This window comes from Paraburkholderia sp. BR10141 (assembly GCF_056155635.1).
In genome coordinates this window covers 55,011-111,497 of sequence record NZ_JBMIQH010000024.1, presented here as the reverse complement: position 1 = coordinate 111,497, position 56,487 = coordinate 55,011, and the positions used below count along the sequence as shown (strand labels likewise).

General features: G+C 65.8%; 54 protein-coding genes, 1 tRNA gene, 1 pseudogene and 1 riboswitch (1 of these 57 cut by a window edge). Of the genes and pseudogenes, 10 read left to right on the top strand and 46 right to left on the bottom strand.

The window, feature by feature from the left end:
• The first annotated feature begins 300 nt into the window (after positions 1-300).
• Positions 301-621 carry a type II toxin-antitoxin system HicA family toxin gene (locus tag ACOJB8_RS28600; RefSeq protein WP_028206633.1) on the top strand — a complete coding sequence of 107 codons (321 nt, stop codon included), beginning with the start codon at positions 301-303 and terminating at the stop codon, positions 619-621.
• A gap of 123 nt (positions 622-744) precedes the next feature.
• On the opposite strand, the gene ACOJB8_RS28595 is transcribed toward ACOJB8_RS28600, so the two are convergent.
• Positions 745-1,893, bottom strand: a complete 1,149-nt coding sequence (locus tag ACOJB8_RS28595; RefSeq protein WP_475015602.1) for a methyltransferase — start codon at positions 1,891-1,893, stop codon at positions 745-747.
• 244 nt (positions 1,894-2,137) lie between these two features.
• Here ACOJB8_RS28595 and ACOJB8_RS28590 point away from each other — a divergent pair, with 244 nt between their 5' ends.
• Positions 2,138-4,930, top strand: a complete 2,793-nt coding sequence (locus ACOJB8_RS28590) for a type IIG restriction enzyme/methyltransferase (protein ID WP_342949859.1) — start codon at positions 2,138-2,140, stop codon at positions 4,928-4,930.
• A 69-nt stretch (positions 4,931-4,999) separates the two neighbouring features.
• Positions 5,000-5,950: a cation diffusion facilitator family transporter gene (locus ACOJB8_RS28585; RefSeq protein ID WP_069268269.1), complete on the top strand. Its 951-nt coding sequence runs from the start codon at positions 5,000-5,002 to the stop codon at positions 5,948-5,950.
• A gap of 85 nt (positions 5,951-6,035) precedes the next feature.
• Here the strand turns inward: ACOJB8_RS28585 and ACOJB8_RS28580 are convergent.
• The 7 genes from ACOJB8_RS28580 to ACOJB8_RS28550 form a co-directional block, all read right to left on the bottom strand.
• Positions 6,036-6,111 (bottom strand) — tRNA-Thr (locus tag ACOJB8_RS28580).
• Between the two features lie 18 nt (positions 6,112-6,129).
• A complete protein-coding gene (locus ACOJB8_RS28575) occupies positions 6,130-6,636 on the bottom strand; it encodes a ClpXP protease specificity-enhancing factor (RefSeq protein ID WP_069268268.1) in 507 nt (168 codons plus the stop codon).
• 79 nt (positions 6,637-6,715) lie between these two features.
• Positions 6,716-7,327: a glutathione S-transferase N-terminal domain-containing protein gene (locus ACOJB8_RS28570; protein ID WP_027797364.1), complete on the bottom strand. Its 612-nt coding sequence runs from the start codon at positions 7,325-7,327 to the stop codon at positions 6,716-6,718.
• 114 nt (positions 7,328-7,441) lie between these two features.
• Positions 7,442-8,242, bottom strand: a complete 801-nt coding sequence (locus ACOJB8_RS28565) for a cytochrome c1 (protein ID WP_342949840.1) — start codon at positions 8,240-8,242, stop codon at positions 7,442-7,444.
• 18 nt (positions 8,243-8,260) lie between these two features.
• Positions 8,261-9,661, bottom strand: coding sequence for a cytochrome b (locus ACOJB8_RS28560; protein WP_342949839.1), 1,401 nt, complete (start codon positions 9,659-9,661; stop codon positions 8,261-8,263).
• Positions 9,661-10,281, bottom strand: a complete 621-nt coding sequence (gene petA, locus ACOJB8_RS28555; protein ID WP_069268266.1) for a ubiquinol-cytochrome c reductase iron-sulfur subunit — start codon at positions 10,279-10,281, stop codon at positions 9,661-9,663. The genes ACOJB8_RS28560 and petA overlap by 1 nt, the downstream gene beginning before the upstream one ends.
• 237 nt (positions 10,282-10,518) lie before the next feature.
• A complete protein-coding gene (locus ACOJB8_RS28550) occupies positions 10,519-11,265 on the bottom strand; it encodes a Nif3-like dinuclear metal center hexameric protein (protein ID WP_069268265.1) in 747 nt (248 codons plus the stop codon).
• Positions 11,266-11,284: 19 nt separating this feature from the next.
• Between ACOJB8_RS28550 and ACOJB8_RS28545 the strand changes: the two genes are divergently transcribed.
• A complete protein-coding gene (locus tag ACOJB8_RS28545; protein ID WP_069268264.1) occupies positions 11,285-12,499 on the top strand; it encodes a Do family serine endopeptidase in 1,215 nt (404 codons plus the stop codon).
• A 128-nt stretch (positions 12,500-12,627) separates the two neighbouring features.
• Here the strand turns inward: ACOJB8_RS28545 and tatC are convergent, their stop codons facing one another.
• From tatC to ACOJB8_RS28405, 28 genes are all read right to left on the bottom strand, one after another.
• Positions 12,628-13,410 (bottom strand): twin-arginine translocase subunit TatC, encoded by a 783-nt coding sequence (gene tatC / locus ACOJB8_RS28540; protein ID WP_069268263.1) that lies wholly within the window; start codon positions 13,408-13,410, stop codon positions 12,628-12,630.
• Positions 13,411-13,455: 45 nt separating this feature from the next.
• Positions 13,456-14,016, bottom strand: coding sequence for a Sec-independent protein translocase protein TatB (tatB, locus tag ACOJB8_RS28535; protein WP_069268262.1), 561 nt, complete (start codon positions 14,014-14,016; stop codon positions 13,456-13,458).
• 97 nt (positions 14,017-14,113) lie between these two features.
• Positions 14,114-14,356: a Sec-independent protein translocase subunit TatA gene (gene tatA, locus ACOJB8_RS28530; protein WP_069268261.1), complete on the bottom strand. Its 243-nt coding sequence runs from the start codon at positions 14,354-14,356 to the stop codon at positions 14,114-14,116.
• A 160-nt stretch (positions 14,357-14,516) separates the two neighbouring features.
• Positions 14,517-14,885 carry a histidine triad nucleotide-binding protein gene (locus ACOJB8_RS28525; protein ID WP_406953818.1) on the bottom strand — a complete coding sequence of 123 codons (369 nt, stop codon included), beginning with the start codon at positions 14,883-14,885 and terminating at the stop codon, positions 14,517-14,519.
• A gap of 42 nt (positions 14,886-14,927) precedes the next feature.
• Positions 14,928-15,320, bottom strand: a complete 393-nt coding sequence (locus tag ACOJB8_RS28520; RefSeq protein WP_069268283.1) for a DUF4870 family protein — start codon at positions 15,318-15,320, stop codon at positions 14,928-14,930.
• A gap of 44 nt (positions 15,321-15,364) precedes the next feature.
• On the bottom strand, positions 15,365-15,733 hold the full coding sequence (locus ACOJB8_RS28515; protein WP_069268259.1) for a phosphoribosyl-ATP diphosphatase: 369 nt from the start codon (positions 15,731-15,733) through the stop codon (positions 15,365-15,367).
• A complete protein-coding gene (gene hisI / locus ACOJB8_RS28510; protein ID WP_069268258.1) occupies positions 15,730-16,167 on the bottom strand; it encodes a phosphoribosyl-AMP cyclohydrolase in 438 nt (145 codons plus the stop codon). Before hisI ends, ACOJB8_RS28515 begins: the two co-directional genes overlap by 4 nt.
• Positions 16,168-16,171: 4 nt before the next feature.
• Positions 16,172-16,945, bottom strand: a complete 774-nt coding sequence (hisF, locus tag ACOJB8_RS28505; RefSeq protein ID WP_342924273.1) for an imidazole glycerol phosphate synthase subunit HisF — start codon at positions 16,943-16,945, stop codon at positions 16,172-16,174.
• Between the two features lie 222 nt (positions 16,946-17,167).
• A complete protein-coding gene (hisA, locus tag ACOJB8_RS28500; protein ID WP_069268257.1) occupies positions 17,168-17,920 on the bottom strand; it encodes a 1-(5-phosphoribosyl)-5-[(5-phosphoribosylamino)methylideneamino]imidazole-4-carboxamide isomerase in 753 nt (250 codons plus the stop codon).
• 174 nt (positions 17,921-18,094) lie between these two features.
• Positions 18,095-18,736, bottom strand: coding sequence for an imidazole glycerol phosphate synthase subunit HisH (gene hisH / locus ACOJB8_RS28495; RefSeq protein ID WP_069268256.1), 642 nt, complete (start codon positions 18,734-18,736; stop codon positions 18,095-18,097).
• 257 nt (positions 18,737-18,993) lie between these two features.
• A complete protein-coding gene (gene hisB / locus ACOJB8_RS28490) occupies positions 18,994-19,581 on the bottom strand; it encodes an imidazoleglycerol-phosphate dehydratase HisB (RefSeq protein ID WP_028218451.1) in 588 nt (195 codons plus the stop codon).
• 54 nt (positions 19,582-19,635) lie between these two features.
• Complete coding sequence (gene hisC, locus ACOJB8_RS28485) at positions 19,636-20,712, bottom strand: histidinol-phosphate transaminase (RefSeq protein WP_475015597.1); 1,077 nt, start codon at positions 20,710-20,712, stop codon at positions 19,636-19,638.
• A gap of 209 nt (positions 20,713-20,921) precedes the next feature.
• On the bottom strand, positions 20,922-22,241 hold the full coding sequence (gene hisD / locus ACOJB8_RS28480) for a histidinol dehydrogenase (protein WP_475015595.1): 1,320 nt from the start codon (positions 22,239-22,241) through the stop codon (positions 20,922-20,924).
• 95 nt (positions 22,242-22,336) lie between these two features.
• The gene (hisG, locus tag ACOJB8_RS28475; RefSeq protein WP_342949836.1) at positions 22,337-23,035 is read right to left on the bottom strand and encodes an ATP phosphoribosyltransferase; all 699 of its coding nucleotides are present in this window, start codon (positions 23,033-23,035) and stop codon (positions 22,337-22,339) included.
• On the bottom strand, positions 23,032-24,294 hold the full coding sequence (murA, locus tag ACOJB8_RS28470) for a UDP-N-acetylglucosamine 1-carboxyvinyltransferase (RefSeq protein WP_069268252.1): 1,263 nt from the start codon (positions 24,292-24,294) through the stop codon (positions 23,032-23,034). The genes hisG and murA overlap by 4 nt, the downstream gene beginning before the upstream one ends.
• A gap of 108 nt (positions 24,295-24,402) precedes the next feature.
• Positions 24,403-24,642, bottom strand: a complete 240-nt coding sequence (locus ACOJB8_RS28465; RefSeq protein WP_028206568.1) for a BolA family protein — start codon at positions 24,640-24,642, stop codon at positions 24,403-24,405.
• Positions 24,643-24,657: 15 nt separating this feature from the next.
• On the bottom strand, positions 24,658-25,413 hold the full coding sequence (locus tag ACOJB8_RS28460) for an ABC transporter permease (RefSeq protein WP_042269663.1): 756 nt from the start codon (positions 25,411-25,413) through the stop codon (positions 24,658-24,660).
• A complete protein-coding gene (locus tag ACOJB8_RS28455; RefSeq protein ID WP_368606643.1) occupies positions 25,410-26,336 on the bottom strand; it encodes an ABC transporter ATP-binding protein in 927 nt (308 codons plus the stop codon). Before ACOJB8_RS28455 ends, ACOJB8_RS28460 begins: the two co-directional genes overlap by 4 nt.
• Positions 26,337-26,613: 277 nt before the next feature.
• Positions 26,614-26,886 carry an STAS domain-containing protein gene (locus ACOJB8_RS28450; RefSeq protein WP_069268249.1) on the bottom strand — a complete coding sequence of 91 codons (273 nt, stop codon included), beginning with the start codon at positions 26,884-26,886 and terminating at the stop codon, positions 26,614-26,616.
• Positions 26,883-27,515 carry an MlaC/ttg2D family ABC transporter substrate-binding protein gene (locus ACOJB8_RS28445; RefSeq protein WP_069268248.1) on the bottom strand — a complete coding sequence of 211 codons (633 nt, stop codon included), beginning with the start codon at positions 27,513-27,515 and terminating at the stop codon, positions 26,883-26,885. The genes ACOJB8_RS28450 and ACOJB8_RS28445 overlap by 4 nt, the downstream gene beginning before the upstream one ends.
• Positions 27,516-27,692: 177 nt before the next feature.
• Positions 27,693-28,703, bottom strand: coding sequence for an MlaA family lipoprotein (locus ACOJB8_RS28440; protein WP_475015592.1), 1,011 nt, complete (start codon positions 28,701-28,703; stop codon positions 27,693-27,695).
• Positions 28,704-28,717: 14 nt separating this feature from the next.
• Positions 28,718-29,281, bottom strand: a complete 564-nt coding sequence (gene mlaD, locus ACOJB8_RS28435; protein ID WP_368619593.1) for an outer membrane lipid asymmetry maintenance protein MlaD — start codon at positions 29,279-29,281, stop codon at positions 28,718-28,720.
• A 73-nt stretch (positions 29,282-29,354) separates the two neighbouring features.
• Positions 29,355-30,131: a lipid asymmetry maintenance ABC transporter permease subunit MlaE gene (mlaE, locus tag ACOJB8_RS28430; protein WP_342949830.1), complete on the bottom strand. Its 777-nt coding sequence runs from the start codon at positions 30,129-30,131 to the stop codon at positions 29,355-29,357.
• On the bottom strand, positions 30,128-30,949 hold the full coding sequence (locus ACOJB8_RS28425; RefSeq protein WP_475015590.1) for an ABC transporter ATP-binding protein: 822 nt from the start codon (positions 30,947-30,949) through the stop codon (positions 30,128-30,130). Before ACOJB8_RS28425 ends, mlaE begins: the two co-directional genes overlap by 4 nt.
• Positions 30,950-31,119: 170 nt before the next feature.
• Positions 31,120-32,232, bottom strand: coding sequence for a thiamine phosphate synthase (thiE, locus tag ACOJB8_RS28420; protein ID WP_475015588.1), 1,113 nt, complete (start codon positions 32,230-32,232; stop codon positions 31,120-31,122).
• Complete coding sequence (locus ACOJB8_RS28415) at positions 32,229-33,044, bottom strand: thiazole synthase (RefSeq protein ID WP_069268246.1); 816 nt, start codon at positions 33,042-33,044, stop codon at positions 32,229-32,231. Before ACOJB8_RS28415 ends, thiE begins: the two co-directional genes overlap by 4 nt.
• 80 nt (positions 33,045-33,124) lie before the next feature.
• Entirely contained in the window at positions 33,125-33,322 is a 198-nt protein-coding gene (gene thiS, locus ACOJB8_RS28410; RefSeq protein ID WP_342949827.1) for a sulfur carrier protein ThiS, read from the bottom strand.
• 42 nt (positions 33,323-33,364) lie between these two features.
• Entirely contained in the window at positions 33,365-34,513 is a 1,149-nt protein-coding gene (locus ACOJB8_RS28405; RefSeq protein ID WP_406953815.1) for an FAD-dependent oxidoreductase, read from the bottom strand.
• A gap of 264 nt (positions 34,514-34,777) precedes the next feature.
• Positions 34,778-34,892: riboswitch (TPP riboswitch) on the bottom strand.
• Positions 34,893-35,203: 311 nt separating this feature from the next.
• Here ACOJB8_RS28405 and ACOJB8_RS28400 point away from each other — a divergent pair.
• The 4 genes from ACOJB8_RS28400 to ACOJB8_RS28385 all read left to right on the top strand — a co-directional run bounded on the left by ACOJB8_RS28400 (position 35,204) and on the right by ACOJB8_RS28385 (position 40,725).
• On the top strand, positions 35,204-36,961 hold the full coding sequence (locus tag ACOJB8_RS28400; protein WP_342949825.1) for an ABC transporter ATP-binding protein/permease: 1,758 nt from the start codon (positions 35,204-35,206) through the stop codon (positions 36,959-36,961).
• Entirely contained in the window at positions 36,958-37,725 is a 768-nt protein-coding gene (locus ACOJB8_RS28395; protein WP_342949824.1) for an SDR family NAD(P)-dependent oxidoreductase, read from the top strand. Before ACOJB8_RS28400 ends, ACOJB8_RS28395 begins: the two co-directional genes overlap by 4 nt.
• Positions 37,726-38,015: 290 nt before the next feature.
• Positions 38,016-39,311, top strand: a complete 1,296-nt coding sequence (locus ACOJB8_RS28390) for an MFS transporter (RefSeq protein WP_342949823.1) — start codon at positions 38,016-38,018, stop codon at positions 39,309-39,311.
• Positions 39,312-39,360: 49 nt separating this feature from the next.
• On the top strand, positions 39,361-40,725 hold the full coding sequence (locus tag ACOJB8_RS28385) for a D-amino acid dehydrogenase (RefSeq protein WP_342949822.1): 1,365 nt from the start codon (positions 39,361-39,363) through the stop codon (positions 40,723-40,725).
• A gap of 33 nt (positions 40,726-40,758) precedes the next feature.
• Here the strand turns inward: ACOJB8_RS28385 and thpR are convergent, their stop codons facing one another.
• From thpR to ACOJB8_RS28365, 4 genes and pseudogenes are all read right to left on the bottom strand, one after another.
• Positions 40,759-41,319, bottom strand: a complete 561-nt coding sequence (gene thpR, locus ACOJB8_RS28380) for an RNA 2',3'-cyclic phosphodiesterase (RefSeq protein ID WP_342949821.1) — start codon at positions 41,317-41,319, stop codon at positions 40,759-40,761.
• Between the two features lie 157 nt (positions 41,320-41,476).
• Positions 41,477-42,943 carry a glutamate synthase subunit beta gene (locus ACOJB8_RS28375; RefSeq protein ID WP_069268240.1) on the bottom strand — a complete coding sequence of 489 codons (1,467 nt, stop codon included), beginning with the start codon at positions 42,941-42,943 and terminating at the stop codon, positions 41,477-41,479.
• A 104-nt stretch (positions 42,944-43,047) separates the two neighbouring features.
• Positions 43,048-47,748 carry a glutamate synthase-related protein gene (locus ACOJB8_RS28370; RefSeq protein WP_368610404.1) on the bottom strand — a complete coding sequence of 1,567 codons (4,701 nt, stop codon included), beginning with the start codon at positions 47,746-47,748 and terminating at the stop codon, positions 43,048-43,050.
• Between the two features lie 650 nt (positions 47,749-48,398).
• Positions 48,399-49,088 (bottom strand): annotated as a pseudogene (locus tag ACOJB8_RS28365) (transposase); the annotation flags it as partial.
• 189 nt (positions 49,089-49,277) lie between these two features.
• On the opposite strand from ACOJB8_RS28365, the gene ACOJB8_RS28360 reads away from it, so the two are divergent.
• Complete coding sequence (locus tag ACOJB8_RS28360; RefSeq protein ID WP_342949818.1) at positions 49,278-49,997, top strand: OmpW/AlkL family protein; 720 nt, start codon at positions 49,278-49,280, stop codon at positions 49,995-49,997.
• Between the two features lie 374 nt (positions 49,998-50,371).
• Positions 50,372-50,746, top strand: a complete 375-nt coding sequence (locus tag ACOJB8_RS28355) for an ElaB/YgaM/YqjD family protein (RefSeq protein WP_069268237.1) — start codon at positions 50,372-50,374, stop codon at positions 50,744-50,746.
• 36 nt (positions 50,747-50,782) lie between these two features.
• Here ACOJB8_RS28355 and ugpQ read toward each other — a convergent pair whose 3' ends face one another.
• The 6 genes from ugpQ to ACOJB8_RS28325 form a co-directional block, all read right to left on the bottom strand.
• A complete protein-coding gene (gene ugpQ, locus ACOJB8_RS28350; RefSeq protein ID WP_428996036.1) occupies positions 50,783-51,538 on the bottom strand; it encodes a glycerophosphodiester phosphodiesterase in 756 nt (251 codons plus the stop codon).
• Between the two features lie 52 nt (positions 51,539-51,590).
• Entirely contained in the window at positions 51,591-52,817 is a 1,227-nt protein-coding gene (locus tag ACOJB8_RS28345) for a deoxyguanosinetriphosphate triphosphohydrolase (protein WP_475015584.1), read from the bottom strand.
• Positions 52,818-52,851: 34 nt separating this feature from the next.
• Positions 52,852-53,934, bottom strand: a complete 1,083-nt coding sequence (gene aroB / locus ACOJB8_RS28340; protein WP_475015582.1) for a 3-dehydroquinate synthase — start codon at positions 53,932-53,934, stop codon at positions 52,852-52,854.
• 75 nt (positions 53,935-54,009) lie between these two features.
• A complete protein-coding gene (gene aroK / locus ACOJB8_RS28335) occupies positions 54,010-54,564 on the bottom strand; it encodes a shikimate kinase AroK (RefSeq protein WP_069268233.1) in 555 nt (184 codons plus the stop codon).
• Between the two features lie 131 nt (positions 54,565-54,695).
• Positions 54,696-56,306, bottom strand: a complete 1,611-nt coding sequence (locus tag ACOJB8_RS28330) for a type IV pilus secretin PilQ (RefSeq protein WP_342949816.1) — start codon at positions 56,304-56,306, stop codon at positions 54,696-54,698.
• Positions 56,303-56,487: the 3' end of a hypothetical protein gene (locus ACOJB8_RS28325; protein WP_342949815.1), read on the bottom strand. The gene runs 688 nt beyond the window's last position; the window shows 185 of its 873 coding nt (coding positions 689-873); the start codon falls outside the window, past its right edge; the stop codon is at positions 56,303-56,305. Before ACOJB8_RS28325 ends, ACOJB8_RS28330 begins: the two co-directional genes overlap by 4 nt.

The window sequence follows — 56,487 nt, the reverse complement described above, 5'->3', positions numbered from 1 at the left end:
ATTTTACGAAAAAAGCGAGTCCAGGCTGCCGAACCCATGAGAGCGGCCAGTGTCGTAATAGCGTCCCGGCACGCTGACCCACGTGCGGACAGCAGGGAGGGGTTGAATAGAAGACACGAGGATTTTTTCGTCCCCGATGCCCAAAAAAAGGACCAAAACGCAGCGCGACCGGTCGGCAACGAATCGACAGGCGCGCATTGGGAGGTCGCACCGGGAGTGCCGGTTGCGATGAATCAGGCTGGCGCAGTCCTCGCTGCGCAAAGAGCGCGCGACGCTGTGCGGCCTTGCATGGGGCATGCAATGAATACGATACCTGACGGAAACGCAGAGCAAAAATTCCAGGAACTGCTTACGAAACTCGTCACGGTTCCCGACTGGACGGAAAAGCAGCAACTGGAGCTGGAAATGGCGCGCGACATCTCGGTGGAGATGTTGCGGGTCGCGGAAAGCATGCGCGACGGCCCTTCGGATCTCGAGACCTGCCTGATTCTGCTGAAGTACGCGAAGGTGCTCGATTTCGTGATGTCGGCACTGGCGTCGCGCCGCGATATCAAGCCACAAACGCTGCGCGTGATTTTCAAGCTGGCAGGCCTCAAGGTCGACGAGGCCTATCCGGGCTGAAGCCGATGTAAATCTGACGCACACCCGGCGTGGCAGCCAGGCCGCCGACGCCGATACTCGATACCCGCACGGGCCGTTAGCGGCCCGGCCTCTTCTTTTTTGCCAACGCTTTTTCCGTCCGGCTCACTCTACGCGCACCTTGAGGCGCCACAGCGACGTCAGTTCGGCCGCGCGCGCACGATAGAGCGGATCGGTCGGATCCGACGCTTTCGGGTGCCGCGGGCGAATGTCCTCCCGGCCCACCACTTCGAGCCCCGCCTCCACGATCATCTCGATGAGCGATTCGCGCGTGCGCAACCCGAGATGCTCCGCGAAGTCGGACAAAATCAACCACCCCTCGCCACCCGTCTCGAGATGATCCTTGAGGCCGCCGAGAAAGCCGCGCAGCATGCGGCTCTCGGGATCGAACACGGCGTACTCGATGGGCGACGCGGGCCGCGCCGGCACCCATGGCGGATTGCAGACGATGAGCGGCGCGCGCCCCGGCGGGAACAGATCCGCCTCGACGACCTCGACCTGCGCGGCGTAGCCGAGGCGGTCAAGGTTCTCGTTCGCGCAAGCCAGCGCGCGGGCGTCCTGATCAGTCGCGACCACGTTCTTCACGCCGCGCGAGGCGAGCACGGCGGCGAGCACGCCCGTGCCCGTGCCGATGTCGAAGGCCTTTTCGAGCGACGGCAGCGCCGTGCGCGCGACGAGATCGACGTATTCGCCGCGCACCGGCGAGAACACACCGTAGTACGGATGAATGCGCGCGCCGTTCAGCGCCGCGATCTCGACACCCTTCTTGCGCCATTCGTGGGCGCCGACCAGACTCAGAATTTCGCGCAGCGACGCCGCGGAAGCTTCGCCATCGGCCGCGCCCCACGCCTCTTCGCACGCGACCCGGACGTCGGGTGCGCGGCGCAGGTTGATGCTGTAGTCGCCTTCGAGCGGAATCAGCACCATGCCGAGCGTGCGGGCACGCTGCGCCTGCGCCTGGCGATGCAGATGAAACGCTTCGAGCGGTGAAGCCGGCGCCTTGGGCGGCGCAGCCTTGCGGGGTTTGCGCTCCCCACGGCGCGCCATGGCCTGCAGCAGCTGACGCGCGTTCTGATAGTCGCCGCGCCACAGGAGGGCGGTGCCTTCGCAGGCAAGGCGGTACGCAGCGTCCGCAGTCGTGCGATCGTCGGCGATGACCACGCGTTTGGGCGCCGGCACGCCAGCCTCGGAGCGCCAGCGCACCGTGCGCGGGCCTTCGGTGTCGGGCCAGGTAAGAGTGGGATGTTCGGTCATAGTCGGATATTCGGTGCGGCGGGCCAGTTCGTCGATTCGTACCTGGCCCGCGGGTTGCCGCCGCGGGGCGCCATCATATAGCAGAGCGACGCGGCGCGTTCCGCCACGTCGCCTTCGCAACGATGATCGCTCAGACGGGCGGGCGCGTCGACCAGGCCAGACGACGTAGGACGAAACGCACGCGCCCGGCAGTAAAATGGGCGCCGACCGCGCCCCGTCAGGCCAGGCCCACCCGCACGAGACCATGCCAGCAACCACCCAGCAGACACGCCGCGCGCGCAAACCGCGCACGCGCCGCGCCAGCGCCGGTGCTGGGCTCGACGAAGGCTTTTACGCCGAACTGCTGCATATCGTCGGGTTGCGGGAGAGCGTTTCCGGCATGAGGCGCACCGTCGCGCGACCCGCGCCGCACGAGCGTTTGCCCGGCGCGCTGATCGAACTCGCGCTGTCGCGCCTCGCCGCCTGCGACGGAGAGAGCCCAGGCGAGCGGCCGAAGACCGACCATTTCGAACTCGCGCTCCGGCTTTGCATCGCCTGGATCAGCCGCCTCGTTTTTCTCAAGGTGCTCGAAACGCGTCTGCTGACGCTCCATGGCGACGATGCGGCCTACGCGTTCCTGAACGCCCAGCGCATCCGCTCGTTCAGCGATCTCGACGCGCTGTGCGACACCGTCCTCGGCGCCGGTGACCACACGCCGCCAGCCCGCTTCGCTCACCTTCCCCGCTTCGACGGTTCGCGGTTCGCGCCGCAAGACCTGGACCGTAGCCTGCTCGGCATAAGCATGCTCGACGATCGCGCCACGCTGCCGCCGTACGAGGCGACCGTGCTCCCCGATGCGAGCGGCGAGCGGCACACGCTTGCCTATCTGCTCGATTTTCTCGCCACCTTCGACTTCTCCGCCGGTCTGGTGGCGCGAGAGCCAACCGTGGCGAACAGGCGTTGCCTCGATGCCTCCTCGCTCGGGCTCGTCTTCGAAAAGCTCAACGGATACCGCGACGGCGCCTGGTACACGCCCGGCAGCGTCGCGATGCAACTCGCCCGTCCCGCCATCACGCATGCGGCGCTCAATCGGCTGAATCGCGCCAAAGGCTGGCACTGCACGAACATCGATCAGCTATCCGAACTGATCGGTGAATCAAGCGGCGCATCGATCGGAAGCCGCGACGAGGCGCGCGCGATTCTGGACTCGCTGCGCATCTGCGATCCCGCAGTGGGCTCGGGGCATCTGCTCGTTTCAGCGCTCAACGAGTTGCTGGCGCTGAAAGTGCGCCTCGGCTTGCTGAACGCGCAGGACCGCGAAGCACTCAGCGCTTGCCGCATCGACGTCACCGCGGACCGGCTTTGCGTGACGCATGCGAACGGCGAACCGCTCACCCGCGAGCGCGATGGCACGAGCATCCGCAAGATCGAAGCCGCGCTCTTCAGTGTCAAGCGGGACATCGTCGAGCACTCGCTTTTCGGTGTGGATATCAACCCGGATTCGGTCGGCATGGCGCACCTGCGGCTGTGGATCGAACTGCTCGAACACGCCGATTTCACCGCTTCTCTGCCGAACCTCGAGACCAACCTCAAAGCAGGCAATGCGACGCTCAGCCGTTTCGACTTCGATACGCCGCTGCGCGGCTACGCTGAGCCAGTGGCGAACTATCGTGCCAGCGCGGCTAGACTGCGGGCGACGGCTACAGCCGCGGCGAGGCGCGCCGAAATCGCCCGATGCGCGCAACTGCGCGAAGCGTTGCGCCACGCCCTCGCGAACCACCAGGCCGACACGCCGCCCGAAAAAGCCGCAGCGTTCGAATGGCGCATCGAATTCGCCGACCTCCTCACCGACGAAGGCGACTTCGAGCGCTTCGACGCCGTCATAGCGAATCCGCCCTATATCGACTCCGAGCGCATGATCAATCAGGGCCAGCGCGCGTTGCGCGAGCGGCTGGCGCAGCGCTGGCCGAGCGCGCGAGGCAACTGGGACCTCTACATCGTGTTCATCGAGCTCGGCCTCGCGCTCCTGAGGCCCGGCGGCGCGATGGCGTATCTCACGCCCGACAAGTGGCTCTCGAAGCCCTTCGGCAATGCGTTGCGCGCACGGCATCTGGACAAGATCGAACGCATCGTCAGGCTCGGCCGCGACGTATTCGAGCAGGCGCGTGTGGATTCGATCATCACGCTCTTTCGCGAGTCGGGCACGCCTGCCATCGCGACCGCGCGCATCGACCGCGAGACGCTCACCGAGCTTGCGCAAACCGACAAACGCTCGCTCGAGGCGCCATGGCCGCTCGACGCATTGCTCTCGCCGCACGCCGCGTTCGTGCAGCGGTTCGCCGGTGCGCACCCCACACTCGGTTCGCTGCTGCCCTGCGAAAACGCCTGTGCGACGTCGGACGCCTACCGGCTCGCGCCCCTCGTCGAAGCGGCCGACGGCCGATTCCAGCCGGACCAACACTACCGCGTGGTGAACACCGGCACGCTCGGGCGCTACGTCTCGCGCTGGGGCAGCAAGCCGATGACCTATCTCGGGCGACGCTACGAGGCACCCGTGGTCGAGCGCGAGCGCTTCGCGTCGACGTTCGGGAACGGCTACGGCGCGAAAGCCAACGCGAAAAAGGTGATCGTGAAAGGCCTCACACGGCTCGATGCGACGCTCGATCTCGCAGGCGACACGATCCCCGGCAAGACCACACTGATCCTGCGCTCGGACGACGAGAACCTGCTGAAGTTCGCGGCGGCGTTGCTCAACTGCCCGCTCTCGGTGTTCCTGATCCGCGCGAAGTACGGCGCGTCGAGCTACAACGGCGGCGTGGCGTTCACGACATCGATGATCGACGCCTTGCCCGTGCCGGGCGGCGCTTCGGTGCGCAGCGAAGTCGCCGACTGCGTGACCCGCTTGCTGCGCGCCGGGCAGTCCGCATGCGACGCCGCTGAAGCGGACGGCATCGCGCGCGAGATCGATCGACGCCTCTATGCGGCATTCGGCCTGTCGCCACAGGAGATCGACCTCGTGGAAGGCCGCGCCGACTCGATGGCGCGCGAAGCAAGCTGACCGCGCAACGCCGAGACGGCGTCCCGGCGAGTCGGCTAGTCTTGCTCATCCTCGCGCAGGGCAGACATCATGGAACGGCTTCGCTTCTTCAGTGCTTCCGACGAGAGCAGCGTGCTGACGCTATCGATCGCCACGACGTTGGTGATCGCCCTCATCGGCATTCTGTTCGGCCTGATCTCCGGCTCGTTTTCGATTGTGTTCGACGGAGTCTATTCGCTCGTCGACGCGAGCATGAGCGCGCTCGCACTCGCCGTCGTGCGACTGATCACCTCGTACGCGGTCAACGTCGACCTGCCGCGCAAATGGCGCGAGCGCTTCACCATGGGCTTCTGGCATCTCGAACCCATGGTGCTCGGGCTCAACAGCACGCTGCTCGTGGGCGTGGCCGTCTACGCGCTGATCAACGGCATCACCAACCTGCTCTCCGGCGGCCACGAACTGCACTTCGGTCCCGCACTCGTCTACGCCGTCCTCACCGTGAGTGCCTGCGCGGCGATGGCGGTATTCGAATCGCGCGCGAACCGCCGGATCCACTCGGATTTCGTGCGCCTCGATATCAAGTCATGGATCATGTCCGCGGGCATTACAGCGGCGCTGCTGGTCGCCTTCAGCGTCGGCTATGCAATTCAGGGAACGACATGGGAGCGCTTCACCCCCTATGTCGACCCGGCGGCGCTCGTGGTGGTATGCGTCGTGATCATCCCGATTCCGCTCGCGGAGATCCGCCAGGCCCTGCTGGATGTGCTGCTCGTGGCGCCCCCGGATCTCAAGCAGCATGTCGATGCGGTCGCGAAACGCTTCGTCGAGCGCTACGCCTTCGAGTATTACCGGGCTTATGTCGCGAAAGTGGGCCGCTCCCGCGAGATCGAGCTGTATTTCGTCGTGCCGCCCGACATGCCGGCGAAGCGCATCGCCGAATGGGACGCGATCCGAGACGAAATCGGCCGGGCCATCGGCGGCGACGAGTCGCACCGCTGGCTCACGATCATGTTCACGAGCGATCCGCAATGGGCGGAGTGAGGAATCTGGTGCGGGCGGGTGCAGAAAGCACAAAGGGTCACGTGAATTTCACGTAACCCTTTGTCTTGACGCATTGCTTCGAATATGGTGCCGGCTGCAGGACTCGAACCCGCCACCTGATGATTACAAATCAACTGCTCTACCAGATGAGCTAAGCCGGCGTAGCCCGCTATTCTACTTCATTTAACGATCTTGAGGTGGCCCTTGCCGCCCTTGTTGCCGCCATCGTCATCTTTGTCGGCGGCGCGCGTCGCGACCGGCGCGAGCGGCGCGGCGGGTTCCTCGGCAGGTTCGTCGCGCACCGCAGGCGCCTCATGTGCTTCGGCTTCTTCGTGGTCCTCGGAGGACAGCACGTCGTCGGCGTCGCCGGGCGGCGACTCGACCGGGAACGCCATGCCCTGACCGTTCTCGCGGGCGTAGATCGCGAGCACGTTCGACACCGGCACCTCGATCTTGTGCGACTTGCCCGAGAAGCGCGCGTGGAACTCGATCATCTCGTTGCCCATCTGCAGCTGGCTCGTCGCCTCGAAGCTGATGTTCAGCACGATCTCGCCGTCACGCACGAACTGGCGCGGCACGCGTGTGCGGTTATCGACCCGCACCGCGATGTGCGGCGTGAAGCCGTTGTCCGTGCACCACTCGTACAGCGCGCGCAGCAAATACGGCTTGGTGGAAATCTCTTGCATCAACAATCCTTTCACGAGGCGGCGTCCACACCCACGCTGTGTACGCCGCCTCTGTTACCTGCAACTGCCAGGATACTGCTTAACGGCGCATGACCTTTTCAGACGGCGTCAGCGCTTCGATATACGCCGGACGGCTGAAAATGCGCTCGGCATACTTCATGAGCGGCGCGGCATTCTTCGACAGCTCGATGCCGTAGTGGTCGAGGCGCCACAGCAGCGGCGCGATGGCGACGTCGAGCATCGAGAACTCTTCGCCCAGCATGTACTTGTTCTTCAGGAAGATCGGCGCGAGCTGCGTGAGGCGGTCGCGGATCGCGAGGCGCGCCTTCTCGTGGTTCTTCTCGGCGGCCTTGCCCTTCTCGTTTTCGAGCGTGCTCACGTGCACGAACAGCTCCTTCTCGAAGTTGAGCAGGAACAGACGCGCGCGGGCGCGCTGGACCGGGTCGGCCGGCATCAGCTGCGGATGCGGGAAGCGCTCGTCGATATACTCGTTGATGATGTTCGACTCGTACAGAATCAGGTCGCGCTCGACCAGAATCGGCACCTGACCGTACGGATTCATCACGGCGATGTCTTCCGGTTTGTTGAACAGGTCGACGTCGCGGATTTCGAAGTCCATGCCCTTTTCGAACAACACCAGCCGGCAGCGCTGGGAGAACGGGCAGGTAGTGCCGGAGTACAGAACCATCATGATTTACATTTCCTCAATAAACCCAAAAGGCCAGCGGGCGAAAAAACCGTCTGACGGTCCCTGAACCGTCAGACGGCATCTCGTCGCACCGGCCCCACGTCGGTCAGGACGTGCCTATTTGATATCTTTCCAGTACGCGGCGTTCAATCGCCACGCGAAAAAGCTCAAGACGCCGAGGAACAAGAGCACCCACACGCCAAGCTGCCTGCGGGTTTTCTGCTCGGGTTCGGCCATCCAGCCGAGGTAGGCCACCAGGTCGGCCACGTCGGCATCATAATCCACCGGCGAGAGCGTTCCCGGCGTGACCTGCTGGAACCCGGCAAAGCGACGGACCTTTTCCCCGGTTTCCTCGTCCGTCGTGTCCTCGAACTTCGCCGTGCGGATGCCCTGCAACTGCCACAGCACGTGCGGCATGCTCACGTTTTCGAACACCAGATTGTTCCAGCCAGTCGGCCGCGTATCGTCGCGGTAGAAGCTGCGCAGGTACGTGTACAGCCAGTCGCGCCCTTTCGCCCGCGCTTCCACGGAGAGGTCCGGCGGCGCTACGCCGAACCACGCCTTCGCGTCGTCCGGGCGCATCGCGATGGACATCGTGTTGCCGACCTTGTCGGTCGTAAACAACAGATTATCTTCGATTTGCTTCTGCGGAATGCCGAGAACCTGCAACCGGCTATAGCGCATCAAGTTCGCACTATGGCAATTCAGACAATAGTTTACAAACAATTTGGCGCCGTGTTGCAGCGAAGCAAGATTTTCGCCGTTATCGGGAGCGCGGTCGAGCGGAATGTTTTCCTGCGCCGCGACAGATCCGCCCCCAAAGATGCATGAGAGCGCCAGCGCGGCCAAGCCGGCCCGGACGCCGGCAGCCCGTATGCTCACCTTCGCGAGCGTCGAAAAAAGAGAACGTTTCGTCATATCTTCCTCGCTCGTCAGTTAATGGGGCTTGAACCGCACGCGCTCGGGCGGCTGCTTGAAAGTGCCAAGCGGCGTCCAGAACGGCATGCCGAGGAAGAAAGCGAAGTAGACGAGCGCGCAGATCTGGGCGATCAGCGTGGCCGCCGGCGATGGCGGCTTCGTGCCGAGGAACGCGAGCGTCAGGAAGGCCAGCACGAAGATGCCGAGAAACACCTTGTGGAAGAACGGCCGGTAACGGATCGACTTCACCGGCGAGCGGTCGAGCCACGGCAGGAAGAAGAGCGAGATCACCGCCGTGCCCATCACCACCACGCCCCAGAACTTCGACTCGGTGAAGTACATGGCGAGGATCACGAGCACCGCCAGCACCGGCAGCCCGGCGCGCCATTTGCCGCGGGCGCGCACGAGCGCGAGCAGCCCGAGCAGCGCGATCACGACCATCAGCACGATCTTGAATGGGTCGGTCGTGGCGCGCAGCATCGCGTAGAACGCCGTGAAGTACCAGACCGGCGCGATTTCGGGCGGCGTTTGCAGCGGGTTGGCCGGCACGAAGTTGTTCGACTCGAGGAAGTAGCCGCCCATCTCCGGCGCGAAGAACACGATCGCCGCGAAAATCATCAGGAAGATGCACACGCCCATGAAGTCGTGCACCGAGTAATACGGATGGAACGGGATGCCGTCGAGCGGCACGCCGTTCGCGTCCTTCTTCGCCTTGATCTCGATGCCGTCGGGGTTGTTCGAGCCCACTTCGTGCAACGCGATGATGTGACAGATCACGAGCCCGACCAGCACCAGTGGAATGGCGATCACGTGGAACGCGAAGAAGCGGTTGAGCGTGACGTCCGACACCACGTAGTCGCCGCGAATCCACAGCGAGAGGTCCGGGCCGATGAAGGGAATCGCCGAGAACAGGTTCACGATGACCTGCGCGCCCCAGAACGACATCTGGCCCCAAGGCAGCAGGTAGCCGAAGAACGCCTCGGCCATCAGGCACAGGAAGATCGCGCAGCCGAAGATCCACACGAGTTCGCGCGGCTTGCGGTACGAGCCGTACAGCAGCCCGCGGAACATGTGCAGGTACACGACCACGAAGAACATCGAAGCGCCCGTGGAGTGCATGTAGCGGATGAGCCAGCCCCACGGCACCTCGCGCATGATGTACTCGACCGATGCGAACGCGAGCGTCGCATCGGGCTTGTAATTCATGGTGAGGAAAATACCGGTGATGATCTGGTTCACCAGCACGAGCAGCGCGAGCGAGCCGAAGAAGTACCAGAAGTTGAAGTTCTTGGGCGCGTAGTACTCAGAAGCGTGAGCGCGCCAGCTCGCCGTCATCGGAAAACGCTTATCGATCCAGCCCTGCAGGCCGGAAGATGCGCCGGTCGTTTCCACCACGTCCTTTTCGGTTCCCGTCGCCATCACGCTTCTCCTTTTTCGTCCTTGCCGATCACGATCTGCGTCGGGGACGCGAACATGTAGCGGGGAATGTCGAGGTTTTGCGGCGCCGGCTTGTTCTTGAACACGCGACCGGAGAGATCGTAGGTGGAGCCGTGGCACGGGCACAGGAAGCCGCCCGGCCAGCTGTCGGGCAGGTTCGGCTGCGGGCCTTCCTGGAAGCGCGCCGTCGGCGTGCAGCCCAGATGGGTGCAGACGGCCACCGCCACGAGAATGTTCTGATGCTCGGCGCGCGAACGGAATTCGTTCATGCAGTACTCCGGCATCGGCATCGAGAACGGGTGCTCGGAGTTCGGGTCGGCCAGATCGGGATCGGCCTTCTTCACGTCGGCCATCATGCGATCCGTGCGATTCAGGATCCACACGGGCTTGCCGCGCCAGGCGACGGTCATCATCGAGCCGGGCTGCAGATTCGTGATATCGGCTTCGACGGGCGCGCCGGCGGCGCGGGCTTTTTCGGATGGTGCAAAGGACCCTACGAAAGGTACGACAGTGGCCACGCCTCCAATGCCACCTGCTACGGACGTCGCAATCAGCCAGGTTCGGCGGCTGCCATCGACGCGGTCATTCTCGTTGTCTCGCATCACATCGCCCCACTTCTGAGTTGGATTTTTCCGTCACGCCAGCTTACCCGCGGTGCTGCCGAACGCTAGTTTGCTCGAATGGAGTTGGCATTTACAAGGGGCGCTCTCGAAAAAGCCTCGGAAGTCCTTGATATCTCGGGGTTTTCCCGCAGAAAAGAGGGCCACTTTCTTTTCAGTTTGTAAATGCCTCATGAATAAAACGATGCTGCGCCACGACAATTTGCGCCGAATATGCAATCAAACGGGATTGTCGATATCGATGAAAAGATGCTCGATGTTGAAGGCTTCCGAGAGGTGCGCGCCCACCGCCTGCACGCCGAAGCGCTCGGTCGCGTGGTGGCCTGCGGCGAGGAACGCCACACCGCTTTCCGCGGAGGTGTGCGTGGTCGGCTCGGAGATCTCGCCGGTGAGGAAGACGTCGGCGCCAGCGTCGATCGCCGCGTCGAAGAGACTTTGCGCCGCGCCCGTGCACCAGGCCACGCGGCGCAGTTGCCAGTCGGGGTCGCCGAGCACGAGCGGCGTGCGGCCGAGCGTCTGCTCGACCTCGGCGGTAAAGTGCGCGAGCGTGATCGGCATGGGCAGCGTGGCCATCCAGCCAAGATCCTGGTCGCCGAAGCGTTGTTCGCCGATCCAGCCGAACCGGGCGCCCAACTGCGCGTTGTTGCCGAGTTCGGGATGGCTGTCGAGCGGCAGATGGTAGGCGAACAGGTTGATGTCGTTCGCGAGCAGCGTCTTCAGGCGACGGTACTTGCGGCCCGTAATTTGCGGTGCTTCGTTCTTCCAGAAGTAACCGTGATGCACGAGCACCGCGTCGGCGCCCCACTCGAGCGCGGCTTCGAGAAACGCGAGCGAGGCGGTCACGCCCGTGGCGATCTTCTCCACGCGCCGCCGCCCTTCGACCTGCAGGCCATTGGGGCAGTAGTCCTTGAACCGCGCGGATTCCAGAAGATTGTTCAGATACAATTCCAGTTCGATCCGATCCATATAATCCTCTAATCTTCAGATGCTTAGACGCTTTTGGCTGTTCTTCGCCCAGGCGGTGACGGTCCTGCTGGCGTTGATGTTCATCATCGCCACGCTCAAACCGCAGTGGCTGCAGCACCAGGGGCAGTTCGGCAAGCAGCTTGCCGAACCGATCGTCGCACTGCGGGAAGTGGCGCCAGGCATCGGTGGAGGCGCCGCCCAGGGCTCCTATGCGGACGCCGCCCAGAAGGCCATGCCCGCGGTTGTCAACGTGTTCTCGAGCAAGGATGGGTCGCTGCCGCCCGACCCTCGCCAGAACGATCCGCTATTTCGCTATTTCTTCGGCGATCGCAACAAAAACCAGAAGCAGCAGGAGCAGCCTGCCGCCAACCTCGGTTCGGGCGTCATTGTCAGTCCGGACGGTTACATTCTAACGAACCAGCACGTAATCGACGGCGCGGACCAGATCGAAATCGCGCTTTCCGACGGCCGCACCACCAACGCCAAGGTGATCGGCATCGACCCGGAAACGGATCTCGCGGTGCTCAAGATCAATCTGCCGAACCTGCCCACCATCACGCTCGGCCGCATGGATCAGACGCGCGTGGGCGACGTCGTGCTCGCCATCGGCAATCCGTTCGGCGTGGGCCAGACGGTCACGATGGGCATCATCAGCGCGCTGGGCCGCAATCATCTCGGCATCAACACGTTCGAGAATTTCATTCAGACCGATGCGCCGATCAATCCGGGCAACTCGGGCGGCGCGCTCGTCGACGTGAACGGCAACCTGCTCGGCATCAACACCGCCATCTACTCGCGCTCGGGCGGCTCGCTCGGCATCGGCTTCGCGATTCCCGTTTCCACGGCGCGCAGCGTACTGGAGAGCATCATCACCTCGGGCTCGGTCACGCGCGGCTGGATCGGCGTGGAGCCACAGGACGTGACGCCGGAGATCGCCGACTCGTTCGGGCTGAAGGAGAAGTCGGGCGCGATCGTCGCGGGCGTGCTGCAGGGCGGCCCCGCCGACAAGGCCGGCATCAAGCCGGGCGACGTCCTGACCTCGGTGAACGGTGAGGCCATCACCGACACCACGCGCCTTTTGAACGTCATCGCGCAAATCAAACCGGGCAGCGACGCGAAGGTCCACCTCGTGCGCAAGAACAAGGACATGGATCTCGACGTACTGATCGGCAAGCGCCCGCCGCCGCCGAAGCAGCCGGCTCAGGAAGACGGCGAAGGCGACGACGGCGGTTGATATCCCACCGCAGGCGGGGCATCGCGCCCTGCCCGCGTCCGGACTCGCAACCGGAAAACGAAAAGGCCGCGAACGTGGGTTCGCGGCCTTTTGCTTTCCTGCGGCTTTCCTCCGCCAGGCCCGCGGGGCTAGCCCGCCGCCTGACTCTCGTCCGCGGGCTTCTTCTCGCCCGTGCCGATGAAGATGCGCGCCGCGATGATGCCCGCCTCGTAGAGGAGGATGAGCGGCAGCGCGAGGATGAGCTGCGAGAACACGTCCGGCGGCGTCACCACGGCTGCGACGATGAACGCGCCGACGATCACGTAGGGCCGGATCTGCTTGAGCTTCTTCACGGTGACCACGCCCATGCGCACGAGCAGCACGACGATGATCGGCACCTCGAAGGTCACGCCGAACGCAATGAACATGGTGAGCACGAAGCTCAGGTAATTGTCGATGTCGGTCGTCATCTCCGCGCCGAGCGGCGCGTTGTAGTGCGCCATCACGCGGAAGATGGTCGGGAACACCACGAAATATGCGAACGCCATGCCGCACAGGAAGAGCGTGTAGCTGCTTGCCACGAGCGGCGCGACGAGCTTCTTTTCGTGCTGGTAGAGGCCTGGGGCGACGAACGCCCAGATCTGGTAGAGCACGACCGGCAGCGCGATCACGAACGCCACGAGCATCGTGACCTTCATGGGCACGAAGAACGAGCCGGTCACGTCGGTGACGATCATCTTGCCGTCACGCGGCAGGTTCTGCATGAGCGGACGCGCGAGCAGCCGGAATATGTCGGGCGCCCAGTAGACGAGCCCGACGAACACGACGATCACGGCAACGCCTGCGCGAATGATGCGGTCGCGCAGTTCGACGAGATGGGAAATGAAGGTCTCTTCGGAGCCTTCTTCCAGTTTTTGCTGGGGGTCGCTCACACCGGCCCTCTGTTGGAAATGGTCGTGCGCAAAGGCGGATCCGCGTCAGAAGAACCGCGTGGGCCGGCGCAGGCTCGCCGGCGTGTGCTGCGCCACGCGTGCAGCACCCGATTGCACCCGCGTGCGGCGCAGCGTGGCGCGTTTGTACCAGACCGGCGCGGCGCTCTGCTTCATGCGCCAGTTCTTGCGTTTCGCGCCGCTTGCGCCCGCGTTGCCGGAGCGCCATCCCGATTGCGTGGCGACGGCATCCGCGGCATTGGCGGCAGCGCCTTCCAGGCTGGCAGGATCCGCGCCGCCTGCGATGCTCGGCGACACCGAGGTGCCCGCGTTCCACGCGTCGTTCAACTCGGTTTCATGCTTGCGCAGATTGTCCTGAACGTTCTTCTCGACGTTCTGCGCCGCCGTTTCGAACTCGGTCTTCATGCGGCGCAACTCGTCGAGTTCGATCTCGCGCGTGACTTCCGCCTTGACGTCGTTGATATAGCGCTGCGCGCGACCGAACAGCGCGCCGGCCGTGCGTGCGACCCGCGGCAGCCGCTCCGGCCCGAGAACGACCAGCGCGACGACGCCGATCAGCGCCATCTTGGTTAAACCGAGATCGAGCATGAATGGAGTTTTCCGTCAGCCTTGGCTGCCTTAATGGAAACGAACGGGAAACATGCGGAAAAACTTGTGGCGGCGAAAAAGGCGGCCGCCACGCGTTTTAGCGGAAGTCGTTCGAGCGCTGCGTCTTGTCCTTGGCTTCGACGTCGACTGCACCGCCGTCGGCCGGGAGTTCGCGCTTTTGCGTGTCGGCGCCGGCGCCTTCGTTCTCGCGCATGCCTTCCTTGAAACCCTTCACCGCACCGCCCAGATCGCTACCGATATTGCGCAGCTTCTTGGTGCCGAAGACGAGCGCAACGATCAACAAGACGATCAGCCAGTGCCAGATGCTCAACGAACCCATGATTGACTCTCTCCTTAACCCCGCCGCCGCGCGAGGTGCGCGACGCGATAAATTGTGCCTGTTCGATGTTGCATGGTCGTGGCGTTCGACCCTTTAGCGCGACGCTTCAGTGAGAACCACGCCATCCGTCATTTATACCGACTTTCCCCGCCGTCGGCACTCAGCCCATGCGGTGCCACGGACGCGGCCCAGCCAGCAAATGCGCGTGCAGATGGTAGACCTCCTGCCCGCCGCCCGGCCCCGTATTCACCACCGTGCGAAACCCGGTTTCGCCACCCGTGTACGAGACGCCCAGCTCTTTGGCAAGCCGTGCGACCAATACAAACATTCTACCAAGCAGCAGTGCGTCGTTTTCACCGCAATCGGCAAGGGTGGAAATATGCTGGCGCGGAATCACGAGGACGTGAGTTTCGGCTGCGGGCCGGATGTCGCGGAAGGCGACGAACTCTTCGTCCTCGTACACGCGCGTGCTGGGAATGTGGCCGTCGGCGATCTTGCAGAAGAGACAGGTGCTGCGGTCGTGACTCATGGCGCTCCTGGTGAGCAAAACCGCACGCGCGCCCGAAAGCCCTCAGAACCAGGCGCGCGGGTTGTGCAGCGGCTTGTTGTCGTACAAGTAAAGCCAGCCTTTGATGATACGGTACAACGTCCAGATTGCGACAGCCCACAAAATCGGAATGCCGACCAGCACGAAGATGAGCACACCGCCGATCAGATGGCCGGCCAGCCCGAGCCAGAACGTGCGGATTTGCCACGTGAAGTGCTGCTCATAAGGCGTGCCGAGCGATTCGTCGCGTTTGAGGTAATTCAGGATGATGGCCACCAGCACCGAAATGCCGCCGGTCAGCCAGTAGACCGCATAGAGCGCGTACAGCACGTGCGTGAAAGTCCGCAGGCTGCGCAAACGGTCCGCGTCGACGCCGTTGCGGTACGAAGGGGGCGGGTAATCGCCGGACGTGGACATGTCGTTCATCTCCCTCTGTGGAGCGCTGTGCGCAGCGTTGAGCCTCAGTCGCCGTTCTCTTCGCGCTCGCGGCTTTTGCGCAGCGCTTTTTCCTCGAGACCCGAAAGGCCTTCGCGGCGTTCGAGTTCCGCGAGCACGTCGGCAGGACTCAGATCGAAGTGCGAGAGCGTGACGAGGCAATGGAACCACAGGTCGGCCATCTCGCCGACCAGCGCCTTGCGTGCACCGCCCTGGCGCACGTCCTTCGCGGCAAGCACGACCTCGGTCGCCTCTTCGCCGACCTTCTTGAGCACCGCGTCGTCGCCCTTGTGAAAGAGGCGTGCGACGTAGGAGGCGTCCGGGTCGCCGCCCTTGCGGCTGTCGATCACCGCCGCGAGGCGCAGCAAGGTGTCGTTGGTATTCAGTTGCGTCATTTGTAGATGTGTTCGGGGTCTTTCAGCACCGGGTCGACGGCGACCCAGCGGCCTTCGTCGACGGTGCCTTCGAATTGCTGGAAAAAGCACGAGTGGCGGCCCGTGTGGCACGCAATGCCCGAGACCTGCTCGATCTTGAGCAGCACGACGTCTTCGTCGCAGTCGAGGCGGATGTCGCTCACGTGCTGCACATGGCCGGACTCCTCGCCCTTGAACCAAAGGCGCTGGCGCGAGCGGGAGAAGTACACGGCGCGGCGCAGCTCGACCGTCCTGGCGAGCGCTTCGCGGTTCATCCACGCGAACATCAGCACGTCGCCGGTGGTCGCTTCCTGCGCGATCACGGGCACGAGGCCGTTGGCGTCCCAGTTGACCTTGTCGAGCCAGTTGGCGTTGGCAAGGTCGTTGTCGGGTTTGCCGGTTTGAGTGTGGCTCATCGCGTTACATCCTCACCGAAATGCCCTGGTCGGCCATGAAGCGCTTTGCCTCGCCCACCGTGTGCTCGCCATAGTGGAAAATGCTCGCGGCCAGCACGGCGTCGGCACGGCCCTTGACGATACCGTCCGCGAGATCCTGCAGGCCGCCCACGCCGCCCGAGGCGATCACGGGAATCGGCACCGCGTCGGACACCGCACACGTGAGGTCGAGATCGAAGCCGCTCTTCGTGCCGTCGCGGTCCATGCTCGTGAGCAGGATTTCGCCCGCGCCCAGTTCCGCCATCTTGCGCGCCCATTCCACGGCGTCGATGCCCGTGGCCTTGCGCCCGCCGTGCGTGAACACTTCCCAGCGCGCGGGTTCGCCCGGCGCCGACGTTCGCTTCGCGTCGATGGCGACGACGATGCACTGCGAGCCGTATTTGTCGGCGGAATCGCGCACGAGCTGCGGATTGGCGACCGCCGACGAGTTCATGCTGACCTTGTCGGCACCGGCGTTGAGCAGGCGCCGCACGTCCGCCACGGCGCGCACGCCGCCGCCCACGGTGAGCGGAATGAAGACCTGCGAAGCCACCGCCTCGATGATCGGCAGGATCAGGTCGCGCTGGTCGGAGGTCGCGGTGATGTCGAGGAACGTGAGTTCGTCGGCGCCCTGGTCGTCGTAGCGGCGCGCGATTTCGACGGGGTCGCCCGCGTCGCGCAGTTCGACGAAATTGACGCCCTTGACGACGCGCCCGGCGGTCACGTCGAGGCAGGGGATGATGCGTTTGGGTAGAGCCATGATGTTGCCGAAGTTGCCAGTCGGTGTGTGTGCGGCGAGCACCTTTCGCGAGAAGGCTGCCGGCCCCGGTTCGGGCGTGGCGCGCAGCCCATTGTCGCGCGCTTTGCACCGTGCCTTGCGCCCTGAGGCGAAATTATCCCGCGCGAGCGCCAGTCCCCTTGGAGATGGCGGCGCAGCGCCAAAACAAAAGGCCTCCAGTGACGGAGGCCGGCATTCGACGCTTTACGCGTCGTCCGATTCGCGCAGGCTGTCTGCGCGCGTTTGCGCGGCAGCGAAATCGAGGTCGCCCGAGTAGATCGCGCGGCCGCAGATCACGCCTTCCACGCCTTCGTCCTCGACTTCGCACAGTGCGTCGATATCGCCGAGGTTGGAAAGCCCGCCACTCGCGATGATCGGAATCTTCACCGCGCGCGCGAGGCGCACCGTCGCTTCGATGTTGATGCCCTGGAGCATGCCGTCCCGGCCGATGTCGGTGTAGATGATCGACTCGACGCCGTAGTCCTCGAACTTGCGCGCGAGATCGACGACTTCGTGACCGGTGAGCTTGCTCCAGCCGTCGGTCGCGACCTTGCCGTCTTTCGCGTCGAGGCCCACGATGATATGGCCCCCGAATGCGGTGCATGCTTCCTGGAGGAAGCCCGGATTCTTGACGGCGGCGGTGCCGATGATCACATAGGACAGGCCGTCGTCGAGGTAACGCTCGATGGTGTCGAGGTCGCGGATGCCGCCGCCGAGCTGCACGGGAATCTCGTCGCCGACTTCGCGGATGATCTCGCGAATCGCGTCTTCGTTCTTCGGCTTGCCGGCGAACGCGCCGTTGAGGTCGACGAGGTGCAGGCGCCGCGCGCCGCGCTCGACCCAGTGTCGGGCCATAGCCGCCGGTTCCTCGGAGAAAATCGTCGCCTGGTCCATATCGCCTTGTTTGAGGCGCACGCAGTGACCGTCTTTGAGATCGATGGCCGGAATCAGCAGCATAGCTTCGGGTGTGTCTGGGAATGGGGTTGAAGTCTGCAGCGCCGGCGGAAAAAAGGCCCGATCCGACGCCGTTTCGCTAGTTTAGTACAACTCTTTCGGCAGCCTTGCTAACGCAAATCTAATGCCGCGGCGCGCGTGCGCGAAGGCGGCTGTGAGCGTCAGCGCCGCAGGAAATCAGGGGTTCCAGTGGACGAAGTTGCGGTAGACGCGCAAACCCGCAGCGGCGCTCTTTTCCGGGTGGAATTGGGTGGCGAAGATGTTATCCCGCGCCACTGCCGAGGTAAAGGCCGCGCCGTACGGCGTTTCGCCTACGGTGTGCGACGCATCCGCCGGAACCACATAGTAGCTGTGCACGAAGTAGAAGAAGCTTTCGTCGGGCACACCGTCCCACAGGGCGTGCGCGCGTGCCTGACGCACGCGGTTCCAGCCCATTTGCGGGACCTTGAAGCGCGAGCCGTCGTCCTGCAGCTGGCCTTCCAGATCGAAGCGCACGACCTTGCCGGGCAGCAGGCCCAGGCCCTTCGTGCCGCCTTCCGCGCTCCAGTCGAACAGCATCTGCTCGCCCACGCACACGCCCATGAGCGGCTTCGTGCGCGAGGCTTCGAGCACCGCGTCCTGCAGGCCCGACTCGGCGAGGCTGCGCATGCAGTCGGGCATCGCACCCTGCCCCGGCAGCACCACGCGGTCGGCAGCACGGATCGCCTCGGGACGCTCGACGATGGCCACGTCGGCTTCCGGCGCGGCCTGCCTCAGCGCCTGGGCCACCGAACGCAGGTTGCCCATTCCATAATCAACAATCGCAATTGAAGTTTTCATCTCGAATCCGGCCTGCTCAAAAGGCCTTGCCCTTGGCTGTGTGGACGCATGTGCGCCGCGATGTGCCCTGATCTGCCTTCGAAGCCGTCAATGTACGCCAGTCGGCGCGTGCGAGCCCATAAGCCGAATGGCTAATGTGGCGCGCACGCAGCATGTGGGCGACGGCCCCGGCGCGGCGCGCTGGAGGTCCTGCCCAGGCATGCGCCCGGCACAGTGCGCGTAGCGCGGCCGGCCTTCTGGTCGGTGAAAGGCGTCGCCTAGAGGCTGCCCTTCGTCGACGGAATCTTGCCCGCCTGACGTTCGTCCAGTTCGGCGGCCTGGCGCAGTGCGCGGCCGAATGCCTTGAACACGGTTTCCATCTGATGGTGCGCGTTGAGGCCGCGCAGATTGTCGATGTGCAGCGTCACGCCTGCGTGGTTCACGAAGCCGCGGAAAAATTCGATCGACAGGTCGACGTCGAACGTGCCGATGCGCGCGCGCGTGAACGGCACGTGGAATTCGAGGCCCGGTCGGCCCGAGAAGTCGATCACGACGCGCGAGAGCGCTTCGTCGAGCGGCACATAGGCGTGGCCGTAGCGGCGAATGCCCTTCTTGTCGCCGATGGCCTGCGCCACCGCCTGGCCGAGCGTGATGCCGACGTCTTCCACCGTATGGTGGTCGTCGATATGCGTGTCGCCATGCGCCTCGACCTCGAGATCGATCAGACCGTGTCGTGCGATCTGGTCGAGCATGTGGTCGAGAAACGGCACACCGGTTGCGAGCTTTTGCTCGCCGGTGCCGTCCAGATTGAGTTTCACGCGGATTTGCGTTTCGCTGGTGTTGCGAACGACTTGCGCGACGCGCATGGCAATATCCTTCAAACAGCCCGTAACAGGAGAGTGGGAGAACGAAGCATCGGCCTAACGGAGCACGAGCTTCAGGGCGGCGAGCAATTGCGCGTTTTCGTCGGGGGTGCCAACGGTCAGGCGCACGCAGTTCGCAAGCAATGGGTGCATTTTACCCACGTTTTTGATCAGAATCCGGGCAGACAGCAGCGTGTCGAAAACTGCCGCCGCGTCGGGCACGCGCACGAGTAGGAAATTGCCCGCGCTTTCAAACACCTCGGCGCCCGGCAGCTTCGCGACTTCGGCGGCCAGCGTCGCACGTTGCGCGCGCAATTCGGCGGCCTGCGCATCGAGCACGTCGACATGGTCGAGCAGCAGATCTGCCGCCGCTTGCGTGAGCACGTTCACGTTGTAGGGCGGACGCACCTTGTCGAACTCGTTGAGCCATGACGGCCGCCCGGCCAGATAGCCGAGGCGGATGCCCGCGAGCCCGAGCTTCGACATCGTGCGCATCACGACCACGTTGTCGAACTCGCCCGCGCGCGGCATCCAGCTTTGCATCGCGAACGGCTGGTAGGCCTCGTCGATCACCACGAGGCTCTTCGCTTCTTGCGCCGACGCGATCAGGCGCTCGATGTCGGCGTCGTCGAACAGCGTGCCCGTGGGGTTGTTCGGGTAGGCCAGCCAGATCACCGCAGGCGTGTGCTCAGCAATGGCCGCGAGCGTCGCTTCGAGGTCGAGCGTGAAGTCGCTCTTGAGCGGCACGCCGACGAATTCCAGCTGCGCGAGCTTCGCCGACATTGCGTACATGACGAAGCCCGGCACCGGCGCGAGCACCTTCGCGCCCGGCTTCGCGCACGCCATGGTGATCATGCTGATGATCTCGTCCGAGCCGTTGCCGAGCAGCACGTCGCAGTCCGCGGGCACGCGCATCGTCTCTTTGAGCTTCGCGATCAGCGCCTCGGGGCGCGGCGCGGGATAGCGGTTGAGCGCGACCGCCGCGAGGCGTTCGCCCAGAAGCGCTGCGAGGTCGGGGGGCAGGGCAAACGGGTTCTCCATGGCGTCGAGCTTCACGAAACCGGAAGCGTCGGGCACGGGGTAACTCGTCATCGCGAGCACGTCGCGACGGATGATGTCTTGTGGTGTCGTCATGTCGAAAGGCGGCTCGCGAAAGCGGGGCCGCCGGCACGGGCAGCTCGGCAAGCCGGCTGCCCTGGTTATCGTCGTGGTCTCTGCTGCGTGCGGGTCAAACTGAAGGCCAACTGCTGCGCCCCGCGCACTCGCGGGACTTGCTGCCGCGCAACGTCTCCATGCTGCGCGGCGGCGCATTCAACCGGCTTCTGCCAGTTGCGAGGCGTGCCTTACACCTGCTTCATGCGGAATTCGGCACTGCGCGCGTGGGCTTGCAGGCCTTCGCCGTAGGCCAGCTCGGCCGCGATCTCGCCGAGCGTTTGCGCGCCTTCCGCGCTCACCTCGATGAGGCTCGAACGCTTGATGAAATCATAGACGCCAAGCGGCGACGAGAAACGTGCGGTACGAGACGTAGGCAGCACGTGATTCGGCCCCGCGCAGTAGTCGCCGAGGCTCTCGCTCGTGTAGCGGCCAAGGAAAATCGCGCCCGCGTGGCGGATTTCGGCGCCCCACTTCTGCGGCTCCAGCGCCGAGATCTCGAGGTGCTCCGGCGCGATCTCGTTGGCGATGGCGCAGGCCTCGGCCATGTCGCGCACCTTCACGAGCGCGCCGCGATTCGTGAGCGACGTGGCGATGACTTCGGCGCGCGGCATGGCGGGCAGCAGCTCGTCGATGGCGTCTTCCACGCGTTTGATGAAGCTCTCGTCCGGGCACAGCAGGATGGATTGCGCGAGCTCGTCGTGCTCGGCCTGCGAGAACAGGTCCATCGCCACCCATCGCGGATCGGTCGTGCCGTCGCAAATCACGAGGATTTCCGAGGGGCCCGCGATCATGTCGATGCCGACCGTGCCGAACACGCGGCGCTTGGCCGAAGCGACATAGGCGTTGCCCGGCCCGCAGATCTTGTCGACGGCCGGAATCGTATTCGTGCCGAACGCGAGCGCCGCCACGGCCTGCGCACCGCCGATCGTGAACACGCGATCGACGCCGCCGAGCAGCGCCGCCGCCAGCACGAGCGGGTTCTTCACGCCGTCCGGCGTGGGCACGACCATGATGATTTCGCGTACGCCCGCGACCCGCGCGGGAATGGCGTTCATCAGCACGGACGACGGATACGCGGCCTTGCCGCCGGGCACATAAAGGCCCACGCGGTCGAGCGGCGTGACCTTCTGGCCGAGCACCGTGCCGTCGGATTCGGTGTACTGCCAGCTATGCGAGCCGCACTCGATGCGCTGCTTCTCGTGGTAGCCGCGCACGCGCGCCGCCGCGGCTTCGAGCGCCGCGCGCTGCTTGGGCTCGAGGCTTTCCAGCGCCGCTTCGAGTTCGCTGAACGGCAGTTCGAGCGCCGCGACGCTCGGGGCGGCAAGGCGGTCGAAGCGGTTCGTGTAGTCGAGCACGGCGGCGTCGCCGCGCGCCTTGACGTCGGCGAGAATCTGCGCGACGGAGCGCTCGATGGCCTCGTCCTCGCTCGCCTCGAAGGCGAGCACCGCGTGCAGCGCCTTTTTGAAGCCTTCGGCGCCGGAATCGAGTTTGCGCATCGTGATAGCCATGCTGGTATCCATCCGTTACGTTGTGCGCGCCGCGCCTTTTGAGGCGCACTGCGCGCGAGGCGGCGCGTCATTGCGCCTGCCCTTTGCTCTTGGTGTCAGCCCGCCTGCGTGCCGCGCGATGCGCGTTCGAACGCGTCGATGATCGGCCGCAGCGCGGCGCGCTTGAGCTTGAGCGCCGCCTGATTCACGACGAGGCGCGAGGAGATCTCCATGATCTCCTCGACCTCGACCAGATTGTTCGCGCGCAGCGTGCCGCCCGTGCTGACGAGGTCGACGATCGCGTCGGCGAGGCCCACGAGCGGCGCGAGCTCCATCGAGCCGTACAGCTTGATGAGGTCGACGTGCACGCCCTTGGCCGCGAAGTGCTGGCGCGCGGCTTCCGTGTACTTGGTCGCCACGCGCAGGCGCGCGCCCTGGCGCACCGCGTTCGCGTAGTCGAAGCCGCCCTTCACGGCCACCGAAAGACGGCAGCGCGCGATGTCGAGATCGATCGGCTGATACAGGCCGCCGCCGCCGTGCTCGTTGAGCACGTCCTTGCCCGCCACGCCGAAGTCCGCGGCGCCGTACTCCACGTAGGTGGGCACGTCGGTCGCGCGCACGATGATCACGCGCAGGTTCGGGTCGGTCGTCGGCAGAATGAGCTTGCGCGAGGTTTCCGGGTCTTCCGTCACATGCACGCCGGCCGCCGCGAGCAGCGGCATCGTCTCTTCGAAGATGCGGCCCTTCGAGAGCGCAAGCGTGAGCGGCGCGCTGGCCGCGGCCGCCGGCGTGGGCCTCGACTCGACCGTGCTCATTGCGCGCTCCCCTTGATCCGCTTCACGTTCGCGCCGATCTTCGTGAGCTTCTCTTCCATGCGGTCGTAGCCGCGGTCGAGGTGATAGATGCGGTCGATCAGCGTTTCGCCGTCCGCGCACAGGCCCGCGATCACGAGGCTCGCCGAGGCGCGCAGGTCGGTTGCCATCACCTTCGCGCCCGAGAGCTTCTCGACACCGGCGACGAGCGCCGTCTTGCCGTCGATCGTGATGTGGGCGCCCAGGCGATTGAGTTCCTGCACGTGCATGAAGCGGTTTTCGAAGATGTTTTCGACCACTTGCGAGGTGCCGTCCGCGATCGTGTTGAGCGCCATGAACTGCGCCTGCATGTCGGTCGGGAACGCCGGATATTCGGAGGTGCGCACGTTCACGGCGCGCGCGCGCTCGTGCATGCGCACGCGCATCCAGTCGTCGCCCTCTTCGATCGTCACGCCCGCTTCGCGCAGCTTGTCGGTGACGGCGTCGAGGATGTGCGGACGCACGTGGCGCAGCGTGACGTCGCCGCCCGCGGCCGCGACCGCGCACAGGAACGTGCCCGCTTCGATACGGTCCGGAATGACGGTGTGGTGCGCGCCGTGGAGCTTGTCCACACCTTGAATGACGAGGCGGTCGGTGCCGATGCCTTCGATCTTCGCGCCCATCGCCACGAGCAGGTGCGCGAGGTCGCCCACTTCGGGCTCGCGCGCGGCGTTCTCGATCACCGTTTCGCCATCGGCGAGTACGGCGGCCATGAGCAGGTTTTCCGTGCCGGTGACCGTGATCATGTCGGTGACGATGCGCGCGCCCTTCAGGCGCTTCGCGCGCGCCTCGATGAAGCCGTGCTCGATGTTGATCTCGGCGCCCATCGCCTGCAGGCCCTTGATGTGCTGATCCACGGGGCGCGCGCCGATCGCGCAGCCGCCCGGCAGCGACACCTTCGCCTCGCCGAAGCGCGCGACGAGCGGCCCGAGCACGAGGATCGACGCGCGCATGGTCTTCACGAGCTCGTACGGCGCCACGAGATTGTTGACCTTCGAGGCGTCGAGCTGCACGCGCGCGCCGTTCTGCTCGGTACGCACGCCCATCTGGCCGAGCAGCTTGAGCGTGGTGCGCACGTCCTGAAGGTCGGGCACGTTGTCCAGATGAACGGGTTCCGCGCTCAGAAGGCCCGCGCAGAGAATGGGCAGCGCCGCATTCTTTGCACCGGAAACAGCCACTTCCCCTGCGAGCTTCTGCCCGCCGACGATGACGAGTTTATCCATGCCTGAGGTTTCCTGATCGGTGCGGCCGGTTTGCAGGGTCGCTTGGTGTTGAGCTGCGCCGCTCGCGGCGGCGTCTTTGTCCTGGGTAATTCGCACTGAGATTCCAGATTATGCGTTCTGCCATTCGGCGGGCGTGAGCGTCTTCATGCTGAGCGCGTGGATTTCCTCGCGCATGCGGTCGCCGAGCGCCGCGTAGACGAGCTGATGGCGCTGGATCAAGCGCTTGCCGTCGAATGCTGAGGAGACGATCGTCGCGAAGAAGTGCTGGCCATCGCCTTCGACTTCGAGGTGCTCGCACGCGAGCCCTGCCGAGATGTACTGCTTGATCTGTTCCGGAGTCGGCAACATGAGTATGGCTCCTGCTTAGTGACGCAGCTTGTACCCGCTCGCGAGCAAACGCATGGCGAGCGTGGCCAGCGCCACGAAAAACACGAAAACGATCGACAGGCTCACGAGCGGGTTGATGTCGGACAGGCCGAAGAACCCGAAGCGGAAGCCATCGATCATGTAAAAGAACGGATTGAGCCGCGACACTTCGCGCCACAGGGGCGGCAGCGTATGCGTCGAATAAAACACGCCCGAAAGAAACGTGAGCGGCATGATGAGAAAGTTCTGAAACGCCGCGAGCTGGTCGAACTTCTCCGCCCAGATCCCGGCGATCAGGCCGAGCGTGCCGAGGATCGCCGAGCCCAGCACCGCGAACGCGAGGATGTAGAACGGCGCGGCGAAGCTCATCGGAATGAACCAGATCGTCACGACGAACACGCCCGCGCCAACGGCGAGGCCGCGCACGATCGAGGCGAGCACGTAGGCGCCGAACATCTCCCATGCAGCGAGCGGCGGCAACAGCACGAATACAAGATTGCCCGTGATCTTCGACTGGATCAACGACGACGAGCTGTTCGCGAAGGCGTTCTGCAGCACGCTCATCATCACGAGGCCGGGAATCAGGAAGCTCGTGTATTCCACGCCCGGATACACCTCGACATGGCCGCGCAGCGCATGGCCGAAGATCGTGAGATAGAGCAGCGCGGTAATGACGGGCGCGAGCACGGTCTGGAAAGCGACTTTCCAGAAACGCAACACTTCCTTGTAGAACAGCGTACGGAAACCGCTCATGCGAGACCCTCGACCACTTCAGGACCGTTCATCACCTGCACGAAGACATCCTCCAGATCGGCCTTGCGCACTTCCACTTCTTCGAGCTTGCAGCCGTTCGCGCGGCACTTGGCCAGGATGCGCTCCACGTCGTCGTAGCTCGCGAGGCGCAGCAGATGCTGGTGCGGGCTGGCGTTGGAAAGATCGACTTCGAGCGCGCGCAAATCGCTCGGCAGCACGCCTTCCGAGAAGCGCAGGAACAACTGCGTGCCCGCGAAGCGCTGCAGCAGCGCGCTCGTGCGCTCCAGCGCGACCATCTCGCCGCGCCGGAGCATGGCGATGCGGTCGCACAACTGCTCGGCTTCTTCGAGATAGTGCGTGGTGAGCACGATGGTGTGCCCTTCGCGGTTCAGGCGCGCGATGAACTTCCAGAGCGTCTGGCGCAGTTCCACGTCCACGCCGGCGGTGGGTTCGTCGAGCACGATCACGGGCGGCCGGTGCACGAGCGCCTGCGCCACGAGCACGCGGCGCTTCATGCCGCCGGACAGCGCGCGCATGTTCACGTCGGCTTTCTCGGTGAGATCGAGATTGGCCATGACTTCGTCGATCCACGCGTCGTTGTTGCGCAGGCCGAAGTAGCCGGACTGGATGCGCAGCGTCTCGCGCACCGTAAAGAACGGATCGAACACCAGTTCCTGCGGCACGACGCCCAGGTTGCGGCGCGCGTTGCGGTAGTCGGCGACGACATCGTGGCCGCGGACGGCGATCGAGCCCTCGTCCGCGCGCGCGAGGCCGGCAAGAATGCTGATGAGCGTCGTCTTGCCCGCGCCGTTCGGGCCGAGCAGCCCGAAGAACTCGCCGTCTTCGACCGTGAAGCTGACGCCCTTGAGCGCCTGAAGCGACCTGTAGCGCTTCTTGACGTTACGGATTTCTATGGCTGGCATGACTAATACGCCGCCCGTTTGCGAACGGCGCGGCTCAAGAGTGCATCAATGCTGCGGGGAAGACCGGAATTGGGGACGGCTTATCAGGCCGGCTTTGCTGTCTCACTGCACGCTTATTACGTACCAGGCGGTACTTTTTGCGCCGAGGCAGCGCCCAAAAAACGGTTGATTATAGGCCAAGTCGGGAAGCGCGGCCTGGCCCTGGAGGGGAACGGCGTCGGCCCGGCAGTGCGGTGTGATCCCGCTTGAACGCTAGCGTCCGGCCAGGCGACGCGGGTCAATGTCGCTCGTTGAGAAGCGAATCGACGCCGTAGGCGCGCGCGAGAGAGGCGAGCGCGGGGGGCATGTTGAGCACGGCAAGGGAAGCGCCGCGCTCACGCGCGGCACGCTGCCACGCGATCAGCACAGCGAGCGCCGATGAATCGAACTGGGTGAGCGCCGCGCAGTCCACGGCGGTTGCGCCCGCCGAGATCTGCGCGAACCCGGCCGAGAGCGCGGCCTTCGCGCTCTCGTGGGTCAGGTTGGCGCCGGTGGCGAAACGCTCGCTCACGAGGTCGCCTTGCCCGATGCGAGTTGCTGGTTACGCTGTGTGAGGAACTGGATCAGGCCGTCCACGCCGCCTTGCTGGATCTTTTCCTGGAACTGCTGCTGGTACGCCTGGATGAGCCACGCGCCGAGCACGTTGATGTCATACACGCGCCAGCCTTGCTGCGTCTTGTAGAGGCGATAGTCGAGCTCGATCGGCTGGCCGCCGTTCATGACCGTCGAACGGACCACGACGTCGGTGTCGTCCGGGTTCGCGCGGAACGGCTTGTACTGGATCTGCTGGTCGCGCACCTGGGCGAGCGCGCCCGAGTACGTGCGGATCAGCAGCGTCTTGAACTGTTCGATGACCTGTTGCTGCTGCTCCGGCGTGGCCGTGCGCCAGTTGCGGCCCATCGCGAGTTGCGTGGTGCGGCGGAAATCGGTGTACGGCAGGATCTTTTCGTTCACGAGCTGCGTGATCTTGCTGATGTCGCCGGACTGGATGGACTTGTCACCCTTGATCTGGCTCATGACCTGCTGCGTGACCGTCTGGACCATCGCGTCGGGATTGCTGGTGTCTACCGTCTGGGCAAATGCGCCGCCGGCAAACGAAAGAAACATGGCGAAAAACGGGTACAGAAAGAATTTTTTCATCTCGAGCCCTGCTAGTTGGGGGACATCGCCCCGTTGGAACCAACGATATCACGCGAGATCTATCGCGCTGTGTCAAAACCGCCAGCAAAGTGCGACAAGCGTTTCTGCTTGTTACGTCAGACGTATACGTCAGACGAACGCTCCGGCGAGGCGTTCCAGCACGCCGGAGCGCAGCGCTCAGTGCAGCCGCAGCATGCTCGGGAAGCCGATGCGCGCGGGCGGAATCATCTGGTCGCCCGGCACCGTGGTTTCCGACGCGCCCGTGGGCGCCGCGGCGCCGGCCGGGCCTTCCAGCGTGGCCGGGGCGGTCGTTGCGCCGTTGGGGTTGGCGGGTGCCATGCTGGCCGCATTCGGGATGGCCGCAGGCGCAGTGCCCGAAGCGGGCACTGCCGCACCGGCAGCCGCACCCGAAGCGGGGGCCGCCGCGCCCTCGTCGGTGTCGTCGTACTTCGGCAGCGGCGCGCCATCGCCGTAATCCGGCAGATTGCTGTTGCCCGACGACGCGCGGCCGTCCGACAGCAGATAGCGGCGGCGCTGCAGATAGGCGTTGCGGATGAACGAGTACCTGTCGATCGCCGCGCCTTCGAGCAGGTCGCTCGCGCCAAGCAGGTTGGCGCGCGTGCTCACTACGTTCAGCCCGTAAAGGCCCCAAGACAGCGCGGCCGGATCCACATAGGTGAGCGGGTTGATGAAGTAGTTCGGCACGAGGCCCACGCCGTCACGCACCGTGCTCGGACCGAACAGCGGCAGCACGAGGTACGGGCCGGGCGGCACGCCATAGTGACCGAGCGTGAGACCGAAGTCCTGGTTGTGCTTGGGCAGCTTTGCGAGCGTCGCGACGTCGAACAGACCGCCGAGGCCGAAGACCGTGTTGATCACGATCCGCATAATGTCCTCGACACCATCGGTGATCTTCAGCTGCAGGAAGTTGTTCGCGGCGTTGTACACGTCGCCGATGTTCGCGAAGAAGTTCGTCACGCTGTCGCGCACGGGCTGCGGCGTCACCTTCACGTAGCCCTGCGCCACCGGCTTGAGCGCGTACGTGTCAACCTTGTCGTTGAACGTGTACACCGTGCGGTTGAACCCTTCCCATGGATCTTCCTTCGATGGCGTCTGCACCGTCGAACAACCCCCGAGTGCAAGCGCTGCGACGCCAAGCGTAACGGCGCGCATGCGTATGGTCGTCATTCTTTTTCTCCTTCTTATTGGGCCGCCGAAGCCGCCGGTGCAGGCGCCTGAGCCGGTGCGGGCGCGGGTGCTGCAGCAGGCGCCGCATCCGTGCTCGCGCCGCTGGACGGCTTCGCGGCGCCCGAATCGGCCGCCTTGCTATAGAGGAACTGGCCGATCAGGTTCTCGAGCACGATGGCCGACTGCGTCATCGAAATGGTGTCGCCGGCCTTGAGCATTTCCGAATCGCCGCCCGGTTCGAGGCCGATGTACTGCTCGCCGAGCAAACCCGACGTCAGGATCTTCGCCGACGTGTCCTTCGGAAACTGGTACTGCTGGTCGAGGTTGATCGTCACCAGCGCCTGATAGGTGTTGGAGTCGAAGCCGATCGAGGCCACCCGGCCCACGGTCACGCCCGCGCTCTTCACCGGCGCGCGCGGCTTGAGGCCGCCGATATTGTCGAACTTGAGCTTCACCGGGTAGGTGGCCTGGAACGACAGGGAACTCATGTTGCCGGCCTTCAGCGCGAGAAACAGCAGCGCGATAAAGCCCAGCACCACGAACAGGCCGACCCAGAAGTCGAGAGCATTCTTTTTCATCGTCATCCCAATGAGAATCCGTTGCAGCGTCGCTCATATGCGCGCCGCGCGGCCGGGTCGCAGCCCGGCCTCTTTAGCTGAACATCAGCGCGGTGAGCAGGAAGTCGAGGCCGAGCACCGCGAGCGACGCGTACACGACCGTCCTGGTAGTCGCGCGCGACACGCCCTCGGGCGTGGGCTTCGCCTCATAGCCCTGATAGAGCGCGGTAAACGTCACAGCGAAGCCGAACACGATGCTCTTCATCACGCCGTTGCCCACGTCTGCCCAGACATCCACGCCGCCCTGCATTTGCGACCAGAACGCGCCGGCGTCTACGCCGATCAGCAGCACGCCCACCACGTAGCCGCCCAGAATGCCGACCGCGCTGAAGATGGCCGCGAGAATCGGCATGGCGATCACGCCCGCCCACATGCGCGGCGCGACCACCACGCGCACGGGGTCCACCGCCATCATCTCCATGGCCGTGAGTTGCTCGCCCGCCTTCATGAGGCCGATCTCGGCCGTGAGCGAGGTGCCCGCGCGGCCCGCGAACAACAGCGCGGTGACGACGGGCCCGAGCTCACGCACGAGCGAGAGCGCGACCAGCAGCCCGAGCGCCTGCTCGGAGCCGTAGCGGTTGAGCGTGTAATACCCTTGCAGACCGAGCACGAAGCCCACGAACAGGCCCGACACGGCAATGATCAAGAGCGAATAATTACCGACGAAGTGGATCTGCTTCGTGACAAGACGCGGCCGGCGCAGCAGCGGGAAGAATTCGAGGACGAGGCGCACGAAAAAGCGCGTGGCATGCCCCGCGCGCGCGATCGTTTCGAGCACGGTGCGCCCGATCGAGCTGATGGCGCCGGTCATGAGCGGTCTCCGCCAATGCCGAAGTCCGCTTCGAGCGGCAGGTTCGACGGGTAATGGAACCGGAACGGGCCGTCCGGCGCGCCGTCGATGAACTGGCGCACGATCGGGTCGGTCGAGGCGCGCAGCTCGGCGGGCGTGCCCTGCGCCTGCACCCGCCCGTTCGCCATGAAGTACACGTAGTCGGCGATCGCGAACGACTCGGGCACGTCGTGCGTGACGAGGATCGAGGTTGCGCCGAGCGCGTCGTTGAGCGTGCGGATGAGGTTCGCGGTGATGCCGAGCGAAATCGGGTCGAGACCCGCGAACGGCTCGTCGTACATCATGAGTTCGGGGTCGAGCGCGATGGCGCGCGCAAGCGCCACGCGCCGCGCCATGCCGCCGGAAATTTCCGAAGGCGCGAGGTCGCGCGCGCCACGCAGGCCGACGGCGTTGAGTTTCATGAGCACGAGGTCGCGGATCAGCTCTTCGGGCAGGTCGGTGTGCTCGCGCAGGGCGAAAGCGACGTTCTCGAACACCGACATGTCGGTGAAGAGCGCGCCGAACTGGAAGAGCATGCCCATCTTGCGGCGCAGGGCGTAGAGGCCGTCGCGCGATTGCGCGCCGACGTCCTGGCCGCCGAACAGCACCTGGCCGCGCTGGGCGCGAACGAGGCCGCCGATCAAGCGCAGCACTGTCGTTTTTCCGCCACCGGAACCGCCCATGACTGCCACGACCCGACCGCGCGGGAAGCGCATGTTCAGTCCGGACAGGACGAGCCGGTCGCCGTAGCCGAAGTCGACGTCGCGCAGCTCCAGTAGGGTCTCAGAGGTTGAGGGCACGTGGTCTGACAGTCCATTTACACGAAGGCGGGATTATAGGGCCATCGTGGAAAACCTGCCGTGACGCCCCCGGACCCGCCGATGTAAGCCGCAAGCGCCCGCTGCTGCGGGTTGCGGCCCCCTTGGCCCCGGGTCGCGCACGCGGCGCAGCCCGATGCCAGGGCGGACCATTATTGCGTAAACGCGTTGCGCAATGCAGCAACCGCGGCAGCCGGGTCGGCCGCCTCGGCCACGGCGCGCACCACCGCCGCGCTGCCGGCACCCGTGGCGAGCACCTCGGGCAGCACATTGCCGTCGATGCCGCCGATCGCAACCATCGGCACGACGCAGTCCAGCAGCTTCACGTAGCGGGCAAGACGCGCGAGGCCCTGGGGCGCCGTGGGCATGGCCTTGGTCGTGGTGGCGAACACGGCGCCGCACGCGAGATAGCTCGGACGGAAGTGAAGCGCCGTGAGCATCTCGAAGTAGCCGTGCGTCGAGAGGCCAAGACGTACGCCCGCCGCCGCGATCGCGCCGAGGTCGGCTTCGCGCAGGTCTTCCTGGCCGAGGTGCACGCCATATGCGCCGGCCGCGACGGCCTCCTGCCAGTGATCGTTGATGAAGAGCTGCGCGTCGTGCTTGCGGCCCGCCGCGACGCAGCGCTCGATTTCGTTCGTGAGCGCCGGCGACTTCGGCTGCTTGCTGCGCAACTGCACCGTCTTCACGCCGTAGTCGAGCACGCGCTCGACCCAGTCGGCCGTGGGCAGTACGGGATACAAGCCAAGCTTCGCGGGACACGGCGCAAACGGCTGTGCGGGCGCGTCGGGCAGGCCCAACACCCGCGGAAAACGCTCGATGTCGACGGGCCAGGCGTCAGCCTGCTGCTCGTCGCCGTCGCGCCAGGCGAGCGCGAGCACGAGCGCGTCGTGCGGATCGAAACCGCAGTCGAGGAACGCCGCCAGCGCCGGGATCCAGTCTTCCGCCAGCTCGCCTTCGAGCGCGTAGCGCTCGCCGCCCAGATGCAGCGTGGCGCGCGCCGCCTTCGGGTTTTCGCCCGCGGCTTCGATCACGCCCGCGCCGTCGGTCATCCAGCGCGCGATGTTGGCCAGATGCGGCGCCGCGTCGGTCACGATGATCAGATCGCCGCCGTTGGGCGCGTCGGGCGGCGTGAGACAGATGCGCCACGGCGCATGCGTGGGCTGCCAGTCGCCCAGGCGCGCGCGGATGCGCTCCGCCGTTTCGGTGAGTTCGTCGGCGGGCGGCCAGAACAGTTCGCGGTCCTGCAGGCGCAGCGTTTCAGTCATCGCTTGTCTCCATCCTGGTGCCAGAAAGGCATGCCGACCACGGGCGTGCTCGCGACCGCCGCTTCGCGCTCGGCCATCGGTCCGGCGAGAAACGCGGCGCGCCCCGCCTCGACACCCAGCGCGAACGCGCGCGCCATCGCCTCGGGGTGCGTGGCCTGCGAAACGGCCGTGTTGAGCAGCACGCCGTCGAAGCCCCACTCCATTACCTGGCACGCGTGCGAAGGCACGCCCAGGCCCGCATCGACGATGAGCGGCACATCGGGCAAGCGCTCGCGCAGCACGCGCAAGCCGTAGGGGTTGATCACGCCCTTGCCGGTGCCGATCGGCGCGCCCCACGGCATGAGCGCCTCGCAGCCGGCGTCGAGCAGACGCCGGCCGATCACGAGGTCCTCGGTGCAATACGGCAGCACCTTGAAGCCGTCCTTCACGAGGCGCGACGCGGCCTCGATCAGGCCGACCGGGTCGGGCTGCAGCGTGTAGTCGTCGCCGATCAGTTCGAGCTTGATCCAGTCGGTTTCGAAGACTTCGCGCGCCATGTGCGCCGTCGTCACCGCCTCGTTGACGGTGAGGCAGCCGGCCGTGTTCGGCAGGAGCGGCACGCCGTGGCGCTTGAGCAGATCGAAGAAGCCGGCCTCGGCGGTGCCCTCGTTCATCTGGCGGCGCAGCGCGACGGTGATCATGCCGGGGCGCGCGGCAGCCATGGAGTCGGCGAGCGATTGCAGCGACGGATAGCGTGACGTGCCGAGCAGCACGCGGCTCGCGAAGGTTTCGCCGTAGAGCGTGAGCGCGTCGGCAGTGGTTGTGGTGGTCATGGGTTGGAATCCTTGGCGGTGTCGTGAACGCGCTCGCCGTGTATGCGATGCGCGCGACCGGTGGCCTGGGCGAGCGAGGCTCAGCCGCCGGCCACGGGGCTCACGACGTCGAGGCGGTCGCCCGCCTGGAGCGAGCGCGCGCCATGCTGGGTACGCGCCACGAAATCGCCGTTCAGCGCGACGGCGAACGGCGGACGCGCGCCGAATGCGGTGAGCGCATCGGCGACAGTCGCGCCTTCGGGCAGCGTGATCGGCTTCTGGTTGATATGAATGTCCATGGCAAATGCGTTCTCAAACTGCGGATTATTTCTGGTGAAGCGTCAGGCCGGCTCGTGCGCGCCCTGCGCGTGCAGCATGTCACCCCATCGCGACGCGCGGCGCAGCGACTCGAAGGAATCGGCATCGCTCACACGGGCATCGAGCAGCGCCTGGGCGAAGCGCGCGGCTTCGTCGGCGACTTCCGGCGCGATCATGAAGCCGTGCCGATAGAGACCGTTCACACGCAGCGTGGTCTTGCCGTCCCAGATGAGCGCCGGGCGGTGGTCGGGCAGCGTCGGGCGGCACTGCGTGTTCAACTCGAGGATGCGCGCCTCGCCGAACGCCGGATGCACCGCGAACGCCGCGCTCAGCAGTTCGAGCGCCGAGCGCACGCTCACCGGCGAGCGGTCCTCGCCTTCGATCTCGGTCGCGCCGATCACGAAGACATCGTGTTCCTTGGGCGCGATATAGAGCGGATAGCGCGGATGCAGGAGCCGCACCGGGCGCGTGAGCGTGATGCCCGGCGCGTGCACGCGCGCGACTTCGCCGCGAATGCCGCGCAACCCCGGCAGCGCAGGTTTGGCGCCCAGCCCGCGGCAATCGATCGTCACGCGCGCGGGCGGCGGATTGGCCTCGTCGACCGTGGTGTGCCAGTGGGTTTCCACGCCGCGCGCAGCGAGCCCCGCCGCCAGAGCGGCCAGGGCCTGGCGATTGTCGAGCTGGCCCTCGCCTTCGAGCAGCCAGCCGCGCGCGAAGCGCCCCGCGAGCGCCGGTTCGGCGGCGTCGAGCTGCGCACCGGCGAGCGCGACGAAGTTGGCATCGGCGAGAGAACGCGGCGCGTTGGCGCGCACGCGGCGCTCGAAGAGCGGCGCTTCGGTGCGATCGGCGCTATGCCAGACCACGAGCGTGCCGTTGCGCTGGAAGAACACGGGCTCCGGCAACTCGGCCAGAATGCGCGGCCAGGTTTCGAGCGATGCGACGCCCAGCTCGGTAATGAGCATTTCGGCGACGGCAGCCTCCGCGAGCGGCGCGAGCATGGCCGCCGCGACCCAGGCTGCGGCTTCGCCGCCTTCGGGGCCGCCGCGCTCGTAAAGCGCGACGCGATGGCCCTCGCCGGCCAGACGCCATGCGACGAGCCGGCCGCTCAGGCCGCCGCCGAGCACGGCGAAGTCGGGCACGCTGCCCACGTCAGGGTTGCGGGCGCGGCTCATGACGACGCTCCGTCACGCAAGGCGAACGGCAAGGCGAACGCGATAAGAATCGGGGAACAAAGAGAATAGGCGGTCATCGTATCCTTTCCGTACGGCAGCAGCAGACGTACCCAAGGACGAAACCGGCTGGCAAGGCCGACCGTGGAGGCTATGCGGCGCAGACGGCCCGATACGGAATGCGTATACGAACCCAGGCGCCCAAAGCGCAGCCCGGCGGGAATCCTGGCGCCCCCGCCTTTTCAAAACCCAGGCTGGGCGCTCCGGTAAGACTTTCTGGAAACTTCCCGCGCCGGTATTACCCGGATCGGGTGCAAAGGGTTTCTCTCAGCCTCACTGGCGGCATGCCCGGCATACCGGTGAAGCACCCCTGTTTCGTCAACGACGATTAGACCACAAAACGCGCGCGGCCCGCAAACCTCGGCGGAACCGGGGGGCGTGGTCTGGCACAATGCCCTGAACCCGCCTCTTTCGCCTCGCGAGCCCGCGCGGTGAGACAATGAGCGCCACGCTACGGCGGCGCCAGCGTGCGCTTTTGTCTCCACGCCTCGCGCCGGTTTTGGCTCCGCCTGTGGCCCGTTAAGACTCACTTAAGCGCCCGACGACAGAATCGCTGCAAAAATCGCTGCAACGCTGCCGCCGTGCGGCGCGCGGCGCATGCCCCCAGCGGGCCGCCACACCTTCAGGACGCACATGACCAACCAACCTGCCCGCGCCACGCCCGATCAGAACGAGCATCAGAAGATCACCGCGTGGAGCCTGATCAAGCCCTACTGGGTCTCCGAGGAACGCTGGATCGCCTGGGGCCTGCTCGTCGCGATCATCGTGATGAACCTGCTCGTCGTGTGGATCAACGTGCGCCTGAACGGCTGGAGCGCGGAGTTCTACAACGCGTTGCAGGCCAAGGACGTCAAGCGCTTCCCGCCGCTGTTGATGACCTTCACCGAACTGGCGTTCGGCTTCATCATCCTCGCGGTGTATGGCCGCTATCTGCGCCAGATGCTCGGCTTTCGCTGGCGTCAGTGGCTCACCACGCGGTTCCTGAACGAGTGGCTCGGCAAGGGCGCGTTCTACCGCATCGAGCGCGACCGCCTCGCCGACAACCCCGACCAGCGGATCAGCGACGACCTCCAGTCGTTCGCCACGACCACGCTCTCGCTCACGCTCGACCTGCTCTCGACGGTCGTCACGCTCATCTCGTTCATCACGATCCTGTGGACGCTCGCGGGCGCGCTCACCGTCACGCTGGGCGGGCAGCCACTCGCGATTCCGGGCTACATGGTGTGGGCCGCGGCGCTCTATGCCGTGTTCGGCTCGCTCGTGATCCAGAAGGTCGGCCACCCGCTCGTGTCGATCAACTACCAGCAACAAAAGGTGGAAGCGGACTTCCGCTTCGGCCTGATCCGCCTGCGCGAAAACGCCGAGCAGATCGCCCTCTACGACGGCATGGACACCGAGCGCAGCAACGCGCAGGGCCTCTTCGCGCACATCAAGGACAACTGGTGGCGCGTGATGAAATACACGAAGCGCCTCACCTTCGTGCTGAGCTTCTACGGCCAGATCGCCATCATCTTCCCGCTCGTGGTGGCCGCGCCGCGCTACTTCGCGGGCGCCTTCACGTTCGGCGTGCTGATGCAGATCTCGCAGGCGTTCGGCACCGTGAGCGACTCGTTCTCGTGGTTCATCAACAGTTACTCCACGCTGGTCGAATGGCGCGCTACCGTGAATCGTCTGCGCGAATTCGTGCGTGTGGTGCACTCGCCGCGTCTGAAGGAATCGGTCTCGCCCGCCACCGAGCACGGCGGCATCAACCTGCACTTCATCGACAACAACGAGCTCGCCACCGAGCATCTCAAGCTCTCGCTGCCCAACGGCACGCCGCTCTCGGAAGTGCGCGACATCGCCATCAAGCCGGGCTCGCGCTGGCTCGTGCGCGGCCCCTCGGGCGCAGGCAAGAGCACGCTGATGCGCGCGCTCGCGGGCCTCTGGCCCTTCGGCGAAGGCTCGATCGACGCGCCTGTCGATGCGCGCATGATGTTCATCCCGCAGCAGAGCTATCTGCCCATCGGCACGCTCAAGGCGGCGCTCACCTACCCCTCGCCCGCCGACGACTACAGCGACGAAGACTGCCGCGAAGCGCTGCGCGCCTGCCGCCTCGAAGAGTACGTGGATCGTCTCGCCGAGTCGGCGCACTGGACGCGCGTGCTCTCGCCGGGCGAGCAGCAACGCCTTGCGGGCGCGCGCGTGCTGCTGCACAAGCCCGACTATCTGTTCCTCGACGAAGCGACGAGCGCGCTCGACCCCGACAACGAAAGCCGTCTCTACAAGCTGTTCATGGAACGTCTGCCCAAGGCAGCGATCGTGAGCGTCGCGCACCGTGAGTCGCTCGCGGCGTACCACCACGAAACGCTCGAGATCGAGCGCATGCCCGAAGAGCGGGTTGCCGCGTGAGCGCAAGCGCGCTGCGCGTCGTGCTGATCACGGGCGCGGGCTCGGGCATCGGCGCGGCGCTCGCGCGTCGCCTCGCGGCGCCGGGTGTAGCGTTGATGCTGCACACGCGCGGCGCGGATGAGGCATCGCGCGCCCGGCTCGCCGCCGTTGCCGCCGGGTGCGAACAGCGCGGCTCGACCTGCGCCACCTCGTACAGCGATCTCGCGCTGGCCGGCCAGGCGAGCGCGCTCGTGGACGCCACGCTCGCGCGCTTCGGCTCGCTCGACCAGCTCGTCGCCAACGCCGGGCACGCGCAGCGCCAGACGCTCGCCGCGCTCGACGCCGCGTCGCTCGAAGGCGCTTTCGCGGCCATGCCTGCCGCGTTCGCCGGGCTCGTGCAACGCGCGCAGCCGGCGCTGGAACGCTCGGCGCGCGCCCGCGTGGTCGCGCTGAGCTCGTTCGTCGCGCACCGCTACCGCGCCGGCGCGCCCTTCGCGGCCACCGCCGCCGCGAAGGCCGCGCTCGAATCGCTGGCGAAAACCGCCGCGGCAGAACTGGCGCCGCACGGCGTGACCGTGAACTGCGTCGCGCCCGGCTATACGCGCAAGGACAAGGGCCCTGCGCCGGAAAACGCGCCGGCGTGGGAGCGTGCGGCACAGGAAACGCCGCTCGGCCACGTGGCCGATCCCGCCGATGTCGCCGAACTGATCGCCTTCCTGCTCTCGGATGCCGCGCGCCACATCACCGGCCAGGTGATTCATGTCGATGGCGGACTCACGCTCTAGCGCCTTGCGGTTCCCGCGCGCCATCGTTCGCTCGCTATCGAACTAAACCCGAACTAAATATCGGAATACAACGATAGCGGGCGCCCCCAAATTGCCCCTCGCCTCAGCGCGGTTTCGCACCGTAAAATACCCCTCCAGCACACCGGAGACGGGCGGCGTCGCACCGCGCAGCCCGCCAGCGTCAAGCGCACACGCCACCCAACGCGTTTGCGCCAGCCGGGTCGCTTGCGCAGCACGGGCCGCTCAGCCCGGTTCGTTGCGCGCACAACAAATATGGGGGAAGACACGCGATGGGCTACTTTCACTGGTTCACCGAATTGAACGCGCGCGAGCGGCGCACGCTTTATGCGGGATTCGGCGGCTACGCCGTCGACGCGTTCGACTTCATGATCTACTCGTTCCTGATCCCGACGCTCATCGCGACCTGGGGCATGACCAGGAGCGAGGCCGGCATGATCGCGACCAGCTCGCTGATCTCCTCGGCGGTCGGCGGCTGGCTCGCCGGCATCCTCGCCGACCGCTACGGCCGCGTGCGCGTGCTGCAGTGGACCATCGCCACCTTCGCGCTCTTCACCTGCCTCTCCGGCTTCACGCATTCATTCTGGCAACTGCTCGCCACGCGCACGCTGCAGGGCATCGGCTTTGGCGGCGAATGGACGGTCGTCACGATGATGATGGCCGAAACAATCCGCTCGCCGCAGCATCGCGCGAAAGCCGTGGGCACGGTGCAGAGCAGCTGGTCGTTCGGCTGGGGCGCGGCTGCCATCCTGTACTGGGCCTTCTTCGCCCTGCTACCCGAGGAATACGCGTGGCGCGCGTGCTTCTGGATCGGCATCGTGCCTGCGCTCTGGATTCTCTATGTGCGCCGCAACGTGAGCGATCCCGACGTGTTCGTCGCCACGCGCCGGGCGCGCGAAAGCGGCGCGGTGCAAAGCCACTTCATGCAGATCTTCGCGCCCGCGCATCTGATCACCACCCTGCTCGGCAGCGCGCTGTGCACCGGCATGCTCGGCGGTTACTACGCGATCACCACCTGGCTGCCCACCTACCTCAAGACGGTGCGCCATCTCTCGGTGTTCAACACGAGCGGCTATCTGATCGTGCTGATCGTCGGCTCGTTCACGGGCTACATCGTCGGCGCGATCCTGTGCGACAGGATCGGCCGGCGCGCGTCGTTCATCCTGTTCGCCATCGGCTCGTTTGCGCTCGGCATGGCCTACACCATGCTGCCCATCACCGACACCGCCATGCTCCTGCTCGGCTTTCCGCTCGGCATCGTCGTGCAAGGTATTTTCGCGGGCGTGGGTGCGTACCTCTCGGAGCTTTACCCGAACGCGATCCGCGGCTCGGGCCAGGGCTTCTGCTACAACCTCGGACGCGGGCTCGGCTCGTTTTTCCCCATTCTCGTAGGCGCATTCGCGCAAACCACCTCGCTCGTGAAGGCGATCGGCGTGGTGGCCGGCGCGGGCTATCTGCTCGTGATCGTCGCGGCGCTGTGCCTGCCGGAGACGAAGGGCAAGACGCTGACCGAGGAAGTGCCTGCTGCCGGGAGCGAGCGAGCGTCTGCGGAGTCCACTGCACGATGAGCGCGAACATGCTGCAATACCGACCGTCCCTCCCTGTTGTGCGACCGGCATGAAAACGATCGTCCTCGGCGCCGGTGTGATCGGCGTCGCTACTGCGTACTATCTGAGCGAACGAGGCTGCGACGTCACGGTCGTCGAACGGGAACCGGGCGTCGCGCTCGGCACGAGCTTCGGCAACGCCGGCGTCATCGCGCCCGGCTATGTCACGCCGTGGGCCGCGCCCGGCATGCCCGCGAAGCTCATCAAGTATCTGCTCAAGCCGACCTCGCCGCTCATCTTCCGTCCCACGCTCGACGCCGCGCAGTGGCGCTGGATCGCGCGCTGGCTGCGCGAATGCGATCTCGCGCGCTTTCGCGTGAACAAGCAGCGCATGCAGCGGATCGCCTATTACAGCCGTGAATGCCTGCACGCGTTTCGCGCCACGCACGCGTTCGAGTACGGGCGCAGCCAGGGCTATCTGCAGCTCTTTCGCAGCGACTACGACCTCGAGCTCGCGCAACCAGCGCTCGGCGTGCTGCGCGATGCGGGCATCGTCTATCGCGAACTCGATGCCGCCACGTGCGCGCAGGTCGAGCCGGGGCTTGCGTGGTCACGTGTGAAACCGGTGGCGGGCGTCTATCTGCCGGAAGACGAGGCCGGCGACTGCGCACGCTTCACGCGCGAGCTGCGCTCCGTCTGCGAATCACGCGGCGTCACGTTTTTGTTCGATACCGAAGTGCTCGCGCTCGAAGCCGCGGGCGGCAAGGTGAACGGCGTGCGCGTGCGCGCCGTGCCCGGGCGGCGCACGGCCAACAACCGCAAGGACCGGCGCGAGCAGCGCCGCGCGCCGGCCGAGGTGCTGCGCCCGGCCGAGCGCAGCGAGCCCGCCGACGACACGCCCCACACGCTCGCCGCCGACGCCGTGGTGGTCGCCCTGGGCGTGGAGAGCGCGGCGCTCGTCGCGCCGCTTGGCGTGCGCGTGCCGTTGTATCCGGTGAAAGGCTATTCGGCCACGCTGCCCGTGGTCGACGAGCAGAAGGCCCCGCGCGCCGCGCTCATGGACGAGTCGCTCAAGACGGCGATCACGCGCTTCGGCCCATATCTGCGTGTGGCGGGGACGGCGGAACTGGGCGACCACCGCGCGACGCTGCGCGAGCAGGCGCTGCAAACGCTCATGAAGGTGCTCGACGACTGGTTCCCGCACGCCGCGACGCCTTCGTCGGCGCAATTCTGGGTGGGGCGCCGGCCGATGGTGCCGGACGGCGCGCCGCTGCTCGGCACGTCGGGCGTGGATGGCCTGTGGCTGAACGTCGGGCACGGCTCGACGGGCTGGGCGATGTCGATGGGCTCGGGCCGCGTGCTCGCGGACCTCGTCACGCAGCGCGTGCCGGAAATCGATCTCGATGGACTGACGCTGGCGCGGTATCGCCACTAAGCGTCGGTCGAGACTCCAACGCAGGGCGACACCTCAATCGAGCGCGACGCTCGCCAACGCCTCGTAGCGCGCGCCCTGCCTCGCCAGCGTGCTCGAATACAGCACCAGCGACTCGAAGCACAACGGCGGCAGCGCTTCGCCGCCGCTTGGCGCCGGCGCGCCTACGGCGTCGCGCGCGAAGCGCGCGAGCGTCACGTGCGGACGGAACGCTCGTGCGTCGAGCGGCAATCCCACGTCTCCCATGAGTGAGCGCACGTGCCAGTCGAGCGTCGTGAACGCATCCGACATCGCGAGCACGGCCACCATGAGGCGTGGATGCGCGCGTCCCGGCCAGCATTCAATATGCGTGACCGGCGCAGGTGGGAGGCGCGGCGCGTGCTCGGCGAGCCGCCGCGAGAGCACATGTCCCTGATCGAACGACATTGCGCCGATGAACGTCACTGTCAGATGGAGTTGCGCATAGGGCACGCGCCGCGCATTGGGCGGCACGTCCAGCGCGGCGAGCGCATCGCGCGACGCCGCAGTGGGCGAAAGCGCGATGAAGCAGCGCCGCCATTGCTGCGTGTCACGATCGGTCTCGCGGGCTTCGGACATGATCGGCGGGCCTCGTTCGGTCGGGCAATCGCGTCATGGTAATCCTCTCGCGCGCAGACGTAAAAAAGCCGGGTCATCCTTGCGGATGCCCGGCTTTCTGGCTTCGTGTCTCCTGCCGTCTCCCGTGCGTCCCAGCGAATAGCGGGACACACCGGATTTAACGCGGCAACTCCGAGCTGCCCATCAGGTACGCATCGACCGAGCGCGCGCATTGACGGCCCTCACGGATCGCCCACACCACGAGCGACTGGCCGCGGCGCATGTCGCCGGCGGTGAAGACCTTGTCGACCGACGTGTAGTACGCCTTCTCGCCCTCGGTCGAGGCACGCACGTTGCCGCGCGCATCCTTCTCGACGCCGAATGCTTCGAGCACCGGCGAAACCGGCTGCGTGAAGCCCATGGCGAGCAGCACGAGATCGGCCTTCATTTCGAATTCCGAGCCTGGCACTTCGACCATCTTGCCGTCCTTCCACTCCACACGTGCGGCGATCAGCTTCTCGATCTTGCCGTTCTTGCCTTCGAGGCGCTTGGTGGCGACCGACCAGTCGCGCGAGCAGCCTTCGTCATGCGACGACGACGTGCGCAGCTTGATCGGCCAGTACGGCCACACGAGCGGCTTGTTCTCTTCCTCGGGCGGCTGCGGCAGCAGTTCGAACTGCGTGACGCTCTTCGCGCCGTGACGGTTCGAGGTGCCCACGCAGTCGGAACCCGTATCGCCGCCGCCGATCACGACCACATGCTTGCCCTTGGCGAGCAGCTGGTTCGGCAGCTTGTCGCCGGCGTTGACCTTGTTCTGCTGCGGCAGGAACTCCATGGCGTAGTAGATGCCTTCGAGTTCACGGCCCGGCACCGGCAGGTCACGCGGCGTTTCCGAACCGCCTGCGATCACCACGGCGTCGAACTGGTCCTTCAGTTCGTCCGGCGAGATCGTTTCCTTCGCCGTGTTGCCGATGTACGCAGGCAACTCGCCACGGCCGATGAACACGTTGGTGCGGAACGTCACGCCTTCGGCCTCCATCTGCCGCATGCGGCGGTCGATCAGCCACTTCTCCAGCTTGAAGTCGGGGATGCCGTAGCGCAGCAGGCCGCCGATACGGTCGTTCTTCTCGAACACCGTCACGTCGTGACCGGCGCGCGCGAGCTGCTGTGCGGCGGCGAGGCCCGCGGGGCCCGAACCGACCACGGCAACCTTCTTGCCCGTCTTGTGCTTCGCTACTTGCGGCGCGACCCAGCCTTCGGCCCAGGCCTTGTCGATGATCGCGTGCTCGATCGACTTGATGCCGACCGGGTCGTCGTTGATTCCGAGCGTGCACGCCGCTTCGCAGGGCGCCGGGCAGATGCGGCCCGTGAACTCGGGGAAATTGTTCGTGGAATGCAGGACGTCGATCGCGCTCTTCCAGTCCTGGCGGAACACGAGGTCGTTGAAGTCCGGAATGATGTTGTTTACCGGGCAGCCGTTGTTGCAGAACGGGATGCCGCAGTCCATGCAGCGTGCGCCCTGGATCTTCGCGTCGGCGTCGGAGAGCGCCGCCACGAATTCCTTGTAATGCTTCACGCGCGTGAGCGGTGCTTCGTACGCCTCATGCTGGCGCTCGAACTCGAGAAAACCGGTTGCCTTACCCATAGGGTTCTCGTCTATCTCTATCTATTCGGTGAGGGGACCGCGCCCGCCGCCGCTTCAGTGAGCGCGGCGGGCGCTTCGTCTTCGTTCAGTCGTCGTCTTGCGGATCAGGCGGCCAGTTCTTCCTGGTTCGCCTTCTTCGCGCCGAGTTCGCCCAGTGCGCGCTTGTATTCCGTCGGGAACACCTTCACGAACTGGCGGCGCGCCGCATCCCAGTTCTCGAGCAGCGCCTTGGCGCGCGTCGAGCCCGTGAACTGGAAGTGACGCTCGACGAGTCCCTTGAGCAGCGCTTCGTCGGTCTGGCCCGTGTGCCACAGTGCGCGGTCCACAGTGCGCTCCTGTTCGGCCTGCTGCAGGACCGGGTCGAGCGCGACCATCGACTTGTTGCACTTGCCGGCGAAGGTGCCGTCCGGGTCGTACACGTAGGCGATGCCGCCCGACATGCCCGCCGCGAAGTTACGGCCCGTTTCGCCGAGCACGACCACCGTGCCGCCCGTCATGTATTCGCAGCCGTGGTCGCCCGTGCCTTCGACGATCGCCGTCGCGCCCGAATTACGCACCGCGAAACGCTCGCCCGCCACGCCGCGCAGGAAGGCTTCGCCTTCGAGTGCGCCGTACATCACCGTGTTGCCGCAGATGATGTTTTCTTCGGACTTGCCGCGGAAGTCGTTGGTCGGACGGATGATGATGCGGCCGCCCGAGAGGCCCTTGCCGACGTAGTCGTTGCCGTCGCCCACGAGGTCCAGCGTGATGCCGCGTGCGAGGAACGCGCCGAAGCTCTGACCCGCCGTGCCCTTCAACTGGATGTGGATCGTGTCTTCCGGCAGACCGTCGTGGCCGTACTTCTTCGCGACGACGCCCGAGAGCATCGCGCCAACCGTGCGGTTCACGTTGCGCACCGGCTGGATGAACGAGACGTGCTCGCCCGTTTCGATCGCCGCCTTCGCCTTCTCGATCAGCGTGTGATCGAGCGCGCGGTCCAGACCGTGGTCTTGCGTGTCGACGTGCTTCTTCGCGACTTCAGCGCCGACCGACGGCTGGTAGAACACGCGCGAGAAGTCGAGACCCTTCGCCTTCCAGTGCTCCACGCCACGGCGCGTGTCGAGCAGATCCGCGCGGCCGACCAGATCGTCGAACTTGCGGATACCCAGTTGCGCCATGATTTCGCGGACTTCTTCAGCGATGAAGAAGAAGAAGTTGACGACGTGCTCGGGCTGGCCCGAGAACTTCGCGCGCAGCACCGGATCTTGCGTCGCCACGCCGACCGGGCAGGTGTTCAGGTGGCACTTGCGCATCATGATGCAGCCCTGGACGACGAGCGGCGCCGTCGCAAAGCCGAATTCATCCGCGCCGAGCAGCGCGCCGATCACCACGTCGCGGCCCGTCTTCATCTGACCGTCGGCTTGCACGCGGATACGGCCGCGCAGCTGGTTCAGCACCAGCGTCTGCTGCGTTTCCGCCAGACCGAGTTCCCACGGCGTGCCGGCGTGCTTGAGCGACGAGAGCGGCGAGGCGCCCGTGCCGCCGTCGTGACCGGCGATCACGACGTGGTCGGCCTTGGCCTTCGCCACGCCGGCTGCCACCGTGCCCACGCCCACTTCCGACACCAGCTTCACCGAGATCGACGAAACCGGGTTCACGTTCTTCAGGTCGTGAATCAGCTGCGCCAGGTCTTCGATCGAGTAGATGTCGTGGTGCGGCGGCGGCGAAATGAGGCCCACGCCCGGCACCGAATAACGCAGCTTGCCGATGTACTCCGAAACCTTGTGGCCCGGCAGCTGACCGCCTTCGCCCGGCTTCGCGCCCTGCGCCATCTTGATCTGGATCTGGTCCGCCGACGACAGGTACTCCGCCGACACGCCGAAGCGGCCCGACGCCACCTGCTTGATCTTCGAACGCAGCGAGTCGCCATCCTTGAGCGGGATGTCCTTGACGACTTCCGGCCCAATGATCGACTGCATCGTGTCGCCGTTCTTGATCGGAATGCCGCGCAGTTCGTTGCGGTAGCGCTTCTCGTCTTCGCCGCCTTCACCCGTGTTCGACTTGCCGCCGATGCGGTTCATCGCAACGGCCAGCGTGGCGTGCGCTTCCGTGCTGATCGAGCCGAGCGACATCGCGCCAGTCGCAAAGCGCTTGACGATTTCCTTGGCCGGCTCGACGTCGTCGATCGAGATCGCGCGCGCCGGGTCGAGGCGGAATTCGAACAGACCGCGGAACGTCATGTGGCGCCTGGTCTGATCGTTGATCAGGTGCGCGTATTCCTTGTACGTCTGGTACGAGTTGCTGCGCGCCGAGTGCTGGAGCTTGGCGATCGCGTCCGGCGTCCACATGTGGTCTTCGCCGCGCACGCGGTAGGCGTACTCGCCGCCCGCGTCGAGCATGTTGGCGAGAACCGGGTTGTCGCCGAATGCGTCGCGGTGCAGACGGATTGCTTCTTCGGCCACTTCGAAGAGGCCGATGCCGCCCACCTTCGAGGCCGTACCCTTGAAGTACTTGGCGATCAGATCGTCAGCCAGACCGACGGCTTCGAAAATCTGCGCGCCCGTGTACGACATGTACGTGGAGATGCCCATCTTCGACATCACCTTGAGCAGGCCCTTGCCCACTGCCTTGGTGAAGTTGTAGACGGCCTTCTCGCCCGACAGGTCGCCCTTGAGGCCCTGCGCCATTTGCGCGAGCGTTTCCATCGCGAGGTACGGGTGCACGGCTTCCGCGCCGAAACCGGCGAGCAGCGCGAAGTGGTGCGTTTCACGCGCCGAACCCGTTTCCACGACGAGACCCGTGCTCGTGCGCAGGCCGTGCTGCACGAGGTGCGAGTGGATCGCCGAGGTGGCGAGCAGCGCGGGAATCGCGACGTTGTCGCGGTCCGCGCGGCGGTCCGACACGATCAGAATGTTGTAGCCCGACTTGACCGCATCGACGGCTTCCGCGCACAGCGACGCGAGACGCGCTTCGATGCCTTCCTTGCCCCAGGCCACCGGATAGCAGATGTTCAGCTCGTAGCTGCTGAACTTGCCGCCCGTGTACTGCTCGATCGCGCGGATCTTCGCGATGTCCTTGAAGTCGAGCACCGGCTGCGACACTTCGAGACGCATCGGCGGGTTGATGTTGTTGGTGTCGAGCAGGTTCGGCTTCGGGCCGATGAACGACACGAGCGACATCACCATGTTTTCACGGATCGGGTCGATCGGCGGGTTCGTGACCTGCGCGAACAGCTGCTTGAAGTAGTTGTAGAGCGTCTTGTTCTTGTTGGACATGACCGCCAGCGGCGAGTCGTTGCCCATCGAACCGACCGCCTCTTCGCCCGACATCGCCATCGGCGCCATCAGGAACTTGAGGTCTTCCTGCGTGTAGCCGAACGCCTGCTGACGGTCGAGCAGCGCGGCGGCTTCGGCGCGCGCGGTCGCGACGTCTTCCGCCTTCGGCTCGATCTCGTCGAGCTTGATGCGCACGGCGTCGATCCAGCTCTTGTACGGCTTGGCGTTGGCGAGGTTGTCCTTGAGTTCCTTGTCGTCGATGATGCGGCCGTGTTCCATGTCGATCAGGAACATCTTGCCCGGCTGCAGACGCCACTTCTTGACGATCTTCGACTCGGGGATCGGCAGCGTGCCGGCTTCCGACGCCATGATGACCAGGTCGTCGTCCGTGACGATGTAGCGCGCCGGACGCAGACCGTTACGGTCGAGCGTCGCGCCGATCTGGCGGCCGTCGGTGAATGCGATCGCGGCGGGGCCGTCCCACGGTTCCATCATCGCAGCGTGGTATTCGTAGAACGCCTTGCGGTTCTCGTCCATCAGCGTGTGCTGTTCCCAGGCTTCCGGGATCATCATCATCATCGCGTGGACGAGCGGGTAGCCCGCCATCACCAGCAGTTCGAGACAGTTGTCGAACGATGCGGTGTCGGACTGGCCCGGATAGATCAGCGGCCAGAGCTTGGGCAGGTCGTCGCCGAGCACGTGCGAGGCGATCGCGCCGGTACGGGCGTTCAGCCAGTTCACGTTGCCCTTGACGGTGTTGATTTCACCGTTGTGGGCGATCATGCGGTACGGGTGAGCCAGTTCCCACGCCGGGAACGTGTTGGTCGAGAAGCGCTGGTGCACGAGCGCCAGTGCCGACACCACGCGCTCGTCCTGCAGGTCGCGGTAATACACGCCAACCTGGCCGGCGAGCAGCAGGCCCTTGTAGACGACCGTGCGCGCCGAGCACGACGGCACGAAGTATTCCTTGCCGTGCTTGAGCTTGAGCGCCTGGATGCGGTGGCTCGCGGTCTTGCGGATGATGTACAGCTTGCGCTCGAGCGCGTCCGTGACCATCACGTCCTTGCCGCGGCCGATGAAGATCTGGCGGATCAGCGGCTCGCTAGCCTTCACCGTGGGCGAGATCGGCATGGCGTGATCGACCGGTACGTCGCGCCAGCCCAGTACGACCTGGCCTTCGGCGCGCACCGTGCGCTCGAGTTCCTGCTCGCAGGCGAGACGCGAGGCGTGTTCCTTCGGCAGGAAGATCATGCCGACGCCGTACTCGCCGAACGGCGGCAGCGTCACGCCCTGCTTGGCCATCTCTTCGCGGTAGAACGCGTCCGGAATCTGGATCAGGATGCCCGCGCCGTCGCCCATCAGCGGATCGGCGCCCACGGCGCCCCGGTGGTCGAGGTTCTCGAGAATCTTCAGGCCTTGCTGAATGATTTCGTGGCTCTTCTTGCCCTTGATATGGGCGACGAAACCGACGCCACAGGCGTCGTGTTCGTTTTGCGGGTCATAGAGACCTTGCGCGGCGGGCACCGCGGCGCGCTGCTGGTGATCGTTCATGGGGACACCGTCAGAGTGGGGCCGTTGCCAGCCGTTGAATCCGTTTTCTTGATTTACGCCGCTTACGTGACCGCTGTACGGCGTTGCGCGGGTACTACGTGCTTCCCGCGTTATGCGCCCAGGAGAGCCGAAAGGCGAATATACGCGACGAATCAAGGGGATGCAAATAAAACGTGATGTTCGAACCCCAATTATCGAGTAGGTGCATTCGCACATTTTTTTATTGGGGTCATATTAAATTCGGGCAAAAGAAAACGGCATCCGGGGATGCCGTTTATTTCGTAAACACTTGATCCGAAAAGCAATCAGTGAGTGCCGGTGCCCGGCTTGCGCTCGTCGTGTTCCGAACTCGAACCGGAGGACCCTCCGCTGCCGGAACCCTGCGAACCACCGGAATGGCCGCCCGCGCCACCCGGATTTCCACCCGATGTTGTAGCCGAACCACTCCCAGGATGACCTCCTCCCTGCGTCGAGGTCGAGCCGGCCGGGTTGGCGCCGGCGTGCGAGGTAGAATGGGGGCCAGATTGTGTCGCGCCATGGCTCGCCGGCTGACCACCGGCCCCGCCCGATCCGGCCGCAGGCGTCGAAGCCGGGCTCGCGGTGGCCGCGGCGCCAACGGCGCCCGGCGTCGCCGCAGGCGTGCCTGGCGCCTCGCGCACCTTGCGCGGGCGCCCACGCGGCAGCGGCGAGACGCGCCGGTTCGCCGTGCGCGACGCCCAATCGCGGTACGTGTCGCTGCCGAGCACCCAGCCCTTGAGCGTAGCCTGCATGAGCTGTGTCGTTTCGCGTTCGTCGAGCACCTGCTCGCAGAGTTCGCGATACGCGCGCTGACGCTCGAAAGGCGTATTGCCGAGCGCCCAGTACAGCGGGTGGTCGGTGATGAGGCTGTCGACGGTGAGGCCGATGTGATGCCGGTAGCTCGACCATCGATAGTCTTCGGGCGCCGTCACGAGGTGGCTGCGCACCGGTGCGAGCTCGACGACGCGGCTCGCCAGCAGGAAGAAGCGCTCGCCCTCGATGACCGTCGCGCGGTAGCGCCCCTCCCAGAGCGTGCCGCGACGCGCATAGCGCCGGTTGAAATGCGCCACGTAGCGCCGGCCGACCGCCTGCATTGCCTTGGGCAGGCTGGATTCGTCGGAAGGCGTGACGAGCAGTTGCACCGCGCCGGGCATCAAAACCCACGCATGCACCGCCAGATGATGATCGCGCGCCGCGGCCTTCAGGCAGTCGATGAACAGTTCGTAGTCCTGGTCATCGACGAACGCGGGCTGCTGATCGAGTCCGCGCAGGATCACATGCTGTGGCTGATCGGGAACATAAAGACGTGCAAGCCGTGCCATGCTCGATTTTCCTGGTTCCGTTGGTGAATACCCGCAGACCCGCCAGGCCCCACCAGCGCTAGTTCTCGCTGGCATGCGGCTTCGGCGGAAAGCTCGCGGCGCTTAGTAAAAAAGCTCTAACGGTCGCGTCTGGTTTGTTGCAAACGTTGTGTTCATAATGAGCGGGCCTTTCATGGAGGAGCAATTAATATGAAATTAAAACAGGCGCTGGCAGGGGTCGCCGCGCTCGCCAGTTTCACGGCGGCACACGCACAATCCGCAAACACGTTCTACGTCACCACCGGCTGGTTCCGCTTCATGCCGCAGGACACCAGCGATCCGCTCAAGATCGACAGTGTCGGCGGCACGCCCGTCAACATGGCCATTCCGAACACGGGCGCCAGCGTCGGCTCGGCCGACACCGTGGGCTTCTCCCTCGGCTACTACATCACCGACCACTTCGCGACCGAAGCCGAACTCGGCATTCCGCCGAAGTTCGATATTTCCGGCGGCGGCAGCTTCAGCAGCTACGGCAAGGTCGGCTCGGCAAAACTGTGGAGCCCCGCGCTGCTGTTCAAGTACTACTTCAACAGCCCGGAAGCCAAATTCCGTCCTTACCTCGGCGTCGGCGTGACCTACGCCTGGTTCACCGACGCGAAGATCACCAACGGCGCCTTTGAACAAGAGAGGCTTGGGGGTCCGACCAGTGTTTCGACGGATCGTTCCTGGGCCCCCGTGTTTAACCTGGGCTTCAACTACAACTTCACGAAGCACTGGTTCGCCGGTTTCTCGCTCTCGTACATCCCGATCAACGTGACGGCCACGTACCACACGACGCTGAACAACCAGTTCGGCACGCAGCGAGTCGCGGAATCGAAGATTCACCTGAACCCGCTCGTGACGTACCTGAAGGTCGGCTACAACTTCTGACGCCCTTCGGCGCCCCGCACCACCTCGCGCCGGCCCTTCGCCTCGCCCTTGCGGCGTCTGGCGGAGGGCGGCGTTTCCCGCCCGGCCGTGCCCTTCCCGTCTGCGCGTCTCCATCGATTTTCCCCGCCTTCGCATGGGCTTATCCTGATTCTATGCCTCTGCGAAAAAGCGTGCTGTCCCCGTAATCACCTGTTTTGTCACCAGAGAAGGAAGCCCCGCCTGGCGGGCGTTTGCGCCCGGCTCGCTGCGCGCGTTCAAGGCTCGGGCACTGGAATTGCGCAATACTTGCACTCCGGTCCTCGCCCTCCCGCGCCCTTTTTCGTGCGCGCCGCGGCGAGCCTTTTACCTGTGACTTTTCAACGACGGAGCCATACATGAGCGCCTTTCCGAACACGCGAGAAGCCCTCGGAGATTCCTGGACGCGCACGAGCCGACACGCGCGGCGCATTGCACGCCGCGGCCGCAGCGCCGCCGCCGATATCACCGACGAGTTGCGTGATCTGCTCGCCGAGCTGGAAAACACGCTGGGCGAAGGAACCCAGGCCGATGCAGCTGCGCTGCGCGCCGACATCCGCAAGCGTCTGGACGCCGCCCGCGAGCGGCTCGAAGTCGCGCGTGCAGCCGCGCGCGACCACACTGACGCGGCCATCGCCGGCGCCGACGACTACGTACACCGCAATCCCTGGCAGGCCGTAGCGATTGCCGGCGGCGTCGCGCTGGTACTGGGCGCGCTGCTCTCGCGCCGCTGAAGGAGGAGCCGGGCACCGGCCGCCCGGCCCGGGGCCTCAGGCGTCGAGCGCGTGCGGCCCGATCAGGTCGATACGGTCGGTGCAGACCGTATCGACGCCCCAGCTCACGAGTTGGCGAGCGCGGTCGAGTTCGTTCACCGTATAGGCGAGGATGAAAAGCCCCGCCGACTTGATGCGCTCGACGAGCGCCTCGTCCAGATGGCGATGGCTCGCATGCAGCGACACACACTCGAGCGCCGCCGTCTGCTCGCGCCAGTCGGCGGGCACCCGCTCGAATAGCAGCCCGCGCGGCAGTTCCGGCGCGCTCTCGCGCGCCGCCTCGAGCGCCGCATAAGAGAACGACGACAGCAAAGGCGGCGTGCCTGCCCGCGCTTCGCTCTCCCATAGGCGCGCCGTTTCGGCGCCGACAATGCGCCCTGTCTCCACGTCGCGACTCGCGCAGGGCTTGATCTCGACGTTCGCCGCAAGCCCCAGTTCGCGACAACACGCTGCAACTTGAGCGAGCGTAGGCATTGGCTCGCCCGCAAAACGCGCGTCCCGCCAGCTGCCCGCGTCCAACGCGGCAAGTTCCGCATAGCGCATGGACGCGGCCGCGCCGTGCCCGCTCGACGTGCGATTCACCGAGTCGTCATGGAGCAGGAACGCGACGTTGTCGACGGACAGCCTGGCGTCGAACTCGACCATCTTATGGCCGAGGCTCGCGCCGGTGTGCAGACCCGCCAGGGTGTTCTCGGGCGCGAGCGTGCCGCCCCCTCGGTGCGCGGCAACGCGCGGATACGGCCAGGACTTGATCAAATCGGCTCCCGGAATCGGCAGGGGCGGTGAGAGGGGGCGAGCCGCGCCCTCAAACGTCATCGGCGACGACGAAGAGGCGGCGGTACTCCTTCAGGGCATAGCGGTCGGTCATGCCCGCGATGTAATGCGCGATCAGCCGCGGCTGCACGGCGGCGTCCTGCGTCTGGTACGGCGGCGGCAGCAGGCGCGAGTCTTCGCTGAACGCCTCGAACAGCCCCTTCACCACGCGCCGCGCCTTGTTGGCCATGCGCATCACGCGATAGTGGCGGTACAGGTTGCGGTACAGGAAGCGCTTGAGCGCCGCCGCCTGCGCGGCCACGCGCTCGCTGTGCGCGACGAGCGCAGGCGCCGCGCGCACGTCGTCGAGCGACTGCGGCGCGCACTCGGCGAGATTGCGCCGCGTCTGCCCGATCAGATCGACGATCAGCGTGTTGATGATGCGCCGCACCGTCTCGTGAATCAGCCGACGGCCCTCGATCTGCGGATATTCGGCGCGCGCGGCGTCGTAGTGCGTTTGCCAGAGCTCGACCTCGGCGAGTTGCTCGATGGTGAGCAGGCCCGAGCGCAAGCCGTCGTCGACGTCGTGGTTGTTATAGGCGATTTCGTCGGCGATGTTGGCGATCTGCGCTTCGATGGACGGTTGCCGCCCGAGCAGAAAACGCTCACCCAGATCGCCCAGATGCCTCGCATGCTCACGCGAGCAGTGCTTGAGAATGCCTTCGCGCGTCTCGAAGCACAGGTTCAAGCCGTCGAACGCGCCATAGTGCTCTTCGAGCTCGTCCACGACCGCGAGACTCTGGAGATTGTGCTCGAAGCCACCGTGCTCGCGCATGCACTCGTTGAGCGCGTCCTGGCCCGCATGGCCGAACGGCGTATGGCCGAGGTCGTGGGCGAGCGAGATCGCCTCGACCAGATCCTCGTTCACGCGCAGGTTACGGGCGACCGAGCGGGCGATCTGCGCGACTTCCAGGCTGTGCGTGAGCCGCGTGCGAAAGAGATCGCCCTCGTGATTCACGAACACCTGGGTCTTGTACTCGAGGCGGCGAAACGCCGTCGAATGGACAATGCGGTCGCGATCGCGCTGGAACTCGCTGCGCGCGGCGGGCGGCGGCTCGGGATAGCGCCGCCCGCGCGTGCGCGAGGCGTGCGCCGCGTAAGGCGCGAGGCCCGCCTCGAATGACGCGATCAGCGCGGCGCTGGCGTCGCCGCCATGCGCGTCGCTACCTTCCTGAACACTACGGGGATCACTACGGTTGTCGCTGCGGGTGTCGCTCACCGTTCCTCCGCAAGGGGTTGTCGCCGGCGCCGCCTCAGCTCTGCGTCGCGGCGGCGAGCGTGGCCTGCACGGCTTCGTCGGGCGCGCGGCCGATGTGCGTCTCGCCGAAGCGCTTGAGCAGGATGAACTTGATCGCCCCGCCCTCGGCCTTCTTGTCGACCTGCATCAGCTCGACATAGCGGTCCGCGCCGAGCGCGGGCGCACGCACCGGCAGCTTCGCGGCCTCGACCACGCGCACGAGGCGCGTGCGCGAAGCTTCGTCCAGCATGCCCATGCGCACCGAAAGGTCCGCCGCCATCACCATGCCGCAGCCCACCGCCTCGCCGTGCAGCCACTCGCCGTAGCCGAGCCCGGCCTCGATCGCGTGGCCGAACGTATGGCCGAAGTTGAGGATGGCGCGCAGGCCGCCCTCGCGCTCGTCGGCGGCCACGACCGATGCCTTGATCTCGCACGAGCGCCTGACGGCGTGCGCGAGCGCTTCGGGCTCGCAACGGTTGAGCGATTCGACGTTGGCTTCGATCCAGTCGAAGAATTCGGCATCGGCGATTGCGCCGGTCTTGATGACCTCGGCGATGCCCGCCGCCAGCTCGCGCCCCGGCAGCGTGGCAAGGGCGCCGATGTCGGCGATCACGGCCTGCGGCTGGTAGAACGCGCCGATCATGTTCTTGCCGAGCGGATGATTGATGCCCGTCTTGCCGCCCACCGACGAATCGACCTGCGAAAGCAGCGTGGTCGGCACCTGGATGAACGGCACGCCGCGCATGTAGCAGGCGGCCGCGAAACCCGTCATGTCGCCCGTCACGCCGCCGCCCAGCGCGATGAGCGTGGTCTTGCGGTCGGCGCGCGAGGTGAGCAGCGCGTCGAAGATCTCGTTGAGCGTTTCCCAGTTCTTGTGCGCCTCGCCGTCGGGCAGCACCACCGTATTGACGTCCTTGCCGAGCGGCGCGAGCGCGGTGCGCAGCGTCTCGCCGTAGAGCGGATCGACGACGGTGTTCGTCACGATCGTCACCGACTTGCCGGCGATATGAGGCGCGAAGAGCGCCGTCTGACCGATCAGGCCGGAGCCGATATGGATGGGGTAGGCGCGGTCGCCCAGTTCGACGTTGACGGTAATCATGCTCTGAATCTTTTGGGTTTCCGATGCACTGCCTGCTTCACGACTCACTGCGCGACTCACTGCGCCACCTGCGCCCTACTCGCGCGCAGTGGCCCGCACGACGCCGGCCATGTCGAGCTGCATCAGCACCATGTTGACGAGTCCGTTGACGGAAGGCCGGCCGGTTTCGATCACGAAGTCCGCGACTTCGCGATACAGCGGGTCGCGCACTTCGTAGAGCGCTTCGAGCCGCGCCTTGGGGTCTTCGGTTTGCAGGAGCGGACGATTCTTGTCGCGCCGCGTGCGCAGCCACAGGTCGTGCGGATGCGCGCGCAGATACACGACGAAGCCGCGCGCCTTGAGCGCCGCGCGATTCTCGGGCCGCAGCACCGCGCCGCCGCCGGTCGCGAGGACGATGCCTTCACGCCCCGTGAGCTCTTCGATCATCTGGGCCTCGCGGTCGCGAAAGCCCGCTTCGCCTTCGAGTTCGAAGATCACCGGGATGCGCGCGCCCGTGCGCGCCTCGATCTCGTGATCGGAGTCGAAGAACGGACGCTCCAACCGGCGCGCGACCGCCCGGCCCACGGTCGTCTTGCCGGCGCCCATGAGCCCTACGAAAAATACATTGGCGTTTGCGTCCCGCACTTGCAGCGTTTCCTACGAAAGGTTGGTGCCGCAGCTTACTGGCAAAGCGGCGGCATTGTCGAGCCTGCGGCCTCGGTGTTCCGGCCCCGCAAGCATGCGGCTTCGCGCTTGCGGCCGGGTCGCCCGATCAATCAGGGTCAATTCGGCTCCACGACGCGCGGCGTGATGAATACCACCAGCTCGCTGCGTTGATCCCGGTGCGCGCGATGCGAAAAAAGCGCGCCCAGAACCGGTATTTTGCCCAGGAGTGGCACGCGCGTCACATCATCGCGGTCATCCGTCGCGTCGATGCCGCCAATTGAGACCGTCCCGCCGTCCTCGATTTCCACGCGCGTCTGCACGTGTTTGGTGTTAATTGCAGGCCCGGCGGCCGTTTGCTCGCCGACACTGTCCTTCGCCACATCGAGGTCGAGTATCACGCGGCCATCGGGTGTGATCTGCGGCTCGACTTCGAGTTTCAGGCTTGCGCGCCGGAACTGCACGCCCGAAACGCCCTGCCCGACCTTGGCCTGATAAGGCAGCTCGGTGCCCTGCTCGACGACGGCCTTCGTGCGGTCGGCGGTGACGACGCGCGGACTCGACACCACGCGCCCGCGCCCTTCGGCCTCGAGCGCGCTCAACTGGATGTCGAGCAGGCGCGTGGCGCGCGCGGCCAGCAGCGTGAGCCCAAGGCCTGCAGGCTCGAAGCCGGAAATCGGGCCCGCCGCGAGGTCGTACACCGTGCCGTCGGCTCGGGCGGTCAAGCCGCGGGCCGTCGAGCCGTCCACACTCACCGGCGTTACGCCAAGACGCACGCCCAGCTCGCGCGACAGCCCCTCGTCTCCTTCGACGATGCGCGCCTCGATCAGCACCTGACGCGCGGGCGCGTCGAGCCGCCACACGAGCTCGCTGATCTGGTCGAGTCGCGCCGGCAGGTCGGTGACGAAAAGGAGGTTCGTGCGCGCGTCCGCCACCGCCGTGCCGCGCTTCGAGAGTGCGCGCTGTGACCCCGTGCCTGTCAGGAAACGCCGCAATTCCTCGGCGCGCGCGTAATGCAGCTCGAACGAGCGGCTGGCGAGCGGCTCCAGCTCCGCGGCCCGGGCGTGCGCCTCGTAACGCTGCCGCTCGCGCGCCGCCAGCTCCGCGGCGGGCGCGACCCAGATCACATCGCCGATGCGCGACATCGCCAGGCCGTTCACCTCGAGCAGCAGGTCGAACGCGGTACGCCACGGCACGCGGTCGAGGCGCAACGTCACCTGGCCGCGCGCTCGTTCGCTTGCGACGATATTGAGCTTCGTGAACTGGGCGAACGCTTGCAGAACGGCGATGATTTCAGCGCGCTGGAAGTTGAGCGTGATCGGCCGGTTTGGCGGCAAACCGTCGTTGTCTGCCGCCGCGTCGCCAAGCCGCATCGGCGCGCGCAGCGGTACGGGCGGCCCTTCGAGCGGCCCGGCTGCCGACGCGTCGCCGGGTTCGCGCGAAGGTTCGGCTACGGGTTGGGATACGTGAGCGCCGCCGTCTGCGCGTGCCTGCGAAACGTCTTCGGGCATCGGGGCATCGCTGCCTCCTACGAACGGATTGGCGGTCCACTGTTTCGCTGCGGGCTCCGCCGCACCATCGGGCAACGGCGGCACTTCGTAGTGCGCGAGCGCCGCCGGCGAATGTGCCCACCCAGGCCGAGGCTGAGGCACCGCGGCCCATGCAGCGCCCGCGGCAACACTCACCATCAACGGGGCGAGGACGGCAACGGTCCGCTTCAGCGCGCTCATTTCACCGGCTCCGCCCAGCCGAGCGCGCGCGTCGTCCCACCCGCCGCGACGACAACCCGCGCCGGCCTGATTTCCAGCACGCGAGCGTCGCCGATCGCCTCTCCCGCCTGCGCGGTCACGACGCCATCAGGCGTTTCCACCAGCGCGACGATGCGCTGCCGATCCTGGAGGATGCCGGCAA

Coding starts and splice junctions, on each gene's coding strand:
- ACOJB8_RS28550 (WP_069268265.1), bottom strand. CDS start 11,265: ATGGATCGGATCGAACTGGAATTGTATCTGAACAATCTTCTGGAATCC.
- ACOJB8_RS28590 (WP_342949859.1), top strand. CDS start 2,138: ATGCCAGCAACCACCCAGCAGACACGCCGCGCGCGCAAACCGCGCACG.
- ACOJB8_RS28465 (WP_028206568.1), bottom strand. CDS start 24,642: ATGTTGCCGACTCCGGAACAGATCAAGCAGTACATCTCGGCAGGGCTC.
- ACOJB8_RS28585 (WP_069268269.1), top strand. CDS start 5,000: ATGGAACGGCTTCGCTTCTTCAGTGCTTCCGACGAGAGCAGCGTGCTG.
- ACOJB8_RS28565 (WP_342949840.1), bottom strand. CDS start 8,242: ATGACGAAACGTTCTCTTTTTTCGACGCTCGCGAAGGTGAGCATACGG.
- hisG (WP_342949836.1), bottom strand. CDS start 23,035: ATGAGCACGGTCGAGTCGAGGCCCACGCCGGCGGCCGCGGCCAGCGCG.
- ACOJB8_RS28400 (WP_342949825.1), top strand. CDS start 35,204: ATGACCAACCAACCTGCCCGCGCCACGCCCGATCAGAACGAGCATCAG.
- ACOJB8_RS28440 (WP_475015592.1), bottom strand. CDS start 28,703: ATGACGACCATACGCATGCGCGCCGTTACGCTTGGCGTCGCAGCGCTT.
- aroB (WP_475015582.1), bottom strand. CDS start 53,934: ATGATTACCGTCAACGTCGAACTGGGCGACCGCGCCTACCCCATCCAT.
- thiS (WP_342949827.1), bottom strand. CDS start 33,322: ATGGACATTCATATCAACCAGAAGCCGATCACGCTGCCCGAAGGCGCG.
- ACOJB8_RS28355 (WP_069268237.1), top strand. CDS start 50,372: ATGAGCGCCTTTCCGAACACGCGAGAAGCCCTCGGAGATTCCTGGACG.
- ACOJB8_RS28455 (WP_368606643.1), bottom strand. CDS start 26,336: ATGCCAGCCATAGAAATCCGTAACGTCAAGAAGCGCTACAGGTCGCTT.
- ACOJB8_RS28330 (WP_342949816.1), bottom strand. CDS start 56,306: ATGAGCGCGCTGAAGCGGACCGTTGCCGTCCTCGCCCCGTTGATGGTG.
- ACOJB8_RS28405 (WP_406953815.1), bottom strand. CDS start 34,513: ATGAGCCGCGCCCGCAACCCTGACGTGGGCAGCGTGCCCGACTTCGCC.
- ACOJB8_RS28545 (WP_069268264.1), top strand. CDS start 11,285: ATGCTTAGACGCTTTTGGCTGTTCTTCGCCCAGGCGGTGACGGTCCTG.
- ACOJB8_RS28595 (WP_475015602.1), bottom strand. CDS start 1,893: ATGACCGAACATCCCACTCTTACCTGGCCCGACACCGAAGGCCCGCGC.
- ACOJB8_RS28370 (WP_368610404.1), bottom strand. CDS start 47,748: ATGAACGATCACCAGCAGCGCGCCGCGGTGCCCGCCGCGCAAGGTCTC.
- ACOJB8_RS28445 (WP_069268248.1), bottom strand. CDS start 27,515: ATGAAAAAATTCTTTCTGTACCCGTTTTTCGCCATGTTTCTTTCGTTT.
- hisC (WP_475015597.1), bottom strand. CDS start 20,712: ATGACGACACCACAAGACATCATCCGTCGCGACGTGCTCGCGATGACG.
- ACOJB8_RS28375 (WP_069268240.1), bottom strand. CDS start 42,943: ATGGGTAAGGCAACCGGTTTTCTCGAGTTCGAGCGCCAGCATGAGGCG.
- tatA (WP_069268261.1), bottom strand. CDS start 14,356: ATGGGTTCGTTGAGCATCTGGCACTGGCTGATCGTCTTGTTGATCGTT.
- tatB (WP_069268262.1), bottom strand. CDS start 14,016: ATGCTCGATCTCGGTTTAACCAAGATGGCGCTGATCGGCGTCGTCGCG.
- ACOJB8_RS28560 (WP_342949839.1), bottom strand. CDS start 9,661: ATGGCGACGGGAACCGAAAAGGACGTGGTGGAAACGACCGGCGCATCT.
- ACOJB8_RS28525 (WP_406953818.1), bottom strand. CDS start 14,885: ATGAGTCACGACCGCAGCACCTGTCTCTTCTGCAAGATCGCCGACGGC.
- hisF (WP_342924273.1), bottom strand. CDS start 16,945: ATGGCTCTACCCAAACGCATCATCCCCTGCCTCGACGTGACCGCCGGG.
- ACOJB8_RS28360 (WP_342949818.1), top strand. CDS start 49,278: ATGAAATTAAAACAGGCGCTGGCAGGGGTCGCCGCGCTCGCCAGTTTC.
- ACOJB8_RS28515 (WP_069268259.1), bottom strand. CDS start 15,733: ATGACGCAACTGAATACCAACGACACCTTGCTGCGCCTCGCGGCGGTG.
- hisA (WP_069268257.1), bottom strand. CDS start 17,920: ATGCTGCTGATTCCGGCCATCGATCTCAAAGACGGTCACTGCGTGCGC.
- mlaE (WP_342949830.1), bottom strand. CDS start 30,131: ATGACCGGCGCCATCAGCTCGATCGGGCGCACCGTGCTCGAAACGATC.
- hisI (WP_069268258.1), bottom strand. CDS start 16,167: ATGAGCCACACTCAAACCGGCAAACCCGACAACGACCTTGCCAACGCC.
- hisB (WP_028218451.1), bottom strand. CDS start 19,581: ATGCGCGTCGCGCAAGTCGTTCGCAACACCAGCGAAACGCAAATCCGC.
- ACOJB8_RS28600 (WP_028206633.1), top strand. CDS start 301: ATGAATACGATACCTGACGGAAACGCAGAGCAAAAATTCCAGGAACTG.
- petA (WP_069268266.1), bottom strand. CDS start 10,281: ATGCGAGACAACGAGAATGACCGCGTCGATGGCAGCCGCCGAACCTGG.
- ACOJB8_RS28575 (WP_069268268.1), bottom strand. CDS start 6,636: ATGCAAGAGATTTCCACCAAGCCGTATTTGCTGCGCGCGCTGTACGAG.
- ACOJB8_RS28460 (WP_042269663.1), bottom strand. CDS start 25,413: ATGAGCGGTTTCCGTACGCTGTTCTACAAGGAAGTGTTGCGTTTCTGG.
- thiE (WP_475015588.1), bottom strand. CDS start 32,232: ATGACTGAAACGCTGCGCCTGCAGGACCGCGAACTGTTCTGGCCGCCC.
- mlaD (WP_368619593.1), bottom strand. CDS start 29,281: ATGAAAAAGAATGCTCTCGACTTCTGGGTCGGCCTGTTCGTGGTGCTG.
- ACOJB8_RS28385 (WP_342949822.1), top strand. CDS start 39,361: ATGAAAACGATCGTCCTCGGCGCCGGTGTGATCGGCGTCGCTACTGCG.
- hisH (WP_069268256.1), bottom strand. CDS start 18,736: ATGAAAACTTCAATTGCGATTGTTGATTATGGAATGGGCAACCTGCGT.
- hisD (WP_475015595.1), bottom strand. CDS start 22,241: ATGGCTATCACGATGCGCAAACTCGATTCCGGCGCCGAAGGCTTCAAA.
- thpR (WP_342949821.1), bottom strand. CDS start 41,319: ATGTCCGAAGCCCGCGAGACCGATCGTGACACGCAGCAATGGCGGCGC.
- murA (WP_069268252.1), bottom strand. CDS start 24,294: ATGGATAAACTCGTCATCGTCGGCGGGCAGAAGCTCGCAGGGGAAGTG.
- ACOJB8_RS28570 (WP_027797364.1), bottom strand. CDS start 7,327: ATGATGGTTCTGTACTCCGGCACTACCTGCCCGTTCTCCCAGCGCTGC.
- ACOJB8_RS28415 (WP_069268246.1), bottom strand. CDS start 33,044: ATGACCACCACAACCACTGCCGACGCGCTCACGCTCTACGGCGAAACC.
- ACOJB8_RS28520 (WP_069268283.1), bottom strand. CDS start 15,320: ATGTCCACGTCCGGCGATTACCCGCCCCCTTCGTACCGCAACGGCGTC.
- ACOJB8_RS28390 (WP_342949823.1), top strand. CDS start 38,016: ATGGGCTACTTTCACTGGTTCACCGAATTGAACGCGCGCGAGCGGCGC.